This window comes from Mycolicibacterium sp. SMGY-1XX (genome assembly GCF_059132455.1).
In genome coordinates this window covers 1,890,648-1,948,318 of record NZ_CP101139.1, presented here as the reverse complement: position 1 = coordinate 1,948,318, position 57,671 = coordinate 1,890,648, and the positions used below count along the sequence as shown (strand labels likewise).

General features: G+C 67.9%; 52 protein-coding genes and 2 riboswitches (2 of these 54 cut by a window edge). Of the genes, 20 read left to right on the top strand and 32 right to left on the bottom strand.

Annotation, left to right across the window (positions count from 1 at the left end; translation table 11 throughout):
• The 16 genes from NL241_RS09560 to NL241_RS09485 form a co-directional block, all read right to left on the bottom strand.
• Window positions 1–947, bottom strand: partial view of a FecCD family ABC transporter permease gene (locus NL241_RS09560; protein ID WP_494397384.1) — the 5' portion only. It extends 49 nt beyond the left edge of the window; 947 of the gene's 996 nt are visible here — the first part of the coding sequence; its start codon is at window positions 945–947; its stop codon lies beyond the left edge, outside the window.
• Window positions 948–970: 23 nt separating this feature from the next.
• Window positions 971–1,978: an ABC transporter substrate-binding protein gene (locus NL241_RS09555; protein WP_494397383.1), complete on the bottom strand. Its 1,008-nt coding sequence runs from the start codon at window positions 1,976–1,978 to the stop codon at window positions 971–973.
• Window positions 1,979–2,032: 54 nt separating this feature from the next.
• Window positions 2,033–2,219, bottom strand: a riboswitch (cobalamin riboswitch).
• A complete protein-coding gene (locus NL241_RS09550) occupies window positions 2,215–2,952 on the bottom strand; it encodes a cobalt-precorrin-6A reductase (protein WP_494397382.1) in 738 nt (245 codons plus the stop codon). Its footprint overlaps the riboswitch before it by 5 nt.
• Window positions 2,949–4,412, bottom strand: coding sequence for a cobyric acid synthase (locus NL241_RS09545; protein WP_494397381.1), 1,464 nt, complete (start codon window positions 4,410–4,412; stop codon window positions 2,949–2,951). Before NL241_RS09545 ends, NL241_RS09550 begins: the two co-directional genes overlap by 4 nt.
• The gene (gene cobF / locus NL241_RS09540; RefSeq protein WP_494397380.1) at window positions 4,412–5,158 is read right to left on the bottom strand and encodes a precorrin-6A synthase (deacetylating); all 747 of its coding nucleotides are present in this window, start codon (window positions 5,156–5,158) and stop codon (window positions 4,412–4,414) included. The genes NL241_RS09545 and cobF overlap by 1 nt, the downstream gene beginning before the upstream one ends.
• Window positions 5,159–8,722, bottom strand: a complete 3,564-nt coding sequence (gene cobN / locus NL241_RS09535) for a cobaltochelatase subunit CobN (protein ID WP_494398277.1) — start codon at window positions 8,720–8,722, stop codon at window positions 5,159–5,161.
• A gap of 39 nt (window positions 8,723–8,761) precedes the next feature.
• Window positions 8,762–8,901: riboswitch (cobalamin riboswitch) on the bottom strand.
• Between the two features lie 82 nt (window positions 8,902–8,983).
• Window positions 8,984–10,423 carry a cytochrome P450 gene (locus tag NL241_RS09530; protein ID WP_494397379.1) on the bottom strand — a complete coding sequence of 480 codons (1,440 nt, stop codon included), beginning with the start codon at window positions 10,421–10,423 and terminating at the stop codon, window positions 8,984–8,986.
• Between the two features lie 163 nt (window positions 10,424–10,586).
• Entirely contained in the window at window positions 10,587–12,431 is a 1,845-nt protein-coding gene (locus NL241_RS09525; RefSeq protein WP_494397378.1) for a sugar phosphate isomerase/epimerase and 4-hydroxyphenylpyruvate domain-containing protein, read from the bottom strand.
• Between the two features lie 5 nt (window positions 12,432–12,436).
• Window positions 12,437–12,886, bottom strand: coding sequence for a type II 3-dehydroquinate dehydratase (gene aroQ / locus NL241_RS09520; protein ID WP_494397377.1), 450 nt, complete (start codon window positions 12,884–12,886; stop codon window positions 12,437–12,439).
• Between the two features lie 3 nt (window positions 12,887–12,889).
• Window positions 12,890–14,071 carry a bifunctional 3-oxoadipate enol-lactonase/4-carboxymuconolactone decarboxylase PcaDC gene (gene pcaDC, locus NL241_RS09515; protein WP_494397376.1) on the bottom strand — a complete coding sequence of 394 codons (1,182 nt, stop codon included), beginning with the start codon at window positions 14,069–14,071 and terminating at the stop codon, window positions 12,890–12,892.
• The gene (locus NL241_RS09510) at window positions 14,068–15,273 is read right to left on the bottom strand and encodes a lyase family protein (RefSeq protein ID WP_494397375.1); all 1,206 of its coding nucleotides are present in this window, start codon (window positions 15,271–15,273) and stop codon (window positions 14,068–14,070) included. Before NL241_RS09510 ends, pcaDC begins: the two co-directional genes overlap by 4 nt.
• On the bottom strand, window positions 15,270–15,839 hold the full coding sequence (gene pcaG / locus NL241_RS09505) for a protocatechuate 3,4-dioxygenase subunit alpha (protein ID WP_487691203.1): 570 nt from the start codon (window positions 15,837–15,839) through the stop codon (window positions 15,270–15,272). Before pcaG ends, NL241_RS09510 begins: the two co-directional genes overlap by 4 nt.
• Window positions 15,836–16,636, bottom strand: coding sequence for a protocatechuate 3,4-dioxygenase subunit beta (pcaH, locus tag NL241_RS09500; protein ID WP_487691457.1), 801 nt, complete (start codon window positions 16,634–16,636; stop codon window positions 15,836–15,838). Before pcaH ends, pcaG begins: the two co-directional genes overlap by 4 nt.
• A gap of 52 nt (window positions 16,637–16,688) precedes the next feature.
• A complete protein-coding gene (locus NL241_RS09495) occupies window positions 16,689–18,047 on the bottom strand; it encodes an MFS transporter (protein ID WP_487691201.1) in 1,359 nt (452 codons plus the stop codon).
• A 49-nt stretch (window positions 18,048–18,096) separates the two neighbouring features.
• Window positions 18,097–18,954, bottom strand: coding sequence for a shikimate dehydrogenase (locus tag NL241_RS09490; RefSeq protein ID WP_487691199.1), 858 nt, complete (start codon window positions 18,952–18,954; stop codon window positions 18,097–18,099).
• 86 nt (window positions 18,955–19,040) lie between these two features.
• A complete protein-coding gene (locus NL241_RS09485; protein ID WP_487691197.1) occupies window positions 19,041–19,694 on the bottom strand; it encodes a TetR/AcrR family transcriptional regulator in 654 nt (217 codons plus the stop codon).
• Between the two features lie 123 nt (window positions 19,695–19,817).
• On the opposite strand from NL241_RS09485, the gene NL241_RS09480 reads away from it, so the two are divergent.
• Window positions 19,818–20,477, top strand: coding sequence for a TetR/AcrR family transcriptional regulator (locus NL241_RS09480; RefSeq protein ID WP_494397374.1), 660 nt, complete (start codon window positions 19,818–19,820; stop codon window positions 20,475–20,477).
• Window positions 20,478–20,512: 35 nt separating this feature from the next.
• Complete coding sequence (locus NL241_RS09475; protein WP_494397373.1) at window positions 20,513–25,102, top strand: ATP-dependent helicase; 4,590 nt, start codon at window positions 20,513–20,515, stop codon at window positions 25,100–25,102.
• Here NL241_RS09475 and NL241_RS09470 read toward each other — a convergent pair whose 3' ends face one another.
• Complete coding sequence (locus NL241_RS09470) at window positions 25,103–26,176, bottom strand: DUF3533 domain-containing protein (RefSeq protein ID WP_494397372.1); 1,074 nt, start codon at window positions 26,174–26,176, stop codon at window positions 25,103–25,105.
• A gap of 182 nt (window positions 26,177–26,358) precedes the next feature.
• Between NL241_RS09470 and NL241_RS09465 the strand changes: the two genes are divergently transcribed.
• Complete coding sequence (locus NL241_RS09465; protein WP_494397371.1) at window positions 26,359–26,979, top strand: TetR/AcrR family transcriptional regulator; 621 nt, start codon at window positions 26,359–26,361, stop codon at window positions 26,977–26,979.
• A 316-nt stretch (window positions 26,980–27,295) separates the two neighbouring features.
• Here NL241_RS09465 and NL241_RS09460 read toward each other — a convergent pair whose 3' ends face one another.
• Window positions 27,296–27,712 carry a rhodanese-like domain-containing protein gene (locus tag NL241_RS09460; protein WP_494397370.1) on the bottom strand — a complete coding sequence of 139 codons (417 nt, stop codon included), beginning with the start codon at window positions 27,710–27,712 and terminating at the stop codon, window positions 27,296–27,298.
• A 93-nt stretch (window positions 27,713–27,805) separates the two neighbouring features.
• On the opposite strand from NL241_RS09460, the gene NL241_RS09455 reads away from it, so the two are divergent.
• Both NL241_RS09455 and NL241_RS09450 read left to right on the top strand, forming a co-directional pair.
• Window positions 27,806–28,264 (top strand): Lrp/AsnC family transcriptional regulator, encoded by a 459-nt coding sequence (locus NL241_RS09455; protein ID WP_487691185.1) that lies wholly within the window; start codon window positions 27,806–27,808, stop codon window positions 28,262–28,264.
• On the top strand, window positions 28,261–29,181 hold the full coding sequence (locus NL241_RS09450) for a UCP032817 domain-containing protein (protein WP_494397369.1): 921 nt from the start codon (window positions 28,261–28,263) through the stop codon (window positions 29,179–29,181). The genes NL241_RS09455 and NL241_RS09450 overlap by 4 nt, the downstream gene beginning before the upstream one ends.
• Here NL241_RS09450 and NL241_RS09445 read toward each other — a convergent pair.
• Window positions 29,163–29,783, bottom strand: a complete 621-nt coding sequence (locus NL241_RS09445; RefSeq protein WP_494397368.1) for a hypothetical protein — start codon at window positions 29,781–29,783, stop codon at window positions 29,163–29,165. The genes NL241_RS09450 and NL241_RS09445 overlap by 19 nt on opposite strands.
• A gap of 519 nt (window positions 29,784–30,302) precedes the next feature.
• On the opposite strand from NL241_RS09445, the gene NL241_RS09440 reads away from it, so the two are divergent.
• The 10 genes from NL241_RS09440 (at window position 30,303) to nei2 (ending at window position 39,162) form a co-directional block, all read left to right on the top strand.
• Window positions 30,303–30,839, top strand: a complete 537-nt coding sequence (locus tag NL241_RS09440) for an MSMEG_0572/Sll0783 family nitrogen starvation response protein (RefSeq protein WP_487691181.1) — start codon at window positions 30,303–30,305, stop codon at window positions 30,837–30,839.
• A gap of 136 nt (window positions 30,840–30,975) precedes the next feature.
• Complete coding sequence (locus NL241_RS09435; protein WP_487691180.1) at window positions 30,976–31,977, top strand: MSMEG_0568 family radical SAM protein; 1,002 nt, start codon at window positions 30,976–30,978, stop codon at window positions 31,975–31,977.
• Between the two features lies 1 nt (window position 31,978).
• The gene (locus tag NL241_RS09430; RefSeq protein ID WP_494397367.1) at window positions 31,979–33,406 is read left to right on the top strand and encodes an MSMEG_0567/sll0787 family protein; all 1,428 of its coding nucleotides are present in this window, start codon (window positions 31,979–31,981) and stop codon (window positions 33,404–33,406) included.
• Complete coding sequence (locus NL241_RS09425; protein ID WP_494397366.1) at window positions 33,403–34,287, top strand: carbon-nitrogen hydrolase family protein; 885 nt, start codon at window positions 33,403–33,405, stop codon at window positions 34,285–34,287. The genes NL241_RS09430 and NL241_RS09425 overlap by 4 nt, the downstream gene beginning before the upstream one ends.
• Window positions 34,280–34,576, top strand: a complete 297-nt coding sequence (locus NL241_RS09420; protein WP_487691175.1) for an MSMEG_0570 family nitrogen starvation response protein — start codon at window positions 34,280–34,282, stop codon at window positions 34,574–34,576. The genes NL241_RS09425 and NL241_RS09420 overlap by 8 nt, the downstream gene beginning before the upstream one ends.
• Complete coding sequence (locus NL241_RS09415) at window positions 34,573–35,826, top strand: MSMEG_0569 family flavin-dependent oxidoreductase (protein ID WP_494397365.1); 1,254 nt, start codon at window positions 34,573–34,575, stop codon at window positions 35,824–35,826. The genes NL241_RS09420 and NL241_RS09415 overlap by 4 nt, the downstream gene beginning before the upstream one ends.
• Window positions 35,823–36,668 carry a carbon-nitrogen hydrolase family protein gene (locus NL241_RS09410; protein ID WP_494397364.1) on the top strand — a complete coding sequence of 282 codons (846 nt, stop codon included), beginning with the start codon at window positions 35,823–35,825 and terminating at the stop codon, window positions 36,666–36,668. The genes NL241_RS09415 and NL241_RS09410 overlap by 4 nt, the downstream gene beginning before the upstream one ends.
• Window positions 36,668–37,759: an MSMEG_0565 family glycosyltransferase gene (locus NL241_RS09405; RefSeq protein WP_494397363.1), complete on the top strand. Its 1,092-nt coding sequence runs from the start codon at window positions 36,668–36,670 to the stop codon at window positions 37,757–37,759. Before NL241_RS09410 ends, NL241_RS09405 begins: the two co-directional genes overlap by 1 nt.
• A gap of 244 nt (window positions 37,760–38,003) precedes the next feature.
• Window positions 38,004–38,351 (top strand): hypothetical protein, encoded by a 348-nt coding sequence (locus NL241_RS09400; protein WP_487691168.1) that lies wholly within the window; start codon window positions 38,004–38,006, stop codon window positions 38,349–38,351.
• A 58-nt stretch (window positions 38,352–38,409) separates the two neighbouring features.
• The gene (gene nei2, locus NL241_RS09395; RefSeq protein WP_494397362.1) at window positions 38,410–39,162 is read left to right on the top strand and encodes an endonuclease VIII Nei2; all 753 of its coding nucleotides are present in this window, start codon (window positions 38,410–38,412) and stop codon (window positions 39,160–39,162) included.
• A gap of 1 nt (window position 39,163) precedes the next feature.
• Here the strand turns inward: nei2 and NL241_RS09390 are convergent, their stop codons facing one another.
• From NL241_RS09390 to NL241_RS09355, 8 genes are all read right to left on the bottom strand, one after another.
• On the bottom strand, window positions 39,164–40,504 hold the full coding sequence (locus NL241_RS09390) for a trimethylamine monooxygenase (RefSeq protein ID WP_487691165.1): 1,341 nt from the start codon (window positions 40,502–40,504) through the stop codon (window positions 39,164–39,166).
• Window positions 40,505–40,514: 10 nt separating this feature from the next.
• On the bottom strand, window positions 40,515–42,824 hold the full coding sequence (locus tag NL241_RS09385; protein WP_494397361.1) for a trimethylamine N-oxide demethylase: 2,310 nt from the start codon (window positions 42,822–42,824) through the stop codon (window positions 40,515–40,517).
• Between the two features lie 4 nt (window positions 42,825–42,828).
• Window positions 42,829–43,221 (bottom strand): EutQ-related cupin domain-containing protein, encoded by a 393-nt coding sequence (locus NL241_RS09380; protein WP_494397360.1) that lies wholly within the window; start codon window positions 43,219–43,221, stop codon window positions 42,829–42,831.
• 142 nt (window positions 43,222–43,363) lie between these two features.
• Complete coding sequence (locus tag NL241_RS09375) at window positions 43,364–43,651, bottom strand: RNA-binding protein (RefSeq protein ID WP_487691456.1); 288 nt, start codon at window positions 43,649–43,651, stop codon at window positions 43,364–43,366.
• A gap of 90 nt (window positions 43,652–43,741) precedes the next feature.
• Entirely contained in the window at window positions 43,742–44,173 is a 432-nt protein-coding gene (locus NL241_RS09370) for an MTB12 C-terminal domain-containing protein (protein ID WP_494397359.1), read from the bottom strand.
• 87 nt (window positions 44,174–44,260) lie between these two features.
• A complete protein-coding gene (locus NL241_RS09365) occupies window positions 44,261–45,121 on the bottom strand; it encodes a pseudouridine synthase (protein WP_487691159.1) in 861 nt (286 codons plus the stop codon).
• Window positions 45,122–45,128: 7 nt separating this feature from the next.
• Complete coding sequence (locus tag NL241_RS09360) at window positions 45,129–46,859, bottom strand: glycerol-3-phosphate dehydrogenase/oxidase (RefSeq protein WP_487691157.1); 1,731 nt, start codon at window positions 46,857–46,859, stop codon at window positions 45,129–45,131.
• 70 nt (window positions 46,860–46,929) lie between these two features.
• Window positions 46,930–48,342: an NAD(P)H-quinone dehydrogenase gene (locus NL241_RS09355; RefSeq protein WP_487691155.1), complete on the bottom strand. Its 1,413-nt coding sequence runs from the start codon at window positions 48,340–48,342 to the stop codon at window positions 46,930–46,932.
• A gap of 87 nt (window positions 48,343–48,429) precedes the next feature.
• On the opposite strand from NL241_RS09355, the gene NL241_RS09350 reads away from it, so the two are divergent.
• Complete coding sequence (locus tag NL241_RS09350; protein WP_487691153.1) at window positions 48,430–48,909, top strand: gamma-glutamylcyclotransferase family protein; 480 nt, start codon at window positions 48,430–48,432, stop codon at window positions 48,907–48,909.
• Between the two features lie 175 nt (window positions 48,910–49,084).
• On the opposite strand, the gene NL241_RS09345 is transcribed toward NL241_RS09350, so the two are convergent.
• Together NL241_RS09345 and NL241_RS09340 are read right to left on the bottom strand one after the other, a co-directional pair.
• The gene (locus tag NL241_RS09345; protein WP_487691151.1) at window positions 49,085–50,254 is read right to left on the bottom strand and encodes a M20 family metallopeptidase; all 1,170 of its coding nucleotides are present in this window, start codon (window positions 50,252–50,254) and stop codon (window positions 49,085–49,087) included.
• Between the two features lie 52 nt (window positions 50,255–50,306).
• Window positions 50,307–51,488, bottom strand: coding sequence for a M20 family metallopeptidase (locus NL241_RS09340; RefSeq protein ID WP_487691150.1), 1,182 nt, complete (start codon window positions 51,486–51,488; stop codon window positions 50,307–50,309).
• 67 nt (window positions 51,489–51,555) lie between these two features.
• On the opposite strand from NL241_RS09340, the gene NL241_RS09335 reads away from it, so the two are divergent.
• Window positions 51,556–52,350, top strand: coding sequence for a purine-nucleoside phosphorylase (locus NL241_RS09335; RefSeq protein ID WP_487691148.1), 795 nt, complete (start codon window positions 51,556–51,558; stop codon window positions 52,348–52,350).
• Here the strand turns inward: NL241_RS09335 and NL241_RS09330 are convergent.
• Entirely contained in the window at window positions 52,296–53,414 is a 1,119-nt protein-coding gene (locus NL241_RS09330; RefSeq protein ID WP_487691147.1) for an AbrB family protein, read from the bottom strand. The two genes, NL241_RS09335 and NL241_RS09330, sit on opposite strands and share 55 nt — an antisense overlap.
• 109 nt (window positions 53,415–53,523) lie before the next feature.
• On the opposite strand from NL241_RS09330, the gene NL241_RS09325 reads away from it, so the two are divergent.
• Window positions 53,524–53,970 carry a MarR family winged helix-turn-helix transcriptional regulator gene (locus NL241_RS09325; protein WP_494398276.1) on the top strand — a complete coding sequence of 149 codons (447 nt, stop codon included), beginning with the start codon at window positions 53,524–53,526 and terminating at the stop codon, window positions 53,968–53,970.
• A complete protein-coding gene (locus NL241_RS09320) occupies window positions 53,853–55,448 on the top strand; it encodes a phospho-sugar mutase (RefSeq protein WP_494398275.1) in 1,596 nt (531 codons plus the stop codon). The genes NL241_RS09325 and NL241_RS09320 overlap by 118 nt, the downstream gene beginning before the upstream one ends.
• Window positions 55,449–55,464: 16 nt before the next feature.
• On the opposite strand, the gene NL241_RS09315 is transcribed toward NL241_RS09320, so the two are convergent.
• Together NL241_RS09315 and upp are read right to left on the bottom strand one after the other, a co-directional pair.
• Window positions 55,465–56,010, bottom strand: coding sequence for a YdcF family protein (locus NL241_RS09315; protein ID WP_494397358.1), 546 nt, complete (start codon window positions 56,008–56,010; stop codon window positions 55,465–55,467).
• Window positions 56,011–56,634: a uracil phosphoribosyltransferase gene (upp, locus tag NL241_RS09310; RefSeq protein ID WP_487691144.1), complete on the bottom strand. Its 624-nt coding sequence runs from the start codon at window positions 56,632–56,634 to the stop codon at window positions 56,011–56,013.
• A gap of 119 nt (window positions 56,635–56,753) precedes the next feature.
• Between upp and satS the strand changes: the two genes are divergently transcribed.
• On the top strand, window positions 56,754–57,671 hold the 5' portion of the coding sequence (gene satS / locus NL241_RS09305) for a protein export chaperone SatS (protein ID WP_487691142.1). The gene runs 366 nt beyond the window's last position; the window shows 918 of its 1,284 coding nt (coding positions 1–918); it begins with the start codon at window positions 56,754–56,756; the stop codon falls past the right edge of the window.

Below are 57,671 nucleotides of genomic sequence, written 5' to 3'. Positions count from 1 at the left end.
CCGACGATCGCGGTGGCCACTCCGACGGGAAGTTCCTGCGGGGCGATCACCACCCGGGCCGCCGTGTCCACCCACACCAGGAAGATCGCCCCGAGGATGGTGGCCGTCGGCACCAACACGCGGTGCCTGGTCCCCACCAACGCCCTCGCCGCGTGCGGCAGCACCAGACCGACGAACCCGATGGCACCCGAGGTCGACACGATCACCGCAGTCACCAGCGCGGTCACCACCAACAGCAGCAGCCGGATCCGTCCGACCGCCACCCCCAGCGCAGCGGCGGCGTCCTGACCGAAGAGGAACGCGTCCAGCGTGCCGGCGCAGGCCCAGCAGATCACCACTCCCAGGATCACCAGCACCGCACACACCGCCACATCGCGCCAGGACGCGGTGCTCAGCGACCCCAGCAGCCAGAACAACACTCCCCTGGTCTGCTCGGCGTCCGCCGACCTGAACACGATGAACGATGTCAGCGCCGAGAACAGTTGGGTGGCAGCCACTCCGGCGAGGATCATCCGGTCCATCCCGCCCCCGGCGGCGAACGCGAGCACCAGAACCAGGCCGAAAGCGACGATCGCGCCGACGAAGGCGCCGGCCGCCAGTCCGATCGCCCCGGCGCCGATACCGAGGACCACCACCGACACCGCACCGGTCGACGCTCCCGAGGCGACGCCGAGGATGAACGGATCGGCCAGCGGATTGCGCAACAGCGACTGCAGCATCACGCCACACAGCGCGAGCCCCGCTCCGCACGCCGCGGCCAGTAGCGCGCGGGGCAGTCGCAGCTCCCAGATTATGCTCTGCTGCAGCAACGACAGCTGAGAATCGGGGCCGCCGAACCGTTCGAGGACGGCGGCGAATGCGTCGCGGGGCCCGAGATCCGACGGCCCGATGGTGGTGGCGGCCGCGACCGACACCAACAGCAGTACCAGCCCCGCCGGCCAGACCACAGCCGGGGAGCGCAGCGCGCTGCTCAGCGGGCCAGACCGAACTGCGCCAACCCGCCTGCGACCTTCTCGATGGCGTCCGCCATCCGGATCGACGGGTTGAGCTCGGCGCCGGCCAACGGGATGTAGCGTTTGTTCTTCACCGCCGTCATCTCGCGGGTGACGGGATTCGATTCCAGGAAAGCGATTTTCGCGGCGGCGTTCTCAGCGGTTTGGCTCTTGCGGGTCAGGTCGCCGAGGATCAGCACATCGGGATCACGCTGCGCCACCGTCTCCCAGTTGATCTGCGGCCAATCCTCCGGAGAATCCTCGAACACGTTCTTCAACCCGAGGGTGCGGTTGATGACACCAGGCCCGCCGCAGCACCCGGCCATGTACGGCGACTCGGAGTTGGCGAACCAGTACAGCACTGTGGTGCCGGCCGTGTCTCTCCTCGAGGCGGCGGCCACCCGGTTCTGCATGTCAGCGACGAGTCCCTCGGCGCGGGCCTGTTCGCCGACCAGGGCACCGAGGTCACGGATCTCGGTGTAGATGGCGTCGATCTCCAGTGTCTCGGTGCGCCGGCCGTCGGAATTGCCGGCCTCTTTGGTGCACTCGACAACCGACATGTACGACGGGACGCCCAGTTTCGCCAGATCCTCCGGAGTGGTGACGCCGCCGGGACCGAGGGTGCCCTGCAGCGATGCGGTGACCAGATCGGGCTCCGTGGCGAGAACCGTCTCGAACGACGGCGCCTGGTCGGCGAGCCGCTCTACCGTGGCGTTGTCGGCCTCCAGCGATGGCAGGATGGGATCGGTCCAGCCCGCGGCACCCACCATGCGATCGGCGGCGCCGAGCGACAGCAACATCTCCGTGCTGCCCTGGTTCAACGAGACGATGCGTTCGGGTGCCTGCTGGATCGTGACCTCACGGCCGCAGTTCTCGATCGACACGGGGTAGCCCTGGGCGGGGGCGGCGGAGGGTTGCTCCGCAGAATAGCTGCACCCTGCCAGGACGAGGGCAAAGACGGCAAACACGAACAACTCTGGTCGCATGGCGATCCTTCACATCAGGGGGTCCAACAGCGAGACCCGATGACCTCACCGCGACGGGTGTCGCGGCTGCCAGCAGGTTTTCGGACTCGGAGATCGTCCTCGGCGGGCTGCCTTCCCAGGAGCTACGCTCCCAGTGGCTTACACATGCCCGCTTCGTCACTCCACACCGCTGCGCGTCAGCCCCGGAGTCGCACCGGGTTCCCTGCTCCATACGGAGGCGACTGGCAACTGCCAGGTTACAGTGCCCGCACCCAGGCAGCGGCCTCTTCCACGCTGGACACCGTGATGACGCCGGCGGGCACCTCGGGGCGGCGGACGATCACCACCGGCAGTCCGAGCTCATCGGCGGCCGCCATCTTCGGCCAGGTGTACTCACCGCCGGAGTCCTTGGTCACCAACACATCCGCCCGATGGTCACGCAGCAGCTCCAGTTCACCCGGCAACGCGTACGGACCACGGTCGTGCTGCAGTCGCCACGACGGCGGCACATCCACGTCGGGATCGTCGACCACCCGCGCCAGCACCGCCAGCTCGTGCAAGGCAGGAATGAAGCGCGCGAGTTGCTGTCGTCCGATGGTGAGCACGGGTCGCTGCCCCAGTCGCGCGGTGAGCACCGCCGCCTCGTCATGCGAATCCACCCACTGCCAGGACGGTTTTGCGCGGTCGGACCAGCCGGGTCGCTGCAACCGCAGCAGCGGGCGCTGGGCGGATCCGGTGGTGCAGGCGGTGACGGCGTTCTGGGACATGGTCATCGCGAACGGGTGGGTGGCGTCCACCACGGCGTCGTAATCGGCCAGGGCGCTGCGCAATCCGTCCACTCCGCCGAATCCACCGACGCGGACCGGGCCGACAGGCATCCGCGGCCGGGCCACCCGACCGGCCAACGAACTCATCACGTCGATCCCGTCGGCCACCAACTCCGCAGCCAGAGCCCGGGCTTCGGCGGTGCCGCCGAGGAGCAACACCCTCGTCACGGTGCTCCCGGCGGAAGGAACGGAAACCCCGCGGGTGCACCATTGGTCACCAGCGCCAGCAGCGCATCGACGTCGAGGTGCTGTTCGACCAACTGTCCCAACAGATCCAGCCGCCGCTGCCGGGCTGCCGGGAAGCTCACCCCGGACGGCGCCACCCCCAGCGTCTCGCCCAGGAACGCCGAACGCAACGCGTCGCCTTCGAGCGAGCCGTGCCACATGGTCCCGAAAACCTGCCCGGCGCGGGCCCCACCGAGGAATTCGTCGACCCCGGCGCCGCGGGTGATGCGGCCGTGGTGTATCTCGTACCCCGAGGCCGGCACCCCCAGCCCGGTACCCTGCGGCAGGCGCAGCACTTTCGCCGCCGCGAACGTCGTCTCCACATCCAGCAGGCCCAGCCCGGAAACCTCCGCGGGCTGCCCCTCGATACCGTCCGGGTCACGGATCACCCCGCCGAGCATCTGGAAGCCACCGCAGATCCCGATCAGGGGCTTGCCTGCAGCCACATGCGCCACGATGGCACGATCCAGTCCTCGTGACCGCAACCAGGCCAGGTCGGCGATGGTGGCGCGAGTTCCCGGGAGCACCACCAGGTCCGCGTCGCCGAGCGCCCGCGGGTCGGAGACGAACACGACATCCAAACCGGGTTCCAGACCCAGGGCGTCGACGTCGGTGAAGTTGCTGATCCTGGGCAGCCGGATGACGGCCACCCGGCGGGCTGCATCCCCGGAGGAACGTCGGCCCTCGAGGTCCAGGGCGTCCTCGGAGTCCAGCCACAGTTCGGGATGCCAAGGCAGGGTGCCGTAAACGCGCCGTCCGGTCACCCGTTCCAGGTCACGCAGACCCGGGGCCAGCAGGTCGAGGTCACCGCGGAACTTGTTGACGACGAACCCGGCCACCAGTTCCTGATCCTCGGGTGAGAGCAGCGCCACCGAACCGAGGAACGCCGCGAACACCCCGCCGCGGTCGATGTCACCGACCACCACCGTGGGGAGGCCGGCGTGCCGGGCCAGTCCCATGTTGACGTAATCGCCTGCGCGCAGGTTGATCTCAGCGGGGCTCCCGGCACCTTCGGCCACCACCACGTCGAACCGGCCGGCCAGGTCGTCGAAAGCCGCGTGCGCTGTCGTGGCCAGGGCGCGCCGGCCGTCCAGCCAGTCCGCCGAGGACACTTCGCCCCAGGGCTGCCCCATCAGCACCACATGGCTGCGGTGATCACTGCCCGGTTTGAGCAGCACGGGATTCATGGCCGCCTCGGGTTCGGCCTCGGCGGCCAGGGCCTGAACCCATTGCGCCCGGCCGATCTCAGTGCCCGTAGCGCACACCATCGAGTTGTTCGACATGTTCTGCGCCTTGTACGGGGCCACCTTGACACCCCGGCGGGCCAGCGCCCGGCACAGGCCGGTGGTGACCACGCTCTTGCCCGCATCGCTGGTGGTGCCGGCCACGAGGATGCCCGGCATCAGTTCTTCCTCACCAGGAACAGGTCCATCACCCAGCCGGCGTCGGCCTTGGCCGCCTCACGCGCCTCGGCCATGGCGGGATACACCTCACCGAGCCGGCCGTGAACCAGACGTTCGCCGGGCGCGCCGAGATTGGCGCCCCACCACAGCGTCCAGTCGTGTAGGCCGGACAGGTCGAGCCGCTCCGGTGGTGGATTGAGCATGGCGACGATGTTGTCCTGGCCCGCCGCCACCGCCTCCTGCAACCGCCTGCCGGTGGTGATGTGCACCGGACGGCCCACCTCGTGTAGCACGATCCGATGCCGGGCTGCGAGCAGCTGCGGGGCGCTGATCCCCGGCAGCACGTCCAGTTCCACCGGGACGCCGAGCTCACGGACCTTTTCGACGATCCGGATGGTCGAGTCGTACAGCGAGGGGTCCCCCCACACCAGGAACGCCGCCGTCCCGCCGCGCTCCCGCAGTACGGCGGCGTATTCCGCCGCCCGGGCCGAATGCCAATCCGCTACGGCACCTTCGTAACCGGAGGTGCTCAGCCCGGCCGAGCGGTCTCGTTCCGGGTCGCGGACCACCACGATCGGCACCGAATCCGTGTGGGCAGCCAGGATTTCACGCCGCAGCGCCAGCAGCCCGTCGTCATCGTTCTTCTCCGCTGCCAGTACGTAATCCACGTCGCGCAGCGCCGCGGCCACCTCCGCGGTGACGTGCTGGGGGCCCATCCCGACCCCGAGAATCCGGACTTCTGTCACCTACCGGTCCTCCAGATCACCCTCGACCTCGAGATATGCCTGCTGCAACGCGGCCAGTGTTTCCGGTGACGGTTCCGCCCACAGGCCACGGTCGGCCGCTTCCCGCAGCCGCTCGACGATGCCGTGCAGCGCCCACGGATTCGATTTGTCCAGGAATTCCCGGTTCGTCGGGTCGAGCACGTACTCCTGAGCGAGTTTCTCGTACATCCAGTCGTGCACCACCCCGGCGGTGGCATCGAACCCGAACAGGTAGTCGACGGTGGCGGCGAGTTCGAACGCACCCTTGTACCCGTGTTTGCGCATGGCGGAGATCCAGCGTGGGTTCACCACCCGGGACCGGAACACCCGGGCGGTCTCCTCGGCCAGGCTTCGGGTTCGCACCGCATCGGGTGTCGTCGAATCCCCCACGTAGGCCTTGGGATCCGAGCCGGTGAGCGCGCGGATGGTGGCCACCATGCCGCCGTGGTACTGGAAGTAGTCGTCGCTGTCGGCGATATCGTGCTCGCGGGTGTCGATGTTCTTGGCAGCCACCTTGATGCGCGAGTAGTTGGTGCGCATGTCATCGGCGGCGGCCACCCCGTCGAGACCACGGCCGTAGGCGAAGCCGCCCCACGCGGTGTACACCTCGGCCAGGTCCTTGTCGTCACGCCAGGTGCCCGCCTCGATCACCTGCAGGATCCCGGCACCGTACGAGCCCGGCTTGGATCCGAAAACCCTTGTGGTGGCGCGACGCTCATCACCATGCTCGGCCAAGTCGGCGCGGGCGTGGGCGGCCACGAAGTTCTGCTCGTCGGGTTCGTCGAGGGTGGCGACCATGCGCACGGCGTCGTCCAGCATCGCCACCACATGTGGGAAGGCGTCGCGGAAAAAGCCGGAGATCCGCACCGTCACGTCGATCCGGGGTCTGCCCAGTTCCTCGAGGGCGATGATCTCGAGCCGGCTGACCCGGCGGGATGCCTCGTCCCATTCCGGCCGAACCCCCAGCAGTGCAAGCACTTCGGCCACGTCGTCGCCGGAGGTGCGCATGGCGCTGGTGCCCCACACCGACAGACCGACCGACTCCGGGTAGGCGCCGGTGTCGTCCAGGTAGCGCTGCACCAGCGATTCGGCCATCGCCTGACCGGTCTGCCAGGCCAGCCGCGACGGCACCGCCCGCGGGTCGACGGTGTAGAAGTTGCGGCCCGTCGGCAGCACGTTCACCAGCCCGCGCAACGGGGATCCGGATGGGCCGGGGCGCACGAAACCACCTGCCAGTGCGTGGATCACGGCGTCGAGTTCACCAGCGGTACCGGCCAGCCGGGGCACCACCTCGGTGGCGGCGAACCGCAGCACCGTCTGCACCTCGGGGTCGTCGTGCAGAGTGGCCGCCACGGCGGCGTCCCAGCCGGCCGCCTCCATCGCTTCGACGAGTCCGCGGGCCCGGGTCTCGATCTCGTCCACCGCGGCGGTTTCGGCCTCCTCTTTGAGACCGAGCGCGGCGCGCAGCCCGGGCACGGCGTGGTCGCGGCCACCCCACACCTGGGCGGCCCGCAGAATGGCCAGCACCAGGTTCACCCGGGCCTCGCCCTCGGGTGCGCCGCCGAGCACGTGCAGGCCGTCGCGGATTTGGGCGTCCTTGATCTCGCACAGCCAGCCGTCGACGTGCAGCAGGAAGTCGTCGAATTCCTCGTCCTCGGGACGGTCGTCCAAGCCGAGGTCGCGGTGCATCTCCGCGGCGCGCATCAGGTTCCAGATCTCGCCGCGGATGGCCGGCAGCTTGGCCGGGTCCATCGAGGCGATGTTGCCGTACTCGTCGAGGAGCTGTTCCAGTCGCGCGATGTCGCCGTAGGTCTCGGCCCGGGCCATCGGCGGGATCAGGTGATCGACGATGGTGGCGTGTGCGCGGCGTTTGGCCTGCGCGCCCTCACCGGGGTCATTGACCAGGAACGGGTAGATCAGCGGGAGACTGCCGATGGTGGCGTCGGTGGCGCAGTCGGCCGACAGCGCGGCGTTCTTGCCGGGCAGCCATTCCATGGACCCGTGCTTGCCCAGGTGCACCACGGCGTGCGCACCGAAACCGTGCTCCAGCCACCGGTATGCGGCCAGGTAGTGGTGACTGGGCGCCATGTCGGGATCGTGGTAGATCGCCACCGGGTTCTCGCCGAAACCGCGTGGCGGCTGGATCATCAGCACGATGTTTCCGGCCCGCAACGCGGCCAGCACGATCTGCCCCGCGTCGTTGACGAAGAGCTTGCCGGGCGCTGGACCCCAGGCTTGTTGCATCTCTCCGCGCAACCCCTCGGGCACGTCAGCGGTCCAGGCGGTGTACTGCTCGGCACTCACCGTCACGTGCGCATCGGTGAGTTGTGTTGTGGTGAGCCACTCTTCGTCCTGACCGCCGGCGGCGATCAGGGTGTGGATCAACCGGTCGCCGGCCTCGGTCTCGTCTTCGATACCGAGCACACCGAAACCGTCGCCGACGTCGTAGCCGTCGGCGGCCAGTCGGCGCAGCAGGCGCACGGTGGAAGCCGGGGTGTCCAGGCCGACGGCGTTGCCGACGCGGGAATGCTTGGTGGGGTACGCCGAGAGCACCAGCGCAAGCTTCTTCTCGCCGTTGGGAACTCGGCGCAACCGGGCGTGGTTGACGGCGATCCCCGCGACCCGGGCGCACCGTTCGGGGTCGGCCACGTAGTGCGGCAGACCGTCTTCGTCGATCTCCTTGAACGAGAACGGCGCGGTGATGATCCGGCCGTCGAACTCGGGGATGGCGATCTGGTTCGCCGAGTCCAGCGGGGTCACGCCGTCGTCGTTGGCGTCCCAGTCCTCGCGGGACGACGTCAGGCACAGGCCCTGCAGCACCGGGATGTCGAGGGCGGCCAGCCGCTCGATGTCCCAGGAGCCGTCGTCACCGCCGGCGCTCACCCCGGCCGGTTTGGACCCGCCGGCGGCGAGCACGGTGACGATCAGCGCGTCCAACGTGCCGAACGCTTGGTAGAGCTCCTCGGGAGCGCTGCGCAGCGACGACGCGAAGATCGGGACACCCACCGCGTCGCCGGTGGCGTCGATGGCATCGGCCAGTGCGTGCGCGAACCCGGCGTTACCGCTGATCTCGTGGGCCCGGTAGTACAGGATGCCGATCCGTGCTGCTCCGTCGGTCTGCTCGGGGCGCTGACCATAACCCCACTCGGGGATCACCGCCGGCGGCTCGAAGCCGTCGCCGCTGAGCAGCACGGTGTCGCAGAGGAACGCGTGCAGTTGCCCGAGGTTGGCCGGGCCGCCTTCGGCGAGATAGGCGTGCGCCTGCGCCGCCAGCCCGATCGGCACCGTCGAGTTCTCCATCAACTCGGGGCTGGGCTGACGCTCACCGCCGAGGACCACCATCGGCAGGCCGCTGGCCCGCAGGGTCTCCAGTTCGGTGCGGATCTCGTCGGAGGACCCGAGCACCCGCATCACCACCACGTCGGCGCCGGCCAACACCGGCTCGAGCGGCTGGCGGGCGGGATTGCCCAGGTTGTAGGCCGCGCCGCTGGCGCGGGCCGAGAGCAAGTCGGTGTCCGAGGTGGACAGCAGGGCAATACGGGTCATGTCATCAGGCATGATCGGCCTCCCCGGGGTTCGCGCCCCTCGCCGTGGATCCTCGCGGCCAGTGTCTGGCTGTGACCACCGGCGGCCTCACGGCGCCGTGGCCTTCACAGTGGCGGAACCGCCCCGGATTCGCACCGGGTTCCTGCTCCACGAGGTGTGTCGCGACCAGCCTAGTGCAGAAGCCTGCCCGAGCCGACCACAGGTGTTCGAGACTGCGGCCACGCCCGCAAAACCCGCCCGAACACCGGTGTCACCGCAGTCTCAACGCTGGGAGCGTCGCCGGCGCAACCCCAGCCGGAAACCCTTCGGCATCAGAGTCAGCCGCTCGGCCACCTGCAGCTCGTAATCCGGGTCGGCGATCAGGTCGTAGCGCCGGATCAGCCAGCCGAGCACCAGCACCGCTTCGTGCAGGGCGAACTGTCGCCCGATGCACGAGCGCTCGCCGGTGCCGAACGGTTTGTACAGGTGCGCCGGCCGGGCGCGCAGGTGTTCGGGGGCGAACCGGTCCGGGTCGAACTCGTCCACCGGCTTCAAGCCGGGCGCGGTCCATTGCGGGGCGCGGTGCAGCGTGGTGGTCAACGCCAACACCCACTCGTTCTTCCCGATGGCGTACCGTCCCGCCAGCACCGTGTCCTCCCGGGCCGACCGGTAGTAGGCGGGCACGGTCGGTTGCAGCCGCAGCGATTCGTCGAGCACACGACGCACATAGCGCAGCTTGGCGATCTGCTCGAATTCCGGTGCGTCGTCTCCCCACACCCTGTCCACTTCATCGCGGGCGCGGGAGAACACGTCGGGATGGGTGGACAGGAAGTAGAGTGCGAAAGACAAAGCACCGGAAGTGGTTTCGTGGCCGGCGACCAGGAAGTTGATCAACTGGTAGCGGATGTTGGCCTCATCGAGTGCGGGCCGGCCGTCGTCTGGAGAGTCCGGGCTGGGTGCCAGCATGATCTCGAGGAGATCATCGTGGTGCCCCAGCCCTTCGGCTCTCCGGCCGGCGATGATGTCGTCAGCGATCCGGTGCATGGCGTCGGCATGCCGGCGCACCTCGCGTTCATAACGATTCGCCACGAACTTCGGCAGGTAGGTGGCCCGGAACACCCCCAGCCGGTCAGCTCCCACCAAACCGGCCACCATGTGCTCCACAAAAGGATGCGGTTGCTCGGAGTGGAACGCGCCGAATGAGTAACCCGCCGCGCAGCGCCCGATGGTTTCCAGCGTCACCCGGGTGGTGTCGGCGGAGACGTCGACGGACTCCCCCGAGTCGGCATGCGCATCCCAGGCGGCGGTCAACTCCGCGGCCGCGTCGAGCATCGTGGGGTGGTAACTCCGCATGGCCGCCTGCGAGAACGCCGGCATCAGCAGCATGTGCGCCTTACGCCAGTTGGGTTCGTCGTTGTGGGCGGTGAACAACCCGTCACCACCCATGACCCGTAGCGCCACCATGTCCGGGCCGAGGTGCTTGCAGAACCGGGTCTCGTCGTTCAGTTCGGTGACCACCTCCGGACCGGCGGCGACCACCCACCGGGCACCCAGAAAGCGGAATTCGAACAGCGGGCCCAGCTTTTGGGCGAGGTCGGAGACGGACTGGGCGGGCTCGTCGCCGCGGAAACTCAGGACGTCGCCGAGCAGGGGCACGCGTCGGGGCGGATGCGGAATCCGGCGGTCCTGGATCGCCCGGCCGCTGCGAATGTGAGTCGTCATGAGCTGTGTCCAATCAAAGCCGGCCGGCACCTGTCGTTCCCCGATTACTGCGGACAGGGTAGTTCGACGTGCCACCGATTTTGATGCTCTCGTTGCTCGAGACTCACTCTGTGCGGCTCACTCCGACAAGACGAACACGATGGGCCGTCCGGCCGTCACCGGATCACCGGGTCGACGGGGCCTTCCCGCGGCGCGCGGCAACGTGTGCGGCCATCCGGATCGGCGCATCGGCGAGGGGACGGCCCCGATAATTGCCGCGGCGCTCGATCAGCTCGAAGTAGACCTGTGAGCCGATCACCGTGGTGTAGGCATGGAAATACTCGCCGTCCGCGCTGCGGTCATAGAGAATGTCGAGTCGCCGCAGTACGTCGACGAACTCGTCGCTCAGGTGCAGCCGAGCCTGAAGGTCGACGTAGTAGTTGTCGGGGATATGCAGGATCGGGGCGTCCGCCGGCAACGCGTTCAGGGTGCCGACGATGTCGTCGGTGGTGAACGCGATGTGCTGGGGCGTCTGAACACCGGGCGTCCACCTACCCCGGCGCAGCACCGGACCATCCAGGGCCATCCCGAAACCGGAGGGGTGGGGTGTCCGAAGCAGATGACTGCGCACCAGCCCGTAGGGGCCTGGATATTCCGCCACCTCGTCGGTTCGCATCCCGAGCACCGAACGGTAGAACAGCACACTCTCGTCGAAGCGGTCGAAGGGCGCCGTGACAGAGATGTGGTCGAGTCCGGTGACACCCGCGCCGACGGCGTCGCCGTACCCGGGCACCGGGTCGAAGTCGCGTCGCCAGTCGAGGCCTCCCCGCCCGGTGGAGACGAAGAACACGGACAGGCCGTCGGGGGCTGCGACGGCCGGCAGATCGGCTTCGCCCGGCCGCACCACACGCGGGAGCGCCGCCACGTTGAGGTGTTCGGCCGCCGCTGCGAACCCCGCGGGGTCCTCGGCGTCGAATGCGACCGCGGCAATGGCCGACGAGTCGTCCTCGGCCGCGTCGGTCGTGACGCTGATGAGAATGGTGGCATCTGCCTGCGTCCACGCCGTGACCTTTTTCGATCGGTGCGTCGACGACCGCTCGAATCCCAATGCCGACAGCGCGTGTTCGGCCACGCCGAGGTCGGTCGGGGTGACACTCAGCTCGACAAACGCTACATCGATCGGTCGTGACGGTCGGCTGCCGTCGAGGCCGGCTTCCAGAGCACCCAGGGAGCGCACCGCATCAATGGCGGTACGCACGGGTGAGGACTGGCGGAAGACGTCGTTGAACACCTCCAGCGACAGGGGGCCGCGGTACCCGGCCGCGAGTACGGCGCCGGTGAAGGCGACAAGGTCGAACGCCCCCTCGCCTGGGAAAAGGCGGTAGTGCCTACTCCACTGCAGCACATCCATGTCCTTGTGCGGTGCATCGGCCAACTGGAGGAAGAAGATCTTCTCACCGGGAACGTCGGCGAGCTCATCCACCGTGGAGGACCTCGACAGGATGTGGAAACTATCCAGGCAGAGACCCACGGCAGCGTGGTCCGCGCGGCGGACCGCCTCCCAGGACCGGGTCCACAGGTCAACGGTGCGCCCCCAGGCCAGCGCCTCGTAGGCGATCCGCATCCCGCGGCGCTCCGCGAGCTCGCCCGCCGCCCGCAGTTGCGTTGCCAACTGGTCCAAGTCGGCGACCGCGTCGTCCGACGCATTGGAGCACACCAGGATCAGGTCGACCCCGAGTTCGGCCATGACGTCGAATTTGCGGTCGAGTCGGCGCAGGTTGCGTTGAAACTGCTCCGGGTCGGTACTGTCGAGATCCCGGAAAGGTTGGTATAGAACGATTTCCAATCCCAGGTTGTCGCACTGCTCCCGGATCTGCTTCGGGCTCGATGTCGACGCGACGAGGTCGGGCTCGAACAGTTCGATCCCCTCGAAACCGGCGTGGGCCGCGGCGATGAGCTTGTCATCCAGAGTTCCCGACAGGCAGACCGTGGCGATGGTCTTCATGTGATGTTGGTGTGTGAGAGTCATTGCCGCTACCTTTCTTTCGCGACGAGGGCGCGGATGGCCCACTCGTAACCCGCGGCGCCCAGGCCGACGATGATCCCGGTAGCAGCAGGTGACACGTACGAGTGATGCCTGAAGGATTCCCGCTGATGGACGTTCGAGATGTGCACTTCGACGACGGGGAGGTCCACACCTCTGATCGCATCGTGCAGCGCAAGCGAACTGTGGGCGAGCGCACCGGGATTGAACACGACTCCACGCAGAGTGCCCTCCCGGTACTCGGCTCCCGCGGCATGGATCCGGTCGATCAACACACCCTCGTGATTGGACTGCAGGAACTCCACGCCGACATCGAGAACGTCGCCGACACTTCGGCAGAGTTCCTCGATGTCGCCCAGGGTGGATGTCCCGTAATACGCGGGTTCACGGGCGCCGAGAAGGTTGAGGTTGGGTCCGTTCAACACGAGAACTCTGGACATCGGCTACGCAGCTCCTCCGCGTGAATCGAAGTCCGACAGCACGTCCGAGGCGATGCGGAACGCGGTGTTGGCGTCGGGGACACCGCAGTAGATGGCTGTCTGCATGATCAGCTCGGCGATCTCGTCGTTGCTCAGGCCGTTGCGTCGGGCAGCACGCAGGTGCATGGCGAACTCCTCGTGGTGGCCGCGCGCGATGAGGGCGGTCAACGTGATCATCGAGCGGCTGCGGCGGTCCAGGCCTGGACGGGTCCAGATGCCACCCCAGGCGTACTCGGTGATCATGCGCTGGAAATCCGCGGTCAGCTCCGTGGTGGCGGCCTGTGCGCGATCGACGTGGGCGTCACCGAGAACCTCGCGTCGCACCGCCATTCCCCTCTGGTACACCTCGTCGACGGTTCTGGCTGCGGCCCGCCACGGCAGTCCCACCCGCTGCGCGATCAACGCGGCCACCCTGTCAGGGGCCTCCGCCGGAGCGAGGTGACCGACCGCCTCCAACACCACCAGTTCACCGTTGGTGACCTCAGATGCGATTCGCTGCAGTGACTCCGGCGGGGTTGGAGTGTCATCGCTGCCCGCGACGGCGAGCACGGGGATGGCGATCTCAGGCAGCCGGTCGACGACGTCGAATGCGGCCAGCGCTTCGCACGCCCGCGCATAGGACTCCGGGTCGGTGTGGCTCAGGCCATCGACGAGTGCTGCAGCAACGCCGGGGCGTTGCTGGGCGAACCCGGGCCCGAACCAGCGCCGGGGGGCGTCGGCAACCAACGCGGCCATGCCCTCGGCGCGTACGGTCGCTGCGCGATCCCGCCAGCCGTCCGGGGTGCCGATGGCCGCGCCGGTACACAGCAGGGTCGCCGTCCCCACCCGATGCGGGACGTCGAGCGCCAATTGCAAACCGACACAGCCGCCCAGGGAATCGCCCGCGTAGTGGAACTGCTCGGCGCCGAAGTGATCGGCGATCTCCACCACCGCGGCCGCCAGTTCGGCGATGGTGAAGGAACCGGCGGGGCCGCTTCGTCCATGCCCGGGCAGATCCCACCCGACCACGCGCGCCTCCGCGGTCAGCGCCTGCGCAACCGCACCCCACAGGATCGCCGCCGAGGTGCCGAGCGAAGGGCCCAGCAGGATCACCGGCCCCTTGTCTGGTCCACCGAAGTCGACGACGCCCAAGGCGGGAATGGTCACGACGGCTCCTCGGAGAGACGCCGGGCGCGGCTCACCGCCGCGTCGATCAACCGGTCTGCGATGCCGGTGTATCGGGGAAGGGCTGTGCGACCGGTCAATTCGGTCATCGCACGTTGCTCGGAGAGCAGGCCCTCGGCGGCGGCGAGGTTGTCGGCGGTCCGCGTCTCGTCGACCTTCAGGCCGGTGACGAGTTCGGAGGTGTGTGCGGCGGCGACGACGGTATGCCGGGCCAGCGTTCTCAGCGTCGCCCATTCCGCGTGCCAGGCGCCGTCGGCGCGTTCATCGACACTCGCGGCCGCCGCCGCGTGCAGAACGGCGCCCAGCGGAGCCGCGGTGAGGGCAGCGCGCCGGATCAGCACCGAGCGGACCGGATTGGCTTTGTGCGGCATGGTCGACGAGCCTCCCCCGCTGCCCTCGGCGAATTCGCCGACTTCCGGGCGGCTGCCCGTCGCGACGTCGGCGGCGATGTGGCCCCAGGCGTCACAGCAGGTCACCAGCGCGTCCCCCATGCGGGTGATCGTCGATCGGGTGGTGTGCCAGGGCGGCGCGGGCGCCAGGCGCAGCTTGTGGGCCAGGGCATCGCTGAGGGCGGTGGCACCGTCGACCGATCCCGACAATTCGGTTGCCGCGGCGAGGGTGCCCACCGCCCCCCCGGCCTGGACGGGGAGCGAGGACACCAGTCCCGCCAGCGGTTCGGCGGCGTCCAGCACGCCCGTGAGCCACCGGGCGATTTTCGCGCCGAGCGTACTGGGCAAGGCGGCCTGGGTCAGCGTACGGGCGAGAGCCCTTGTATCTCGGTACCTTTCGGCGAGGGCGGCCAGGGCACTGGCCTGGGTTGCGCACTCGTCGGTGATCCTGACGAGCACGTCACGCATGCACAGGACCAGTGCCGTGTCGATGACGTCCTGGCTGGTTAGCCCGCGGTGCAGCCAGCGCGCCGTCGCCGGTTCGGACCGCTCTCGCAGCAGTGCGACCAGGGCGCTGACCGGGTTGCCGTCCGCGTCGGCGCGTCGAGCGATCATGTCCGCGTCGTCCCTGACCACAACGCTGCTGAGTGCTGCCCGCGCGTCGCGCGGCGCGATACCCGCGTCGACGAGGCCATCGAGCCACGCCTGCTCGACGGCCACCATGGCGGTGAGGAACGCCCAGTCGCTCATCAGGTCACCCGCGCGGTGGTCTCCCGGCCAGAACAGGTCGGTCATCGGTGATGCCCCGGGTAGCGCAGGAAAACGGTTTCGGGGGCGCCTGGTGCGTCCTGCAGTTGAATGTCGAAATGCAGGCCGCCGGCGTCCCGTCTGGCGATCAGGGTGTCGCGCCGCTCGGGCGGAAGCGAAGCCAGGAGCGGATCGTTCGAAAGATGGTCGCCCGGCACGTATGCGCGCGTGAACAGCCGGTTGAGCAACCCCCGCGCAAACACGGTCACCAGGATGAACGGCGCCGCCCCGGGCTGACACTCTCCCGGAAGGACGGTCGAGAAGCTGTAGCGCCCGTCGTCGCCGGTGCTCGCCCGACCCCACCCGGTGAAGGTGAAGCCGTCCCGGTGGAGCGAACCGGGCGAGGTCGGCACGTCACCGTCGGCGTCGGCCTGCCAGATCTCGATCAGCGCGTCGGGCACCGGCTTGCCGTTACCGTCGGCGACGACACCCGACAGTTGCACGGCCTCCGGCGAACTCGGCGGTACCAGCTCGTTGCCGCGCTCGAACGGCAGCGCATAGCCGAAGAAGGGCCCGACGGTCTGCCCCGGCGTTGCGGTCAGCAGCGTGCTCATGAGTGCTCGCCTCCGTGATCGGGATTCTCCATCGGGGTGCGCATGGCGCCGGTGAGGACGATGTCCCACCGGTACCCGGTGGCCCATTCATGGGTGGTGATGTCGTGGTCGTAGGTGGCCACCAGCCGGTCACGAGCCTTCTGGTCGGTGATCGACTGGTAGATCGGGTCGAGGCCGAACAACGGGTCACCCGGGAAGTACATCTGGGTGACCATCCGCTGAGTGAATTCCGTTCCGAACAAAGAGAAGTGGATATGCGCCGGTCGCCATGCGTTGCGATGGTTCTTCCACGGGTAGGGCCCCGGCTTGATGGTGGTGAACCGGTAGGTGCCGTCGTCATCGGTCAGGCAGCGGCCGACGCCCGTGAAGTTGGGGTCGATGGCGGCGGGGTGCTGATCACGCTTGTGGACGTAGCGCCCCCCGGCATTGGCCTGCCAGATTTCCACGAGCTGCCGTCGCACGGGTCTGCCGTCGCCGTCGAACACGCGGCCGGTGATCACCATGCGCTCACCGATGGGTTCACCGCCGTGCTGGATGGTGAGGTCGGCTTCGAGCGGGCTGACGTCGCGTTCGGAGAAGCAGGGCGCCCACAGTTCGACACCCTCCGGATCGGCGTGGTGCAGGTCTTTGGTCGGGTGGCGCAGCAGACTGCTGCGATACGGCGTGTAGTCCAGTCGGGGCTGTGACTCGTCGACGCCGCCGCGTTCGTACTCGGACGCGATGGTCAGCATCTCCGCGTTGATGGCCCGTTGACTTGCGGTGGCGCTGTCGGGATCGGAGTCGATGTTCGCCGTCAGGTCTTGCACGTTGACACTCCAAAAATGTTGCTGATGGCCAGGATCGAGGAGATCAGTGGTCGACGAGTTCCCGCGCGGAGCCGGGACTCTTGTTGCCCAGCAGCGCGGTCGGCACGTCCTTGGTCTCCTTGGCCGTCAGTGCGGCGGCAGTGGCGATGAGGCACACCACCGCGGTGAAGATGCTGATGACCACCCAACCGCCTTCCTGCACACCGCCGAGTGCGGTGACGATCGCGGGAGCGAAACCGGCGACCAGGAATCCCAACTGAGTACCGATGGCCAGCCCGGAGAACCGCACCTGGGTCGAGAACATCTCACCGTAGAAAGACGGCCATACGGCGTTGGCTGCGGCGTAGCCGAAGGAGAAGGTGGCGATTGCCAGCGCGAACATCAGGACGTCGTTGCCGCCGCTCATGGACAACAGATAGAACGGCATCAGCACCGCCGAGGACAGTGCACCGTAGATGTAAACGGGCTTGCGGCCGATACGGTCGGCGAGCTTGCCGAACAGCGGTTGGGTGAACAGTGCCACGATATTCGCGACCACGACCAGCCACAGCGTCTCGTCCGCGTCGAGGCCCATTTTCTTGCCGTAGGCGATGGCCAGGTTGGCGAACACGGTGGACACGGCGGCGATGAAGGCGCAGAAGATCACCCTGAGAACGTCGCGCCAATGATTGCGCATCAGTGGCATCAGCGGCATCCGGGCGATGGTGCCCGTGGCCTTGGCTTCCGAGAATTCCGGTGTCTCGTGAAGTCGACGGCGGATGAAGTACGCGACCACCACGACAAAGGCGCTGAGCCAGAACGGAACTCGCCACCCCCAGGAGTACAGGTCCTCGTCCGGGAGTGCCACGATGGGGATGACGACGAGCGAGGCCAGGATCAGGCCACCCTGTGTGCCGGTCAGCGTCCACGACGTGAAGAAGGCGCGCTGGTTGTCAGGTGAATGCTCCAACGTCAACGAGCTGGCCCCTGCCTGCTCGCCCGCGGCGGAGAACCCCTGCAGCAGGCGGCAGGTCACCAGGAGCAGGGGCGCGGCCGCGCCGACCGCCGCGTACGTCGGCAGGCATCCGATGGCGAACGTCGAGACGCCCATGAGGACGAGGGTGAACATCAGCACGTTGCGGCGCCCGATCCGGTCGCCGAAGTGACCGATCACGAAGGCGCCGATCGGCCGGGCGATGTACGCGACACCCAGCGTCGCGAAAGACTGTGCCAGCGCTACCGTCTCGTTGCCCTCTGGGAAGAAGACCTTTGGAAAGACAAGAGCGGCAACAAAACCGAACACGAAGAAGTCGTAGTATTCGACGGCACTGCCCATGAAACTGGCCAACGCCGCCTTCTTGGGCGTCCGCGCCGGCGTGCCGGCCGGAACACCGCCTGCCGAATTGCTGTTCGTGACGCTCATTGGGTTCCTCCTGGTTTCCTTCTGATGTGGTTTCCGACGGAGTGCGACTTCACCCGGCGAGAGTGCGGAAGTGGCGTGACATGCGATCGGCGTCAGGAACGATCCCGGTGATCAGTTCGAAGGCGGTTGTCGCCTGGTGCACGGCCATGAAGCCGCCGTCGAGTGTTCGGCAGCCGGCCTTCCGGGCTGCGGTCAGCAGCGCGGTGTCCAAGGGCCGGTAGACGATGTCGGCCACCCACAGCCCGGGATGTAGAAGTGCCGCGTCGAACGGTATGCCCGGGTGGTCGGCCATGCCGGTGGGGGTGCAATGCACGACACCGTCGCTGTGCGGCAACAGGATCGAGAGCTTGTCGAAGGCGGAGGCATCGACGCGCGCGTCGCGATGCCGGCCGGCGAGTTCGCCCGCCAAGGTCGTGGCGCGGTCGACCTCGAGGTCGACGATGGTCAGGTGGCCGGCGCCCAGCTCGAGGAGTGCGTGCCCTACCGCGGCGCCTGCTCCTCCCGCCCCGAGCAGCACCACGTTCGAGACGGCGGCGCCGGGCAGGCCCTCGGCGAAACCGGCGCCGAACCCGGGTGCGTCGGTGTTGTAGCCGATCGTGCGGTGTTCCTCGAAGACCACCGTGTTGACCGCTCCGAGCGCGGCGGCGTCATCGTCGAGGGTGTCGAGATGCGGGATCACCAACTGCTTACACGGGTGGGTCACGTTGAGGGCGTTGTATCCGAGTGCGCGCGCCCAGGTCAGGATCTCACCGATGCGTTCCGGGGTGAGACCGGCCGCCTTGAGGTCGATGGCTCGGTACACGTAATCGAGGCCATGGGCTCGACCCTCGGCCATGTGCAACGCCGGGGTCAGCGACGGGCCGACGCCCTGTCCTACGAGACCGACGAGATACGGGCTGGATGCCACACTCCACCGTCCTACTCAATGTACGAACTAGTACGTACATAAACTAGAACACTGTGGGGTGCCTCTCGTCAAGAGGTCTGTGTGAGCTAGATCGCCGGCGACGCGGCCGTGAGCCAGCCCACGACGACATCGCCGATCATGCGTCGCAGATGAGCCCGTTGCGTCGTCTCGGTGAAGTCGACGTCGAAGAGGAATCCGAAGGTGTAGCGGTTCGCCACCTGGAACACGCAGTAGGAACTGATGAGGATGTGGACATCGAGCGCCTCGACATCGGCACGAAAGACACCCTGCGCACGCCCGCGGGCCAGGATCTCGTCGAGGAGCGAGGTCGCCGGTCGTGCCAAGCTGCGCAGGGAGTCGAGCCGGCTGATGTACTCGCCCCGGTGAATGTTCTCGATGGCGACCAGGCGGATGAAGGCCTGGTGATCCAGGTGGTGATCGAAGGTCAGCTCCGCCAAACTCCGCATGGCGTCCACCGGATCAACGTGGTCGACCTGCAGACGCTGCTCGGCCTCGCGGATGCCGCGGTAGGCATTCTCGAGCACGGCCGTGTACAGGCCCTCTTTGCCGCCGAAGTAGTAGTAGATCATCCGCTTGGTGGTGCGGGTGCGCTCGGCGATCTCATCGACACGCGCGCCCGAGTACCCGGACTCGGCGAACACCTCGGTGGCCACGGCCAGCAGGTCGGCGCGGGTTCGCTCGGCGTCGCGCTGTAGCTCGGGACGTGGCTCGCCATTCACGCCGCGAGCCTACTGGGGCGCCCCTTGGTTTCACCGCGAGGGATTCGGTGCGGAATTTAGCTGGCAGACGTCACGATCACAGCCGTCCGCCGCTGTTATACATGTGTCAGATAATATGCCACCATGTCCGAACAGTCCGGGGCCAGGCCTGCCCGCCGGCGGTTGTCCCCCGACGACCGGCGTTCGGAACTGCTGGCCCTGGGCGCGAAGGTCTTCGGCGAGCGGCCCTATGACGACGTGCGGATCGACGAGATCGCCGAGCGGGCGGGCGTGTCGCGGGCGCTGATGTACCACTACTTCCCGGACAAACGCGCATTCTTCGCCGAGGTGGTCCGCGCGGAAAGCGAGCGCCTGTTCGAGGCCACCAGCACACCTGCCGTGCCAGGTCAGACACTGTTCGAGCGGTTGCGCGCCGGGGTGCTGGCCTATGTCGAGTATCACGAGCGATACCCCCACGGTTCCTGGGCGGCCTATATCGGGCCCGGTCGCACCGATCCTCTGCTGCTCGGTATCGATGACGCCGACAACACCCGGCAGATGCAGCGCATCCTGAACGAGATGAGCGCCATCACCTCGGATCTGGACTCGAAGGTGGAGCGCGACCTGCGGGTCACGGTGTACGGGTGGCTGGCGTTCACCCTCGAGCTGTGCCGGCAGCGGATCATCGACCCGTCGCTGGATGCCGGGCAGATCGCCGACCTCTGCGCGCACGCGCTGTTGGACGCCGCGGCACGGGTACCTGGCATCCCGGCCCAGCTCATCGAGGCCATCAGCAAGCGCTGACATTTTTTGTCAGACCTCGTTGGCACCATGGACACGTGCCCACTCCACCTCGACAGAAGCGGCGGCCTGATCCGCTCTCGCGCTTCACCCCGCTGACGCGCGAGTGGTTCGCGGGTACTTTCGTCGAGCCCACACCGGCGCAGGCCCAGGCGTGGCAGGCCATCGCCGACGGCGACAACACGCTGGTCATCGCACCCACCGGTTCCGGCAAGACGCTGGCCGCGTTCCTATGGGCCATCGACCAGCTCGCGGGGCCCACCGACCTGGACCGTAAACCCGGCACCCGGGTGCTCTATGTCTCTCCACTCAAAGCGCTTGCTGTCGACGTCGAGCGCAACCTGCGCACACCCCTGACCGGTATCAGCCGAGTCGCCGAGCGCAATGGCGCTCCGCCTCCGTCCATCAGTGTCGGCGTGCGTTCCGGTGACACGACGCAAGCGCAGCGGCGGGAGTTGATCACCCGGCCGCCGGACATCCTGATCACCACACCCGAGTCGCTGTTCCTCATGCTCACCTCGGCCGCGCGTGAGACGCTCGCCGGGATCGAAACCGTGATCGTGGACGAGGTGCACGCCGTCGCCAACACCAAACGCGGTGCCCATCTGGCCCTGTCGTTGGAACGGCTCGACGCGATGCTGCCGACACCCGCGCAGCGCATCGGCCTCTCGGCGACGGTGCGCCCGGCCGAGGAGGTGGCGCGCTTCCTGTCCGGCCCGGCGCCAACCACTATCGTGGCGCCGCCGGCGGCCAAGACCTTCGAGCTCGAGGTCCAGGTGCCCGTGCCGGACATGGCGAACCTGGAGAACAACAGCATCTGGCCGGACGTCGAAGAGCGGATCGTCGACCTGATCGAGGGCCATCGCTCGTCGATCGTGTTCACCAACAGCCGACGCCTGGCCGAGCGTCTGACTGCGCGGCTCAACGAGATCCACGCCGAACGCACCGGTGTCGAACTCTCCGGTGACCGCAACCCGGGTGTGCCGGGCGGGCCACCGGCACACATCATGGGCAGCGGCCAGACCTACGGCGCCGAACCGGTGCTGGCCCGGGCGCACCACGGGTCGGTCAGCAAGGAAGCCCGCGCCGACGTCGAGGACGCGCTCAAGAGTGGACGCCTCAAAGCCGTTGTCGCCACGTCCAGCCTGGAACTCGGTATCGACATGGGCTCGGTCGATCTGGTGATCCAGGTCGAGACGCCGCCGTCGGTGGCCAGCGGCCTGCAGCGCATCGGCCGCGCCGGCCACCAGGTCGGTGAGATCTCCCACGGCGTGCTGTTCCCGAAACACCGCACCGACCTGATCGGCTGCGCGGTGTCGGTGCAACGCATGCTGGCCGGGCAGATCGAGACCATGCACGTTCCGGCCAACCCGCTCGACGTGCTGGCCCAGCACACGGTGGCCGCGTGTGCGCTGGAGCCGTTGAACGCCGACGGCTGGTTCGACACCGTACGGCGCAGCGCACCGTTCGCGACACTGCCGCGCAGCGCGTTCGAGGCGACGCTGGACCTGCTGTCGGGCAAGTACCCCTCCACCGATTTCGCCGAACTGCGGCCCCGGGTCGTCTACGACCGCGACACCGGCACCGTCACCGCCCGCCCCGGTGCGCAGCGCCTGGCCGTCACCTCCGGTGGCGCCATCCCCGACCGCGGCCTGTTCACGGTGTACCTGGCCACCAGTGCAGATTCCGAAAAGCCCTCGCGGGTCGGCGAACTCGATGAAGAGATGGTCTACGAATCCCGCCCGGGTGACGTCATCTCCCTGGGCGCCACCAGCTGGCGGATCACCGAGATCACCCATGACCGCGTGCTGGTGGTCCCGGCGCCGGGCGAGCCGGCGCGGCTGCCGTTCTGGCGCGGTGATGCGGTGGGCCGCCCCGCCGAACTCGGCGCCGCCGTCGGCGCATTCACCGGCGAGCTGTCCCGGATGGACCGCACCAAGTTCGAACAGCGCTGCGCCACGATTGGATTCGATGAATTCGCCACCGACAACCTGTGGCGGCTGCTCGAGGAGCAGAAGGAGGCCACCGGCACCGTCCCCACCGACGCCACCCTGGTGGTGGAACGCTTCCGCGACGAACTCGGCGACTGGCGTGTGGTGCTGCACTCCCCCTACGGCCTCCGGGTGCACGGGCCGCTGGCGCTGGCCATCGGCAAGCGGCTCTACGAGCGGTTCGGGATCGACGAGAAACCCACCGCCTCCGACGACGGCATCATCCTGCGGTTGCCCGACACTGACGAAACTGCACCCGGCGCAGACCTTTTCGTCTTCGACGCCGACGAGATCGAACCGCTGGTCACCGCCGAGGTGGGCGGGTCGGCATTGTTCGCCTCGCGGTTCCGCGAGTGCGCGGCGCGGGCCCTGCTCCTGCCCCGCCGGCACCCCGGCAAGCGGTCGCCGCTGTGGCATCAACGCCAACGCGCCGCTCAACTGCTCGATGTGGCCAAGAAGTACCCCGACTTCCCGATCGTGCTGGAAGCGGTGCGGGAATGCCTGCAGGACGTCTACGACGTACCGATGCTGACCGAACTGATGGGACGCATCGCGCAACGTCGCGTCAAGGTCGTCGAGGTCGAGACGTCCATGCCGTCACCGTTCGCAGCCTCGCTGCTGTTCGGTTACGTCGGCGCGTTCATGTACGAGGGTGACAGCCCGCTGGCCGAACGACGGGCCGCGGCATTGTCTTTGGACTCGACACTGCTCTCCGAACTGCTTGGCCGGGTGGAACTACGTGAGCTACTCGACTCCGATGTCATCGCCTCCACCGACAAACAGCTGCAGCACCTGACCCCGGAGCGCGCCGTCCGCGACGCCGAGGGCCTGGCGGACCTGCTGCGACTGCTGGGTCCGCTCACCGAAGAGGAGGCGGCCCTACGCAGTACCGCCGACGACGTCAGCGGTTGGTTGCACGGGCTGGAGGAAGCCAAGCGTGCGCTGCGGGTGTCGTTCGCCGACCGCACCTGGTGGGTGGCGATCGAAGACATCGGCCGCCTCCGTGACGGTGTGGGAGTCGCTGTGCCGGTCGGGGTGCCGGCCACGTTCACCGAGTCGGTGAAAGACCCTCTCGGCGAGCTCCTCAGCCGCTACGCCCGCACCCGCGGCCCCTTCACCACCGCTGACGCCGCGAGCCGGTTCGGGCTGGGCCTGCGGGTGGCGGCCGATGTGCTGGGCCGCCTGGCCGTGGACGGCAAACTGGTCAAGGGCGAGTTCATCGACACCGCTGGATCTTCCACGGCCGTAGGCGGCCTCGAGCAATGGTGCGACGCCGAGGTGCTGCGGATCCTGCGCCGCCGGTCGCTGGCGGCGCTGCGGGCGCAGGTCGAGCCGGTCAGCACCGCCGCCTACGCCCGGTTCCTGCCCGGGTGGCAGCAGTTCGGTAACGCATCGGGCATCGACGGGCTGGCGTCGGTGATCGAGCAGCTCTCCGGGGTGCCGATGCCGGCTTCGGCGGTGGAGCCGCTGATCTTCGGTCAGCGTGTGCGCGGATACACCCCGGCGATGCTCGACGAGCTGCTGGCCTCCGGAGAGGTGCTGTGGTCCGGCGCCGGATCGTTGGCCGGCGGGGACGGCTGGGTGGCGTTCCACACCGCCGACACCGCGCCGCTCACGCTGACCCAGCCCACCGAACTGGAACTCACCGACGTCCACCGCTCGTTGCTCGACACCCTCGGCCGGCCCGGCGACGCTCACGGCGCGTTCTTCTTCCGGCAACTCAGCACCGGCGGTGTCAGCGAAGAAACACTGAAAGAAGCTTTGTGGCAACTCATCTGGGCCGGCTGGGTCACCGGCGACACCTTCGCGCCGGTACGCGCGCTGCTGTCGGGTGGGCGTCGGCCCGGTGCCCGCAAAGCCGCCACCCCCGCACACCGCACCCGGCGGGCGCCCCGGCTGTCCCGCTACAGCGTGGCCCATCCGCAGGCGCGCAGCGTCGACCCGACGGTAGCCGGGCGCTGGTCGGCCCTACCCGCCGCCGAACTCGATACGACGCTGCGGGCCTCCTTCTCCGCCGAACTCCTGCTCGCGCGTTACGGCGTTCTGACCAAGGGAGCGGTGGCCAGCGAGAACCTGCCGGGCGGCTTCGCGATGCTCTACAAGGTGTTGTCGGCCTTCGAGGACACCGGCCGGTGCCAGCGCGGATACTTCGTGGAGTCACTGGGTGGCGCGCAGTTCTCGATGGCGTCCACCGTGGACCGGCTGCGTACGCATGCCGATTCCGTCGACGGCGACCACGGCGATCGGACCGCGGTGGCATTGGCAGCCACCGACCCCGCCAATCCCTATGGCGCGGCGCTGGCTTGGCCCGCCCGTGACACCGATACCGACAGCGCCCATCGACCTGGCCGAAAAGCCGGAGCGCTGGTGGTGCTCGTCGACGGCGAACTGGTGTGGTTTCTCGAACGTGGCGGACGTTCCCTGCTGAACTTCGCCGCAGACCCTGAGACGCTGAACGCGGCAGCCGCAGTGCTGGCCGATCTGGTGACCAACCGCAAAGTGGATGGACTGCTGGTTGAACGGATCAACGGCGCCTCCGTACTGGATCCGGCGGCACCTGCTGACCACGCGGCGGTTGCCTCGGCGCTGACGGCTGCGGGGTTCAGCCGGACGCCGCGGGGTCTGCGGCTGCGCTGATCAAGCCGGGACCATCTGTGCGTGCAGTTCGCGACGATGTTGGGCCACCGCACGTTTCCGTCGCCGGCTCACCAGAGCCGACGCACCCAGCGTGAGCACGATGCCCGCCAGCGACCACACAACCAGCACCGCAACTGGTCCGCCGATGCCCTCACTGCCGAAATACACGATCTTGCGCACCGCATCCGTGCCGGCGCCGTTGGGCAGCACCGAGTGCAGGGCACGCCAGAACGGCGGTAGCAGCGCGGGTTGGTAGGCGCCGCCGGCGGACGGGTTGCCGAGGATGACGAAGACGAGGACGGTGAGCGCGATTCCCAAGGTGCCGAACAGCATCTGGAAGGCCATGGTCACGGTTGCCGCGGCAAGGACCACAAGCGTCCCGACCCCGGCCAGCGCCCACAGGTGACCGGTCAGCGCTCCCAGCACCGGACCTGCCACCACGGCACCGCCGATACCCGACGCCAGACTGTAGGGAACGGTGGCGCCCAGTCGCCACACGGCGCGGGGGAACGTGGCCGGGCGGGCACCCTTGGCGACGCCCAACATCGAGGCGAAGAGATAGCCGCCGACGGCCCACCCGATGACGAGGTAGAAGCCACTGAGCCCACGGGCATCGCCGGGTTCGAGGGCCACCACGTCCTCGACCGCGATTTTCCTGTGCTCGGAGGACGCGACACGGTCGAAGATCTGCTCGACGGCCCCGGAGACCGAGGTTCCGCCGGCCGAGGCCGTCAGCAGCCGATCACTGGTGCCGGCGGGGTCCACCACGTACACCGCCGAGGTCGCGGCGGTGCTGAGCGCGTGGCGGGCGCCGGCTTCGTCGACGGCCGCAGAAGCGTCAAGCGGTTGTCCCGCAATGGCGTTGAGGCGATCCACCACGGAATGCACCGCTTCCGCGGGGGCCACCACCGACACCGGGATGTGCTGCGGCATAGGAGCGTGGAAAGCGCCGATGTAGGACAGGATGAACCCGAACTGCAGCAGCAGCACGCCGACACCCAGGAGCAGGGTGCGCGGCGACACCGCGTCCCGCAAACCCTCGAGCAACGACTCACTGCGTTCGTGTTTGCTCATTCTTTTCCTCGCTCGTCTTACGTACCGTAAACGGATACACTCCGTATCGGATACACACTGTATCAAGCTGAGCGACGACCAGTGCTGCCCCGTAACTACCGTCACACTGAGTGCCGACGGGATTCGGGTGAACACCCGTCACGGCGCGATCGATGTGGCGAAGAAACGAGGGAGAGCGGGGCATGCCCAAATCACCGACAAAACGCAGGCCGGTGACAGTCGCGGCGGTACTCGACGCCGGGCTGACGATGTTCCTCGAACGCGGATTCCACCAGGCCTCGATCCACGACATCACCGCCGCCGCGGGCTTGACCAGGGGCGCGTTCTACTCCAACTTCCCCACCAAGGAAGCCCTCTTCCTCGCGGTTTATGACCGCAAGACCGATGACATGCTCGACGAGCTACACCGCGTCCTCGGCCGGACACCGGACGATGTCGATGCGGTGCCACTGTTGCTCAACTTCGTCGCCAATGGCGGCGCAGGTGGCGACGACTGGTTTCTGACACTCGCCGAGTTCACCGTGCACGCCGCGCGCGACGCCGCGGTGCGCGCCCAGTTCGTGGCGCACCGCGAACGATCGGCGCAGAAGCTGACCGCCTTGATCGCCGAGGTGGTCGCGGCCACCGACCGCCGGCTGGATACCGATGTCAGCGAGCTGGCCGACGCGATCCTGGCCCTTCATGAGGGTGCAGCCCTGCTGCGCGCCTCACGGCCGGCCGGCGGCCCCACCGATGCCCTGTTCGAGCGGATGGCCGCCGTCATCGTCGACGCACTCACCCCGGTGCGGACCCAACGAGACTGACCACTGGGCGTCCAGAACCAGCGTGGTGTGCTGACCTTGCAGCCCCTCGACCGCGACGATGCTGCACGCCTCCCGTCCACGTCCGGCTCACCGTGAGGGACGACCGCGGCGTCAGCGGGCAACTGTTGGCGCGAAAACTGTTGCCGCCGTTGTCGTTAACTGAGACGGTGTACCAGCGCCGGGTGCCGGAACGGTTCCGCACCGTCGAAACCCCTGCGCTTCTTCTCCGGCCGGGTGTCGGCGTACTCGGTCACTTCACGAAGTGGCCGACAGGAATCGAAGCGGAATAGTTGACGGTAACGGTGCGATTCACTCGCTACCCGGTAGAGGTCGCGGTGAGCTCGTCGACCGCGCGGCGATGCCGGCCGGCGGCGGACTCGACCGCCAGGCCTTCGCGCGCCCAGTACTCGTAACCGCCGATGAGCTCGCGCACCTCCTGGAAGCCGAGCCTGACCAGCGTCAGCGCCGCCTTGGTGCTGCCATTGCAGCCGGGCCCCCAGCAATAGACGACGATCGGCGTCCGCGGGTTGGGCGCCAACTCCGCCAGCCTCTCCCCCAGCTCAGGGGCGGGGATGTGCAGCGCGCCGGGAATGTGGCCCTGTTCCCAGGCCGCCGCGCTGCGCACGTCGATCAGGAGTCCGGTGAACGTGCCGGACATACGCGCGGCGGCCAGGTCGGCTGGGTCGGTCTGAAACCGGAGGCGCTGTTCGAAGAATTCGATCGCTGAGTTCACGCGGCCAGTCTGCGCCGGTATCAGGCTCGGCAACACCAGTATCAACGGTGAATTGCGGCCTTTTACCATCGAATCAATGGCAAAGTGGCGGTCATGCCGCTCGATCAACGACTCGAACTCGACCAGACCGACGCGATGCTGCTGTCCGCGTTGCAAGCCGACGGGCGGATGTCGATCGCCGATCTCGCCCGCACGGTCCATCTGTCGCCGAGCTCCACCGCGGATCGTCTGCGCCGGCTCACCGATTTCGGGGCCATCACCGGCTATCGCGCGGTCGTCGATCCCGCTGCCCTGGGTTACACGGTCACCGCGTTCGTCCGGCTGCGCTACCCTTCCGGCAACTACCGGGCCTTCGACGAGATGCTCGCCAGTACCGTCGAAGTTGTTGAGGCGCATCACGTCACCGGTGATGACTGCTTCATCCTCAAGGTGATCGCCCGGTCGATGTCCGATCTGGAACGGATCGCCGGCCGCATCGCCAACCTCGGCTCGATCACCACCAGCGTGGTGTACTCCACCAAACTCGACAACCGGGCCGTCGAGCCAGCATGAGGAGGGGCGCACGATGCCCGCCGGCTGGATCAGTAACCGGCGCAGCGACTGCCTCCGCAACTGCCTCTCGCATCGTCGACACCGTCCAGCCCACCAGTGGGGCCGTCATCCGACCATGCGCCACCGGCGCCATAGCGCCGTGCCCACAGTTCACGCCGATCCCTGGGGCGCGACCGCACCCCAGACCCGCCAGCAGCCCACCGGCGACGGCGGCGGCCGCGCCGAGACAGAGCCATGATCGACACAAGAATCACCACCGCGACAAACACGACCGCCAGAGCGATGACGAGCCTCATCTCCATGACGAGAAGTTAGCCCATCGGCTCTCGATAGCCAATGCCCTCAACATGATTCGTTGCACAAGGAACAAGCGCACGGGACGCGGGCGGTACAGTACACGCATGTGGCGCCTACGCCCGGACCCAATAGTCCGCGCCGAAAAGGCTGTGGCCGAACTCGACCTTCCTGATGCCGTTTTCAGTACCTGTCCATGGGAGCCACGATCGCTTATCGACACCGGACTACGGCAGTGGCTACGGTGCTGCGCCGCTGCAATCCGCGATGGACAGGTGATAGGGATGCCGTCGCACGCCGTCGACCAAGCATGGCATGGATTGATTCTCTGCACCGCAAGGTATTTCGATTTCTGTCACGCCGCATACGGGCAGTTCCTTCACCACCACCCGGAGGGCGGTGGACCGATCGATCACTCGCACGGCAGCGTGGACGATCAACTGCGGCGGACCGTCATCGCATGGGCCAGGGTGGCCAAGCCGAACGAATCGGCCGTGCTGTGGGATCTCGACCGGCAGGTCGGAGTCGACAGACCCTGGGGCATTCACGCGACCCGCGTCGTGGCGATCGAAGCAGCGATCGCCACGACGCGGCATTCCTTGCGTCACTGGTCCGATCGGTAGATCGACGGATCACTCCAGCCTGGCTGCCCTTCGAAACAGCTATCACCGTGCACGACAACACATTCGACGATCTCGCTCGGTGGCACAGGCGGCGGCACAGGCGGATCCTCGATGGACGAGGCCAGCACTCGATGACTCGACACATAGCCAGCCTTCGGTGCTGAATAGAAATTGGCCTTGATCGCATACCCCGGATCCAACTTCGGTTCAGTAGGGATCACCAACGTCCATTCCTGAGCGAACACGTCGGTCTCGCCCACGAATCGTCGCTTTTCCGGATCCGTCGGGTCGATGGTCACCACAACGGCGTCGACGCCAGGCTCTGCCGTCCCGGCGACAGTGACTTCGGTCAGATCCTCATTCGCGATCACATCGCCGATAGATCCCATAGTCGACCGGATGATCTTTGGCTCTCTGTCGACATCATTGACGATTTGGACCCCCAGCACGATGAGTGGCGTCGCCGCGGCAACAACACCCCCGAGCACCTTCGCTGCGTGCAACCATGCCCACCCCTCGCGGGTGGCGTTGCCTTCGTTGTCGAGACCTCCGGACCCGGCTCCCTCCGCCGGTGTTCCGATCGGTTCTGCATGAGCCGTCATGGCCCTGTTCCCTTCATTCCCTTCTTCTACTGTTCGGCCGCCAAGCGGCTCCCCCTCTGGCGCAGCCCTGCGTGGATCGCACGCGACGGTGCTGCACCGCAATCGTCACCGCTTCGCGCCCGTGACGATCACCCCCGCACGGGCCCATGTTCGCGCGTCGCGAAGCGTGGCACCCGCGTAGTCAGGTACTCGCGTCTTCCCGGTGCTCTGAATTGTTTCGCCGGGTTACGTCGCGGTGTGCCGGCCGTAACTCTTTACCCGGCCTGTGTGTCCTGGTCGTGACATCGCACCTGGGGTTTGCCGCATGATTGTTTCCCGGCGTGAACTCCATCCCCATCGGATCGCGGGATAGTTTGCCAAAGAACGCGTTATTATTGTGCAGCACAGTATTTTTCGGATAATCTGCGATGCACATCGCGGTGAGATCTCGGTAATCATCTGTTGTTCCTGATGAAACCATTCGGAAAAACTCCAGGACGTAAATGTTGCTCACACGCCTTCACCGACAAGGAGCAACGCATGACCGACACCGTTACCGATATCGACGCCACCATCGCGGCCAACATCGAGAAGTCGCTCAACGAGATCCCGCATCCGTCGCTGCCGAAGGGCACCAACATCTACGGCGGCACCAAGATCTTCCCCGACTACCAGGCCACCGCCGGCGAGACCTACTTCACCCTGGTGCACGGGATCGCCCACGAGTCTTCGGTGAGCTTCGTCGCCGTGCTGCAGGCAACGCGCGCACTGCGCAAGGGCTTCGAGTCCGCCATCTACTTCTACGGACCCGGCGCCATCAATTGCCTCGCCACCCGCGGCTTTCCGACCACCGGTGACAGCGGCTTCCCCGGCGAGCAGAACATCAACGACTCCCTGGCCACTTTCATCAAGGAAGGCGGCACGGTGTATTGCTGCCGCTTCGGACTGGCACTGCACGGCGGCCGGGAGGAAGACCTGATTGCCGGCGTGATCCCAGCCCACCCGCTCGATGTGCAGGACGCGATCATCCACTACGCCCGCAAGGGTGCCATCATCAACTCCACCTACATGGTCTAGCAGCATGTCCACCCGTTACGCCGACGCAGAACGAGGCACGACCGACGAGGCGAAGTGGCGGCATGCGTCTCCTGTCCAACTGACCAGCGGCCCAGGGCTGCGGGTGCGCGCAGACCTTGCTGTGCACGGGGCGCGGATGAGCGCACCCGTGACGCGTCGCTCCGGCGCCGGCCCGTCCGATGACGGACATGTCAGCATCGCCGGTTCAGGTGCCACGATTCCGCTGAACCCGTTGAGCGACTATGTGATCGACGGGGACACGGTGTATTTCGACGGCGAGGACACCGGAATCTCGGTCCAGCCGGTGGCACGGCCGAAGTTCTACGACCTGAGCACCGCAGAGGGGGTCGGTTACGAGAAGATCGCCCGCCTACACGGGACCAATGTCCTGGCCACCACGGTGGTTCAGAAGTGCATCCGCTACAGCCAGTCGCAACGCTGCCGATTCTGCACCATCGAAGAATCTCTGTATGCGGGTGACACCGTGGCCGTCAAGACACCGGCGCAGATAGCCGAGGTCGCCAAGGCCGCGGTAACCCTCGACGGCGTGCAACAACTGGTGATGACCACCGGAACCACCAACGGGAAAGACCGGGGTGCAACACATCTGGCGAACTGCGTACGCGCCGTCACCGAAGCCGTCCCCGGCCTGCCCATTCAGGTGCAGATCGAACCGCCCGGCGATCTCGATGTCATCAGCGAACTCAAGGCCGCCGGCGCCACCGCCATCGGCATCCACGTCGAGTCGATGAACGATGACGTGCGCCGGGCGTGGATGCCGGGCAAGTCCACGGTGGCGCTCGATGAATACCGAGCCGCATGGACGGAGGCGGTTCGGGTGTTCGGCCGCAACAAAGTGTCCAGCTACCTGCTGATCGGGCTGGGCGATACCGCCGATCAGATTGTCGATGCGGCAAGCGAATTGATCGACCTGGGCGTGTACCCGTTCGTCGTGCCGTTCCGTCCGCTGGCCGATTCGCTGGCCGCCGGCACCGCCCCACCCAGCCCAGCGCTGGTGGCCGAGGTCAGCGGTCGGGTCGCGTCACTTCTGCGCGGTGCCGCCATGTCCGGAGCCGACCAGCAGGCGGGCTGTGCAGCGTGCGGCGCCTGCAGTCTCCTGCCGGCAGCCGGAGGTTGAGATGAGCGATTACACCCTGATGGCACTGTTGTCCGGCGAGACCGCTGGTCTCCGACCGGACTACCTGATCACCACGCTCGCCGAGCAGCCAGACCGCGTGGCCGAAGACTACGCGGCACTACGCCACCACGTCTTCGTCGACCGGCAGCACCTGTTCGCGGCCACGGACCGCGACGACGCCGACGCCGATCCTGCCACCACGGTGCTGGTGGCGACCGACCCGCACGGACGCCTACTCGGCGGCGTTCGACTGGCGCCTGCCACCAGCCCCGACCTGGGTTGGTGGACCGGCAGCCGGCTGGTGCTCTCCCCTGAAGCCCGCGGTTCCGGCGTCGGCCGCGCTCTGGTCCGCGCCGCCTGCGCCTGGGTGGATGCCAACCACATCCTGCGGTTCGAGGCGACGGTGCAGCGGCGTTATGAGCCGATGTTCGCCGCCCTCGGGTGGGACTTGTTGGGCCACAACGAGCTCGGCGGGGCACCGCACAGCCGAATGCGCTGGCCCATCGACAGATTCGAGCGGCAGGCCAATTCCACCAAGGCACTTCTCGGCGACGTCCTGCGCCCGATCACCCACCACATGCCCGACCGCTTTCGCGGCGACGACGGTGTACCGGTCGGCGACTCGGGAATGATCGCCGCCTGCGATGCGATCATCCCGTCGATGGTCGCCCGCGATCCCGAGTGGGCCGGCTGGTGCGGAGTGCTGGTCAATCTCAACGACCTGGCCGCGATGGGGGCCACGGCGACCGGCCTGTTGGACGCGGTGGGCGCTCCCACCACCTCCCAGCTCACCCGCATCATCCGGGGGCTTGCCGCGGCCGCGCAGGCCTGGGGTGTGCCGGTACTCGGCGGCCACACCCAGGTCGGGGTTCCAGCGGCGCTGTCGGTCACCGCACTCGGACACACCACCCGCCCGGTGCCCGGCGGCGCTGCCATACCAGGTGATGCGCTGACCGTCACCGCCGACCTGTCCGGAGGCTGGCGCCCCGGATACACCGGCCAGCAATGGGATTCGACGTCCCGGCGCGACGCGGCCGACCTGCGGCACCTCGCGGGCACCGTCGCCCGCACCCACCCTCATGCCGCCAAAGACGTCAGCATGGCCGGCCTGGTGGGCACCACCGGGATGATGGCCGAGGCCAGCGGCGTCACCGCCGAGATCACCGTCGCCGACATCCCCCGGCCCGGCGCCGCCCCCCTCGGGCAGTGGCTCAGCTGTTTCCCGGGTTTCGCGATGATCACCGCCGACCGACCGGGCCGCGCCGTCGTCGACCCGGGCCCGGCCACGTCGCGCACCTGCGGCAGCTTCTCCGCCCGCTCCACCGGGCCGCTGGTCACCCTCCGGTGGCCCGACGGCGAAACCACCACAGCCATCGCCGGCACCGTCACCGGTCTGGCACCCACCTCGTCACGTCAGGACATCTCATGAACGACACCGTGATCTCGGTTGCCGCCGCTGAATTCGGCCGCGACCTCGAACAATGCTTCGCCACCATCGGCGCACTGATCGACCAGGCCAGGGAACGTGGCTCACATCTGCTGGTGCTCCCCGAAGCGTGCCTGGGCGGATACCTGCCCAGCCTGGGCGGCGGCCAGGAGACCGAGGAAGAACGCGAACGCCGCCGCAAGGCACTGCCGCCCGCGTTCACCCTCGACGCCCCCGAGTTCAGCCGGCTACGTGCGATGGCCGGCGACCTGGTGATCACCCTCGGCTTCTGCGAGGCCGATGGCGAGAGTCGCTACAACGCCGCGGTGACCCTCACCGGCGACGGCATTCTGGGCGCCTACCGCAAAGTGCACCAGCCGCTGGGTGAGAACCTCTGCTACCAGGCCGGTTCCAGCTTCCAGGCGTTCGACACGCCGGTCGGCCGGATGGGCATGCAGATCTGCTACGACAAGGCCTTCCCCGAAGCCGCCCGCGCCCTGGCCCTCGACGGCGCCGAGATCATCACGTCCCTGTCGGCGTGGCCCACCGCACGCACAGCCACCGTCCCCAATCTCGAGGACGACCGCTGGAAGCACCGCTTCGACATCTTCGACGCCGCCCGCGCGCTGGAGAACCAGGTGGTGTGGGTGGCCTCCAACCAGGCCGGCACGTTCGGCTCGCTGCGCTTCGTGTGCAGCGCCAAGATCGTCGGGCCCGGCGGTGACACCCTGGCCACCACCGGGGTGGCACCCGGATTGGCCACGGCCGCAGTGGACATCAGCGAACGGATCGGGCTGGCCCGCGGCGGCGGGATGAATCACCTCGGTGACCGCCGGCCCGATGTGTACCGTTCGGCGACTGTCAGCGAGTGGGTCCATGCCTGAGATGACGTTCCAGATCCGCTGGCCCGACGGGGTGGTCCAGGACTGCTATTCACCGTCACTGGTGATGCACGACTTCTTCACCGAGAACGGCACATACGCGATCGACGACTTCATGTCCCGCGCGGTGACGGCGTTGACGCAGGCGAGCGAACGGGTCAAGGCCCGCTACGGCATGTATTGCACATCGGCGTCGGCGCAGATCGAGGCCCTGCAGCACAGCCGTGGAGGTTACCGCGACGGAAAGGTCACCGTCGTGAAGATGGTCCCCGGACGGGAGGCATTGGTATGAGCCACTATTCGGTGATCGTGATCGGCGCCGGTCAGGCGGGCCTGTCCATGAGTTGGTATCTGACCCGCGACGGTGTGGATCACGTGGTGCTGGAGAAGGATTCGATCGCCAGCGACTGGCGGGACCGCCGCTGGGACAACTTCACCCTGGTCACCCCGAACTGGCAGTGCGACCTGCCCGGGTTCCCCTACGACCGCGGCGATCCGCACGGATTCATGACCCGCGACGAGGTGTACCAGTTCGTGCAGGACTACGCCGCGTCATTCGATCCGCCGGTGCAGACCGGCGCGACGGTCACCGCCTTGACGCAGAACCCCGCGGGCGGCTTCGACGTGACCGTGCGGCGCGGCGCTGCCGTGGAGCTGCTGCACGGTGACCAGGTGGTGGTGGCCACCGGCGGATACCAGAAGCCGCGGCTGCCACGGATGGCCGAGCGGCTCGACCCTGCTCTGTTTCAGTTGCATTCGGCGGATTACCGGGGTTCCCACCAGCTTCCCGAGGGCGCGGTGCTGATCGTCGGCTCCGGGCAGTCCGGTGCCCAGATCGCCGAAGACCTGCACCTCGACGGCAGAGCCGTGCATCTGGTCACCGGGACGGCACCCCGGTGCGCCCGCTTCTACCGGGGCCGCGACTGTGTGGCCTGGCTTTCGGAGATGGGCACTTACGACGTTCCGATCGAGGCGCAGGCCGGCGGTGTGGCCAAGCGGGAGAACACCAATCACTACATGACCGGGCGCGGCGGCGGCCGCGATATCGACCTGCGGGCCTTTGCGCTGGAAGGCATGCGGCTGTACGGACGCCTGGCCTCGGCGACAGGCACGGACCTCACCTTCGAACCCACCCTGTCGAGCAATCTCGATCACGCCGACTCCGTCGCCGACGGGATCAAGGACCTGATCGACGCCTACATCGAACGCGAAGGCATCGATGCGCCGACAGAAGCCCGTTACGTCCCCGTGTGGCGGCCGGAAGCGGAGCCGAGGTCACTGGACCTGCAACAGGCGGGCATCACCTCGGTGATCTGGTGCGTCGGGTTCGCCACCGACTACTCGTGGCTGCGGGCCGGCGTGTTCGATGGGGAGGGCCACGTCTGCCACGACCGCGGCGTGACCTCGGTTCCCGGGTTGTACTTCCTGGGCCTGCCGTGGCTGCACACCTGGGGCTCGGGCCGGTTCGCCTCCGTGGGCCGCGACGCCGAGCACTTGTACAGCCAGATCGTGAGGGTCGGACAGAAGTCGCGCGCGGCATGAGAATCGCCGCGATGGCAGCCCATTTCGGGCGTGACATCGAACGGTCGATGGACAAACTCGGCGGCATCATCGAACGACTCCGCGCCGAAGGCATCGACCTGCTGGTGCTACCGGATGCCACGTTGGGCGGCTACATCGGCAGCCTGTCCAATCCGTCGCCCGGCGAACGGCCGCCGGCGCTGTCTCCCGACGGCCCCGAACTGGCGGCGTTGTGCGCGCTGGCGGGCCCGATGACGGTCTGTGTGGGGTACACCGAACGGGGGCCCGGCGAACACCACTCCGTGGTCTACAACGCGGCGGCCTGCCTGTCCGGGGACGGGATACTCGGCAGGCACCGCAAGGTGCACCAGCCCGCCCAGGAGAGCCTGATCTACGCCGCCGGAGACAGCTTCGCGGCGTTCGACACGCCGGTCGGACGGATCGGGATGCTGATCGACTACGACAAGACCTTCCCCGAGTCGGCGCGCACGCTGGCCCTCGACGGCGCACAGGTGATCGCCGCCCTGTCGGCGTGGCCGGCCAGCGTCACCGACCGTGCGGCCCGGATGCCCAACGACCGGCAGGCCCGGCTGTTCGACCTCTACGACATGGCCCGTGCCGCCGAGAACCAGGTGGTCCTGGCGTCCTCGAACCTCACCGGCATCACCGGAACACTGCGGTTCCTCGGTCAAGCCAAGATCGTCGACCCCGGCGGCAACATCGTCGCCAAGACCTGGTCCAAGGGTGGCCTGGCCGTCGCCGACATCGACGTGGCCGCCGAGATCGCCCGGGCCAGAACGGTTCTGAACCACCTCCGGGAGCGCCAGGTGGGCTCCTATCATCCGAGCCTGGTGCAGGGCTGATGCGTATCGCCCTGCTGACGTACTCGACCAAACCACGTGGCGGCGTGGTCCACACGCTGGCACTGGCGGAGGCGCTGGCGCGCGCCGGGCACGACGTCACGGTGTGGACCCTGGGTCGTGGTGGCGACACGGCCTTCTACCGCCCGGTGGACCCGGCCGTCGGCGTGGCGGCGGTGCCGTTCCCCACCGTTGACGGTGAGACGGTGGGTGCGCGGATCCTGCGGTCGATCGACGTGCTGCGGGACGCCTTCCACGACTCCGCCGAAGCCGGGTACCACGTCGTTCACGCCCAGGATTGCATCAGCGCCAATGCCGTGCAGCGGTGCGTCCGCACCGTGCATCACCTCGACACCTTCACCACCCCTGAGCTGGTGCGATGCCACGACCGGGCGATCACGCGGCCGTACGCACACATCTGCGTGTCGGCGGCGGTGGCCCGCGAGGTCACCGACGGCTGGGGCCTGCGGCCCACGGTGATCCCCAACGGCGTCGACTGGCAGCGGTTCTCGGCCGCGGACGGCACTCGATGGCGTCAGCGGTTCGGGCGGTACGTGCTGGCCGTCGGCGGCATCGAACCACGCAAGGGCAGCCTCGACCTTCTGGAAGCCTATGCGCTGCTGGGTGACCCGCAGATTCCCCTGGTGTTCGCCGGCGGGGAGACCTTGTTCGATTACCGCGACTACCGGGCCACCTTCGAGGCGCGGGCGCGCGAGTTGGGTGTCACCCCGGTGATGCTGGGCACCGTCGACGACACCGATATGCCGAGCCTGGTGGCGGGCGCGGCGGTCCTGCCGTTCCTGTCAGTCAGGGAAGGATTCGGGCTGGCCGCCATGGAGGCGCTGGCCGCTGGTGTGCCGGTGGTGGCGCGCGACCTGCCGGTACTGCGGGAGGTGTTCGACGACCAGGTCGAGTACGCCTCCGACGTGCCCGCGATGGCCGCCGCCCTGCGTCAGGCCCTCGACGGTTCGTACGCGTACCGAGCACCCTCCGGCAGCGCCCTGGCCCGCTCATACAGTTGGGACGCCGCGGCGGCCGCGCACATCCGGTTCTACGAACAGGTGCTCCCGGATTCACAGAAACCTGGCAGGTAGGCCGCAGCTGGCGTCTATCCGCCAAGCTGGAAACTCACTGTGAATCAATTGGTTTGAGGCCTGACCAGCCGCGTCGGAACACCCCGTTGTCGATTGGGTGCAAGTTGCCTGTGAGCATGTTGGGAACCCTCACTTCGGGACGCTGCCACCGGCGTATCGCCGGTAGCGTCCTGCGTGCGCAGTGTTGAGAACCTCAACAGCTGTCTGACACAAACGCCTGATGGCCGACACAACCGGAGGACCCATGACAAGTGCCAAGAAACTCACCGCTGTGGGGCTTGGTTCGTTCGCCGTCGCGGCCGCGTTCATGGGCCTCGGCAGTGCCGTCGCCAACGCCGACGTCGAAGAGGTGGCTCCCACGCCGCAGGTGACCAGCCGCCAGGCGCTGGTGGTCGATGACAACTCGCTGCGGGCCACCGCCATCGGTGAGGCCCGCGGTCTGGGTGAGAGCCGTAGCTCCGACGTCCAGGAGATCAACGCTCAAGGGGAGGTCAGGGACTCGGTGAAGGCCGTGCCCGGTACCACCGCGGCACCGTTCAACCTGGAGGCCAACGGGTCGTTCGAGTTCTCCCCGCCCATCGGCGACTGGTGATCGGCTAGCACCCCAGCTTCTACCGGGACGGGCATGGCTTCGAGGTAGCGTCGAAGCCATGCCTGAGGGCGATACCGTCTTCCGTACTGCTGAGAAATTGCGCGCCGCGCTGGCGGGTAAACCGCTGACCCGCTGCGATGTGCGGGTGCCACGTTTTGCTGCGGCCGACCTCACCGGTCAGGTGGTCGACGAGGTGCTGGCCCGGGGCAAGCACCTGTTCATCCGGGTCGGGACGGCCAGCATCCACTCCCACCTCAAGATGGATGGCAGCTGGCAGATCGGCAGGTTCCGCGGCCCCGCCTACAAGATCCGCATCATCCTCGGCACCGCCGACAGCGTCGCCTACGGCATCGATCTGGGCGTGCTGGAGATCCTCGACCGTGCTGAGGACATGGCGGCCGTCGCCCACCTGGGCCCCGACCTGTTGGGCGAGGATTGGTCCGCCGACACGGCCGCGGCCAATCTGCTTGCCGACCCGGACCGCCCACTGGCCGAAGCGCTGTTGGACCAGCGCAACCTCGCCGGCGTCGGCAACGTATACGCCAACGAGCTGTCGTTCCTGTTCGGCGTGCGCCCGTCCGCACCGGTGCGCGACGTCGCCGATCCGCTCCGGCTGGTGACCCGGGCCCAGAAGATGCTCTGGGCCAACAGATCCCGTGTCAACCGCACCACCACCGGCAATACCCGCCGCAACGAAGACCTCTGGGTGTACGGCCGCGGCGGTGAGCCGTGCCGGCGATGCGGCACGCCCATCTCCAGGGACGCCGACGGCGACCGGGTCACCTACTGGTGTCCCAGTTGCCAGCGCTGACTCAGGGTTGGCGCAGGAACGCCGCCGAACTGTCGTCGAGTTCATCCCACCACGGCGTATGGTGCACCGGCGCGACGGTGCCGGTGCACGGTGACGAGAACGCCTTGTCCCGGTAGCCGGTGATGCTCTCGTCCTTGTCGTGCTCCCAGGTGACGAAGTGCTGCCGCACCAAGTCGAGATCGAACGCCGCGTAGTCGGTGTGGGTGATCAGCTCACGGACGTAGTCGGTCTGGAAGTCGATTTGTTCGGTCGGATTGGTCAGGGTGGCCAACCGGGCCAACCACCCGGCGATGTCGGCGGCCATCACCTCTGCGGCCGGGATCTCCACCCGTCCCAGCACCACGTCGCGGGCGAAGAGCGCTTGCGGGTCGAACATGTTGAACGTGTAGAACTGGTCTTGCATCCCGAGATACAGGAGCTTCGGGTTGGCCGTCCACACCACGCCCTTGTAGAGACCGCCGGGGTACAGGTTGTTCGGAGTGGTCAGCGTGAGATCCGGCGCCAGGAACGGGAAGTGGTGCTGGTAGCCCGTACACAGCACGATCGCGTCGACATCGCGGGACGTGCCGTCGGCGAAGTGCGCGGTGCGGCCCTCGACGTGCTGCAGCGCGGGCACCTCGTCGATGCCCTCGGGCCATCCGAAGCCCATCGGGTTGTGGCGGTAGGCGATGGTCACCGACTTCGCACCGTACTTGCGTGACTGCAGCGCGATGTCCTCGGCCGAGTAGCTGCTGCCGAGCACCAGCAGGTCCTTACCGGTGAACTCGCAGGCGTCACGGAAGTCGTGGGAGTGCAGGATGCGCCCCGGAAATGTCTGGAAGCCAGGGTATTCGGGGACATGCGGGGTGGAGAAGTGTCCGGAGGCCACGATGACGAAGTCGAATTGCTCGGTGCGCAGCGCGCGGTCCTCGAAGGACTCGACGGTGACGCTGAACAGTCCGGTGTCCTCGGCGAAGCTCACCTGCCGGACCGCGGTGTCGAACCGGATGAACTGTCGCACATTGCTTTTCTTGGCCCGGCCGGTGATGTAGTCGAACAGCACCTCACGAGGAGGGAACGACGGGATGGGGGCGCCGAAGTGCTCGTCGAAGGTGTAGTCGGCAAGTTCCAGGCACTCCTTGGGTCCGTTGGACCACAGGTAGCGGTACATGCTCCCGTGGGCCGGGTCGCCGTGCTCATCGAGCCCGGTACGCCAGGAGTAATTCCACAGTCCGCCCCAGTCGCTCTGCTTCTCGAAGCACACCACCTCACCCACATCGACGCCGTCGGCGCGGGCGAGTTCGAAAGCGTGTAGCTGCGCCAGCCCACAGGGGCCGGCTCCGATGATGGCGGTACGGGTCATGGGCACTCTCCTAGGATCGGGGCCGGGTCTTGTCGGGGTCGTAGAACGGGAACCGGACAACGGTGGCCGGGAGACGTTTGCGGAAGCCGTCGAGCTTGCCGACCTCGACGGCTGTGCCTGGTTCGGCGTACTGAACAGCGATGCGACACAGCGCGACACTGGCGCCCAGGACAGGTGAGCGGACTCCGCTGGTGACCACCCCGATCTGGCTGCGGCCCACGTGGACGCAGTCACCGTGCCCGGCGGTCTCGTTGCCGTCGAGCAGCAGACCCACCAGAACCCGTTGCGGATGAGCCTTGCGTTCCACGAGGGCGGCCCGGCCCAGGAAGTCATCGGTCTTGGATTTCAACGGGACGGTGAACCCGACTCCGGCTTCGAAAGGGTCTGTCTGGTCATCGAACTCGGTGCCCTTGGCGACCAGGCCGGCTTCCACCCGCAGCATCTCCAACGCGTCGAGACCCAGCGGTGCCAGTCCGTACGGCTGCCCCGCCGTCCACACCGCGTCCCACGCCGCCATGGCGTCGTGCGGGTGTGCCCACACTTCGTAACCGAGTTCGCCGGTGTATCCGGTGCGCGACACCAGCACCGGCGCACCGTCCGGGCCGCCGAGGCGCCCGATCAGGAACCGGAACCAGCCGAGCTCGCGCAGCGTGGGCTGGGTCGGCGGGGTCCAGATGACATCGGCGAGCAGCTCACGGCTCACCGGACCCTGTACCGCGATGTTGTGCAGCTGATCACTGGAGTCTTTGATCCAGACCCGGTCGAGGCCGCGGCGGCTCGCCTGCTCGCGCAACCACTCGCCGTCGTAGGGGTCACCACCGACGAATCGGAAGTTGTTGTCGCCCAGCCGGAAGACCGTGCAGTCGTCGACCATACCGCCGGCTTCATTGCACATCGCGGAGTAGACCACCTGCCCGCGGGACAGCCTGCGGACATCCCGGGTCAGGGTGGCCTGCAGCAGTGTCTCCGCGTCGGGTCCGAGCACTTCGTACTTACGCAACGCCGACAGGTCCATCACCGCGGCGCGTTCCCGGCACGCCCAGTACTCCTGCTGAGCGCCGACGTTGTCGAAGCTGCTCGGCAACCAGTATCCGACGTACTCGGTGAACTGCCGGGTCAGCACCTCGGTACGAGGCGCGAAGGCGGTCCTCTTGGTGAGGACGGTCTCGGCATCCGGGGTGACACGGTGGCCGATGGCCACGGAGAACCTCCTGGTCGAATCGTAAACCCGCACATGAACATCGGTGGGTAGCCAGCCATTGGCGGGGTCTATGTCGTCGGGGCAGGCCGACGAGGCGCACACCAGATCCGAGCTTGCTCGCAGCAACACGTAGTCGCCGGGACGCGACCACGGCTCGTCCATCACCAGCTGATGCGCGGCGTCGAAAGCAGTGTTGTAGAACAGGTTCAGCGCCGGCCAGCCGGTGCGGCGGGCCACCCCGTAGCCCGCCAGTGCCGCGTTGAAGTTGTCGGTGCAGTTGACATGGCCCGGATAGCCCATGTCGGCGTAGTACTTTGCGTTGCACGCCAATCCGAAGGTGTCGTGGCGGCCCACCGTGTCGCGCACCACCTCGACCAGTGCCCGCCCACGGGCATCGAAGAACTTGCCGTGCAGACCCGGTTGTGGATAGGCGCCGCCGATCAGTGTCCGGGTAGTGGTGGCGTCCAGGCCGTATTCGGCGCCGTCCTGCAATGCCCGGGCATCGAAGGCCAGAAAGTCCGAACACTGCCGGCCCTCGACGTCGATGATCTGGATGAACTGCCCTTCCCGCACTTGGTAATCGCACGCGGTGAAGGCATCGATACGCAGGTCCAGCAGCGGTTCGGCCAGTGGCGGTGGCAACTCCACCGCGGGCGGCCGGTTCGGCTCGGCGCGGCGCACCTCGACCCACAGTTCCGAGGGCGGGTTGGGTTCGGCGCTGTCGAGGCGCATCGGTGTGGCGGGCGCCGCCAGCAGCAGTACCGCGGTGTCCTCGACGGGGAGATGCACCCGGGCGCCGGGAGCGGTGTGCCCGCCGAACATCCGGGTGGCTGCAGCCTCGCCCGGGAGGACCCCGTGCTGGGCCAACATCCGCAGAATGCGTTGCGCGGCGAAGCCTTCCTCGTCGTCGCCGGCGGCGAGTTCCCGCAGCACACTCGCGGGTGCGTCGGGCCGGGCATCCGGTACCGCGCGCGGATTCACCGACAGCACCGTCAGCTCGGCCGGCTGACGGCCGAACCGGTCGATGACATCGATCGCATCGCCGGGAAACACTCGCAGGGCGGTGACCGACCCGGGCTGTACCCGGTAGGTCTCCACGACGGGCGCGGACAGCGACACGGCGCTAGGGCGCAAACGAACGGTATCCGACGTAGAACGCCAGCGCTCGATCCGGTGTCGAGAACAGGATCCTCGAGCCCTTGGGGAAGAAGATGGCGTCCTTGGCTTTGGCGATCTGCACCTGGCCGGTATCGACGTTCTCGAGCCGGAACTCGCCCTCGAGAACCACCTTCATCTCGTCGTAATCGTAGAAGTAGTCCAGCGGTGCGTCGGTGTTCCGGAGTTCGAAGTAGCCGGAGCACATCGGTACGCCGTCGGGATTGACGTAGACGTCGTCGATGAATCCTTCAGTGCCCGGGTATTTCTCGAGCGACATCTGCGGCAGCTCGCGCCAGAAATCGGACGTCACCCTGAACTCGGGACCTGCGTCGGTGGTCGTTGGAACGGTGTCGGTCATGCCGTCTCCCCTCATCCTCTGTGGTGAAACAGAGGGTAATCGGAGGAAACGCGAACCTGGTTACCGCGAGATTAACGCAGGTAACCATGCGCGACGACACGCCGGCACCGCACAGGGGTTCGCCGCTCGACGACAACGCGGCTCAGATACAGCCACTCACGCTGATCCGCCGTCCCACGTTCGCGCAGACGTTCACATTCGGCGCCGGTGGGACATACACCGGCGGCGGCGGTGGAGGTGGTGGGGGCGGCGGCGCACCGGGTGGAGGAGGTGGCGGCGGGGGCGGGGGCGGCGGCGTCACGTAATTCCATTCGGACAGTGGGTCCGAGCAACCGCTCACGTCCACGAAACGGCCACCGATCGACCCGCAGATCGCCTGCGCCGATGGGGCTGTCACAACAGCGGTACCGACGCTCACCCCGATCACCATCACCGCAGCAGCGGAGTGAACCAGCCTGGGCAACATGCCCCCATGGTCGGACAAACGGGCGTGTCTTGGCGCCCGTTTGTCCAAAATGGGTCAGACCGTGCAGGTGGTGCCGGCGACCTGGGTGGCGATCACACAGGCGGACGGGTTGCTCAGCTTCCAGGCGCCGTCCTGGTTGACCCAGTAGATCTGGTGGGTCTTGGTACCGAAGATCGGAATGGTGACGGCCAGCTGCGCGTCCACCTGGTCACCGTTGAGCGCCGCGTTCTCGACCCGCCACGACATCATCGAGCTGTACTGGTCGATGACGCCGGCAATGTTGTTGGCGGTGGGCACGGCAGCCAGCCCGCCCTGCAACTCGCCGGCCCGTTCCTGGTCGCTGAGGCCCCGGTTGAGCACCTTCTGCAGCTGCGACTGCAGCTGATCACTCGATGGCGTCGGTGGCAACGGCTCAGCGCTGGCGGCACCGGCGCCCATCAACGCACCGGCCATCAGAACTGTCATCGCACTCAACGCCGTCCGCATGTTCACAACCTTCTCTCAGCAATTAGGGCCCCTAACCAGACCACTTCCCGAGATCCCGCACAAGAGCTACGGTCGGCGCCGCGAGTGTCAACCCAGCGTGCGGTCGCTGACGAACCGGCGCGGCGCTCCGGTGAGCGGGTCGTCGAACTCCAAGGCCTGAGCCAGCAGCTGTAGCGGTGTGCTGAAGTCGTCGGCGGCGACGTCGATGATGTTCGGGTACAGAGGATCACCGGCGATGGGGACACCGATGGACGTCATGTGCACCCGGAGCTGATGCGTGCGCCCGGTATGCGGTGTCAGCCGATATCGTTGCCCGCCAAGATGTTCCACCAAAGTCTCGGCGTTCGGCTCCCCTGGCTCTTGCACCGCCTGCAGGCGGCCACGGTATTTCGTGATCCTGCTGCGCAGCACGGTCGGCAGGGCGACAGTCGGAACACCTTGCGCCACAGCGTGATACGTCTTGGACACCTGACCGCGGGCGAACATGGTCTGGTAGGGCCCCCGCAACTCACGCCGACACGTGAACAACAGCACCCCCGCGGTCAACCGGTCCAGCCGATGGGCCGGACTGAGCTCCGGCAACCCCAGCGAGCGGCGCAGCCGCACCACCGCGGTCTGGGCCACGTGACGGCCCCGCGGCATGGTCGCCAAGAAGTGCGGCTTGTCGATCACCACCAGATCGTCGTCGCGGTAGAGCACCGGGATGTCGAACGGCACCTCGACCTCGTCGGGCAGATCCCGGTACAGGTAGACGGACGCGCCCGGCGGCAGCACCGTGCCCACGGTCACCACAGTGCCGTCGGCGTCGACCACCTCGCCGGCGAGCACCTTGTGCGCCGCCGCCTCACCGAACCGAGAGGCCAACTCCACCAGCACCGCTCCCCCACGCAACGTGATCCGCGTCGGCCCCAGGCCGTCACGATCGGGAAGCGGTGCCTGCCTTGTCAATACCGACTCAATTGAGTGGCACGGGCTCGAGGATCTCGGCTCGCGCCTCGGGTGCTGCGGCCCGCAGCGCGTCCGCGGAAGCGTCGTCCGGCTGGGTCTGCGACAACACCTCGGCCTCCACCCGCGCGATGTAGGTGGCCACCTCGCGGTCGACGTCCTCGGCACTCCACCCCAGGATCGGGGCCACCACCTCGGCCACCTCGCGGGCGCAGTCCACCCCCCGGTGCGGGTACTCGATCGAGATCCGCATCCGCCGCGCCAGGATGTCCTCCAGGTGCAGCGCCCCCTCGGCCGCGGCGCCGTACGCCGCCTCCACCTTCAGGTACACCGGCGCCTCGGTGATCGGCTCCAACAGCTCCGGGCGGTCCACCGCCAGGGCCAGCACCTCGTCGATCAATGAGCCGTAGCGGTCCAGCAGGTGGCGCACCCGGTAGGGATGCAGGCCGAACCGTGCACCGACGTGCTCAGTCTGATTGATCAGCGCGAAGTACCCGTCGGCGCCCACCAGCGGCACCTTCTCGGTGATCGAGGTCGCCACCCGTGCCGGAATGTATTCTGCGGCAGCATCGATGGCGTCATCGGCCATCACCCGGTAGGTGGTGTACTTGCCGCCGGCGATCGCCACCAGACCCGGGGCGGGTGAGGCAACGGCGTGCTCGCGCGACAGCTTGGAGGTCTCCTCGCTCTCCCCCGCCAGCAGCGGACGCAGACCCGCGTACACCCCGTCGATGTCGTCGTGGGTCAGCGGCGTGGCCAGCACACCGTTGACGGTGCCCAGGATGTAGTCGATATCGGCTTTGGTGGCCGCCGGATGGGCGAGGTCGAGGTTCCAGTCGGTGTCGGTGGTCCCGATGATCCAGTGCGTCCCCCACGGGATGACGAACAACACCGACTTCTCGGTGCGCAGGATGATCGCCACCTCGCTGACGATCCGGTCGCGCGGCACCACGATGTGCACACCCTTGGAGGCGCGCACCCGGAACCGGCCGCGTTGTTTGGACAGCGCCTGGATCTCGTCGGTCCACACCCCGGTCGCGTTGACCACGACGTGCCCACGCACCTCGGTGACCGCGCCGTCCTCGGAATCGCGGATGCGCACGCCGACCACCCGGTCGCCCTCGCGCAGCAGCGAGATCACCTGGGTGGAGGTGCGCACCACAGCGCCGTAATGGGCGGCGGTGCGGGCCACGGTCATCGTGTGGCGGGCGTCGTCGACGACGGTGTCGTAGTACCGGATGCCGCCGATCAGCGAACTGCGCTTCAACCCCGGCGCCAGCCGCAGCGCACCCGACTTGGTGAGGTGTTTCTGCGCGGGCACCGACTTGGCGCCACCGAGCTGGTCGTAGAGGAAGATGCCCGCCGCGATGTAGGGCCGCTCCCACACCCGGTTGGTCAGCGGGAACAGGAACGGCAGCGGCTTGACCAGGTGCGGCGCCAATGTCGTCAACGACAGCTCGCGTTCGTGCAGTGCCTCACGCACCAGGCCGAACTCCAGCTGCTCGAGGTAGCGCAATCCGCCGTGGAACATCTTCGAGGACCGGCTCGAGGTACCCGAGGCGAAGTCGCGGGCCTCGACCAGGGCCACCCTCAAGCCCCGGGTCGCGGCGTCCAGGGCGCTGCCGGCACCGACCACGCCGCCACCGATCACCACGACGTCGAACTGTTCGCTGCCCAGGCGGTCCCACGCACGCGCCCGTTGCCGGGGGTTCAGGAAGGAGTCTGACTGGTCGTCGCTCACCCAGCCCACCCTAGCGATCTCGGCGCGCTGATAACCGCTCAGCGGTTGTGAGCGCGCCGAAACCCCTACTTCAGTCGAGGTCGTCGTGGGCCATCAGGCGGCGAGCTGCCTCCACGATCGACCCGGACAGCGACGGGTACACCGAGAGCGTCTGCGCCAGATCCGTGACCGAGATCCGGTTCTGCACGGCCAGCGCGATGGGCAGGATCAGCTCGGAGGCGATGGGCGCCACCACCACACCGCCGATCACCACGCCGGTGGCCGGCCGGCAGAAGATCTTGACGAAACCGTGCCGCAGCAGGCTCATCTTCGCGCGCGCATTGGTGTTCAGCGGCAGCATGATGGTGCGCGCGGGCACACTGCCGTCGTCGATCGCGGTCTGCGGGATCCCGACGGCGGCGATCTCCGGGCGGGTGAACGTCGCCGAGGCGACGGTGCGCAACCGGATCGGCGCCACCCCCTCACCGAGCGCGTGGTACATCGCGATGCGGCCCTGCATGGCCGCCACCGATGCCAGCGGCAGCAGACCGGTGCAGTCGCCGGCGGCGTAGATGCCCGACGCCGGGGTGCGCGACACCCGGTCCACCGGGATGTAGCCGCCGGGTTTGAGCTCCACGCCGACGCGCTCGAGACCGAGGCCTTGGGTGTTGGGGACGGAGCCGACCGTCATCAACGCGTGGCTGCCGTCGACGACGCGGCCGTCGGCCATCGCCACGCGCACCCCGGTCTCGGTGCGGGTCACCGCCTGCGCGCGGGCGTTCTTGACCAACGTCACACCACGTTCGTTGAACACCTCCTCGAGCGCGGCGGCGGCGTCACTGTCCTCGTGCGGCAGGATCTGGTCACGGCTGGCGACGACGGTGACGTTGACGCCCAGTTCGGTGTAGGCGTTGCAGAACTCAGCACCGGTGACACCCGAACCCACGATGATCAGGTGCTGGGGCAACTCGGTGAGCTCATAGAGCTGACGCCAGGTCAGGATCCGCTCGCCGTCGGGGACCGCGTTGGGCAGCACGCGCGGGCTGGCACCTGTGGCGATGAGCACGATATCGGCCTTCAACACCCCGGTCTTGCCGTCGGGGGTGGTGACCTTGACCCGGTGGTGCGCCATCCCGGCCACGTCGTCCACCAACTCGCCGCGGCCACCGATGATGGTGACGCCCTGGTTGAGCAACTGCGAGCCGATATCGGCCGACTGCGACCGGGCCAGCGTCTTCACCCGGTTGTTGATCTGGCTGAGTTCGATCTTGGCGGCGTCGATGCCGATGTCGTAGCCGAGGCCCTCGGCGCGGCGCAGTTCGGTGCGCACACCGGTCGAGGCGATGAACGTCTTCGACGGCACACAGTCGAAGAGCACACACGCACCACCGAGTCCGTCGGAGTCGACGACGGTGACCTGCACTTCCGGACCACGGGCTGCGGCGACCAGGGCCGCTTCATATCCGGCGGGGCCCCCGCCGATGATCACGATGCGCGTTGGCACGGCTCAAACCTAGTCGCGCGACGCCACGCGCACCGTTTCGGGTCGACTCCTCGGCGGCTGTGTGGGCTTTCTGACTAAGCTTTTCTGGTGCCGATCTACGCCGCCTACGGGTCGAACATGCATCCCGAGCAGATGTTGGAGCGGGCTCCGCACTCGCCGATGGCGGGCACCGGGTGGCTACATGGCTGGCGGCTGACGTTCGGCGGCGAGGACATCGGCTGGGAAGGCGCACTGGCGACCCTCGTCGAGGATCCGACGTCGAAGGTGTTCGTGGTGCTCTACGACATGACCAAGGAGGACGAGGAGACCCTCGATCGCTGGGAAGGGTCGGAGTTCGGTGTGCACAAGAAGATCCGTTGCCGCGTGCACCGCGAAACTTCGGACACCACAACCGATCCCGTGCTGGCATGGCTGTACGTGCTGGACGCCTACGAGGGCGGCGTACCCTCGGCCCGCTACCTGGGCGTCATGGCCGACGCCGCCGAGATCGCCGGCGCGCCCGCCGACTATGTGCACGACCTGCGCACCCGTCCCGCCCGCAACATCGGGCCGGGCACCAGCGGCTGACCGGGCTGACCTTGTGAGCCCGGCCCTCTCTCCCCCTCGTACCTCGGGCTCGTCGACCGGGCTGACCACTTGAGCCCGGCCTCCCTTCCCCTCGTACCTCGGGCTCGTCGACCGGGCTGACCACTTGAGCCCGGCCCTCTCTCCCCCTCGTACCTCGGGCTCGTCGACCGGGCTGTCAGAACGCGGCGCTTTGCTCCACCAGGTTCACCATCGTCCGCACCCCGACGCCCAGCGCGCGCTCGTCGAGATCGAACGTGGGCTGGTGCAGATCGAGCTGAGGCCCCTCGCCGCTCCACACGCCAAGTCGCGCCATCGCGCCGGGCACCTCCTCGAGGTACCAGGAGAAGTCCTCGCCGCCGCCGGACTGTTGTGTGTCGGCCAGCACGTCGGGCCCGACGGCCTCGATGGCGTGCATCATGATCCGCGTCGAGACCTCTTCGTTGACCACCGGTGGCACACCGCGGTTGTACTGCAACGAATGGGCAATGCCCAGCGGCGCCAGGAGTGAGGAAACCGCTTCGGAGACAAGCCCTTCCAGGTCCAGCCAGGTCTTCCGACTGGCGGTGCGCACGGTGCCCGACAACGTGCCGGACTGGGGAATCGCATTGGCCGCCACCCCGGCGTTCACCGCACCCCACACCATCACCGTGTTGTGTCTCGGGTCGACCCGCCGGGACAGGATTCCCGGCACACCGGTGATGAGCATGCCCAGCCCGTAGACCAGATCGTGGGTCAGGTGCGGGCGCGAGGTGTGCCCGCCGGGTGAGTGCAGGGTGATCTCGAGTGAATCGGCGGCCGAGGTGATGGGCCCGGGCGTGGTGGCCACGCGGCCGACTGCCAGCCGCGGATCACAGTGCAGCGCGAAGATGCGCGACACCGACGACAAGACCCCGGCCGAGATGGCGTCGATGGCGCCGCCCGGCATCAATTCCTCGGCAGCCTGGAACACCAACCGCACCGACACCGGCAGTTCCGGCACCGTGTTCAGCGCCAGCGCGGTTCCCAACAGAATCGCCGTGTGCGCGTCATGACCGCAGGCGTGGGCCACCCCGGGCACCGTCGACGAATACTCCGCGCCGGTGCGCTCGGCCATCGGCAGCGCGTCCATGTCGGCCCGCAAGGCGATCCGCTGGCGGTGCTCGGGACCGATATCGCACGTCAGCCCAGTACCGCCGGGCAGGATCTTCGGGTTCAGGCCGGCGTCGGCCAGCCGTTCCGCCACGAACTGGGTGGTGGCGAACTCCTGGCGGCCCAGCTCCGGGTGGCGGTGCAGGTGCCTGCGCCACCCGACCAGATCGTCGTAGTGCGACGCCAGCCAGGACTCGGTGTAGTCGGCCAAGCTCATGCGCGATCCGCTCCCGTGCTCGTCCCTCGCACACTCGCCACTCGCTGGAGACTCATGCGGACCGCCGCTCCTGCAGTTCCAGGACCCGGTCACGTTCGGTGCCGGACTCGGCCAACGCCACCACCGTGCGGGCGAGCATGATGGCCCCCTCGACGACGGCGGTGTCACCGCTGGGGCTCGCCGCGGCGGCGGTGAACCCCGGTTGGTGCACGCTGGCACCGCCGGCGTCCACCCCCACGACCGGGTGGATCCCGGGCATGACCTTGGTGACATTGCCCATATCGGTGCTGCCGAGAGGCAGCGATGCCTCCATCTCGGCCGGCAACGGTGTGCGACCCATCCGCAGCATCTCGGCGCGGAACGTCTCGGCCAGGAAATGGTCGGGCGTCAGCTCCTGATACATGGGTGAGGCTTCCTGCACGTCGTATTCACATCCTGTTGCTACCGCGCCGGCCTGGAAACAGCCGGCCACCTTGGCTTCGAGGGCTTGCAGCGCCGAGGTCTCGGTGGCGCGCAAGGTGTACCGCAACGCCGCCCGAGCCGGAATGACATTGGGCACCTTGCCGCCTTCGGTGACGATGCCGTGCATCATCTGCCCCGGCGTCAGGTGCTGGCGCAGCAGGCCGATGGCCACCTGCGTCACCGTCACCGCATCGGCGGCATTCACACCCAGATACGGCGCGACCGCCGCATGGGACTCGCGCCCCCGGTACGTCACGAACACCTCCGAGAGCGCCAGCGACCGCGCGGCGGCGATGTCGATGGGGCCGGGGTGCAACATGACCGTCGCGGCGATGTCGTCGAACACACCCTCTTTGAGCAGCAGCACCTTGCCGCCCCCGGCCTCCTCGGCCGGGGTGCCGACCAGCACCACGGTCAGGCCCATGTCGTCTGCGACCTCGGCCAGCGCCAACGCCGTGCCCACGGCCGACGCGGCGATGATGTTGTGCCCGCACGCATGCCCGATCTCGGGCAGCGCGTCGTACTCGGCGCACACGCCGACCACCAGCGGGCCACTGCCGAACGAGGCGCGGAAGGCGGTGTCGATACCGCCGACGGCCGGGCTGATCTCGAAACCGCGCTCGGCAACCAGAGCCTGGGTCTTGGCGCAGCTGCGGTGTTCCTGGAACGCCAGCTCCGGCTCGGCGTGGATCGAGTGGGACAGCGCCACCAGGTCGTCGCGGCGACGACGAATGACGTCGTCCACAGTCGAGGACGCGGCAACACCGGGCATCACAGCAGTATCGCACCGACGCGGGTGTGAGCTCTCCCGGCGTTGGTGGTCACTAGGCTCATGCGACGTGACCGATCCCAGCCTGCGCGCCCATGAAGCCGCCCGCGCCATCGCCGAGCGCACCGGCGTCGGCCGTCACGACGTCGCCGTCGTCCTGGGATCGGGGTGGGCGCCGGCGGTCAAGGTGCTGGGTGAACCGACGGCCGTGCTGCCGATGGACGAACTACCCGGCTTCACCACACCGACGGCGGCCGGCCACGGCGGTCAGGTGCTCTCGGTTCCGCTGGGACAGCACCGGGTGCTGGTCCTGGTGGGGCGCATCCACGCCTATGAGGGCCACGACCTCTCCGACGTGGTGCACCCCGTGCGCACGGCGTGTGCGGCCGGCGCCGACACCGTGGTGCTGACCAATGCGGCCGGCGGGCTACGCGAGGACTTCGCCGTGGGCCAGCCGGTGCTGATCAGCGACCACCTGAACTTGACGGCGCGCTCGCCGCTGGTCGGCGCGCAGTTCGTCGATCTGGTGGATGCCTACTCCCCGGCGCTGCGCGCGCTGGCCCGCGAGATCGACCCGTCACTGACCGAAGGTGTCTACGCGGGGCTGCCCGGCCCGCACTACGAGACACCGGCCGAGATCCGGATGCTGCGCACGCTGGGTGCCGACCTGGTGGGGATGTCCACTGTCCACGAGACCATCGCCGCCCGGGCGGCGGGCGCCCGGGTGCTGGCGGTGTCGCTGGTGACCAATCTGGCGGCGGGTATGACCGGTGAACCGCTGAGTCACGCCGAGGTGCTCGAGGCGGGCCGTCAGTCCGCGACCGCGATGGGTTCCCTGCTGTCCTCGGTGATCTCCCGGCTCTGACGCCGGCCGCCGATGCGCTCGGTGAGCTTGACCAGCCCGCGCGCCATCAGCGGCGCGGCGAAGAGCATGACCAGCACCCGCAGCACCTGGGCCGCGACGATGAACGTGACGTCGGATCCGGTTTCCACGGCGGTGGCCAGCACGGCGTAGATACCGCCGGGGCTCGTCGCCAGGTAACCCTCCAGTGGCGTCATCCCGGTGACGTGTGACAGCAGCACACCCAGGCCGGCGGTGGCGACGGTCAGCGCGGCGATCAAGCCCAGCGCCAACGGCATCGCGCGGCCCACGGCGCGCAGCGAGTCCCGGGTGAAGGCGACCCCGGCCTGCCAGCCGATCAGTACGTAACCGACCTGCACCAGCATCTGTGGCACCGACAGCCCGAAGCTGAAACCGGTGACCTCCAGGACCACGGTGACGGCCATGGGGCCCAGCAGGCCGGCGCCGGGCAGATGAACCAGCTTGCCGAGCACCACACCCACCACGGAGATGGCGATGATCAGCCCGAGGCTGAGATACCACGGCGCTGAAGCGGTTTCGGTCACCACGGTGGGGTGGGAGAAGTCGGGATGGAAGATGAACAGCACCACGACCGGCATGGTGGCGGTCACCAGGCCGACCCGGAGGTACTGCACCACGGCGACCACGCGGTCGTCGCCGCCGAGTTCACGGGCGATCGCCACCAGACCGGACGCGCCGCCGGCCACCAGGGCCAGCGCACCGGTGAGTGGGGTGATGTCGCGCCTCAACCCCAGCAGCGCGCCGGCGATGACGCTGATCGCCAGCGTGGCGACCACCACGGTGATCACGATCGGCCAGTGCGGCCCGAGGGCGCCCAGCGAATCCTGGTTCACCATGGTGCCGATGTAGACGCCGAGGACAGCCTGGGCGGCGTGGCCGGCGCGGCGTGGCACGGCCTTGGGGGCCAGCGAGCACAGCGCTAGCACGATGCCGACGACCAGAGCGGCGAACAGGGCGGCCGAGGGGACGCCCGCGAAGGTCAGAGCGACGGTGACGGCGACGGTGACAGCTGCCAGAAGTGCCCACTTGCCGACCGTCTTCACCATTCGCTGCTGCCTCCTCACCGATTATTGACAAGTATGCGCTTGCTTTTATTTCGAATCAATCCAGTGTGTTGCACTTCTCTTCCCATTATTGCCAAGGTATACCTTGGTAATGTCTCAAAACACCGCCTCAGCCACCGAACTTCGCGAGTCGGTGATGGCCCTCGCCCGTCAGATGCGCCGGCACCGCCCGGACAACGGGCTCACGCTGAGCCAGCTCGAGATCCTGGGCGACACCAGCCGGTCAGGGGTGACTACCCCCGCAGAGATCGCCGCACGCCTTCAGGTGCGGGTGCAATCGCTGACCGACAGCATCAACGAACTCGAGTCCCGCGCCCTGGTGTCACGCCGTCCCGATCCGGCCGACCGCCGCCGCCAGCTCATCGAGATCACTCCCCAGGGGACGCAGCTGCTGCAGGACGACCGCGCCCAGCGCGACACCTGGCTGCAGACCGCCATGCGCGACAGCCTCACCGAGCTCGAGTTCGATCTGCTGATGATCGTGGCCCCGGTGCTGCGCAAGCTGGCCGACGGCGAGACGGCACAATCGGCATCATGATCACCTTCGGCACGGCCGGGCTGCGCGGACCCATGCGCGACGGCCCCGACGGCATGAACGTCGAGAACGTCACCCGGGCCACCTGGGCGGTGGCCAAGGTGCTCACCGACCGGTGCCTGGGCGGCTCGACGGTGGTCGTCGGACGTGACGCGCGGCACCAGTCCGACGACTTCGCTCTGGCCACCGCGGAAGTGTTTGCCGCAGCCGGGTTTTCGGTGGTGCTGCTCCCGGACGCGCTGCCCACCCCGGTGGTGGCGTTCGCGGTGCGCCGGCTGGGCGCCGCGGCAGGCGTCCAGATCACCGCATCGCACAACCCGGCCGGCGACAACGGTTACAAGGTGTACTTCGACGGTGGGGTGCAGATCGTCTCCCCCACAGACCGCGAGATCGAGGCCGCGATGCGTGCGGCTCCCGACCTCATCCGCCGCGAAGCGGTGCAGCCCAGCGACACCGACCTGGTGGAGCATTACCTCGACCGGGCGGCGAGCGTGCGTCGCGGCGACGGCTCGGTGCGGGTGGCACTGACCCCGTTGCACGGGGTGGGCGGCACCGTGGCGCTGGAGGCGCTGAGCCGGGCCGGCTTCACCGACGTCCACACCGTGGAAGCACAGTTCTGGCCGGATCCCGATTTCCCGACGGTCACGTTCCCCAACCCGGAGGAGCCGGGAGCCACCGACGCGCTGTTGGAGCTGGCCGTCGAGGTCGACGCCGACGTTGCGATCGCGTTGGATCCCGACGCCGACCGGTGCGCGGTGGGTATCCCCACCGACTCCGGGTGGCGAATGCTCTCGGGTGACGAAACCGGTTGGCTGTTGGGCGATTACATTCTGTCCGAACCGTCCGAGGGTGCGCTGGTGGCCAGCACGGTGGTGTCCTCACGCCTGTTGGCCCGGATCGCCGAGGCCCACGGCGCCCGCCATGTGGAGACGCTCACCGGGTTCAAGTGGTTGGGACGCGCCGATGCCGACCTGCCCGGCCACACCCTGGTGTACGCGTACGAGGAGGCCATCGGACACTGCGTCGACCCGGCCGCGGTGCGCGACAAAGACGGTGTGAGCGCGGCCGTACTGGTCTGCGATCTGGTGGCGGCAGTCAAATCGCAGGGCCGCTCACTCACCGACTCCCTGGACGCTCTTGCCCTCCGGCACGGCGTGCACCTGACCGCGGCGGTCACCGAACGCGTCCCCGACACCGCGGCGCTGATGCAGCGCGTACGCGCCGAACCGCCCACCCGCGTGGCCGGGATCGACGTCACCGTGGCAGACCTGCTGGACCGCCGCGGCCCGCAGCGCACCGATGCCCTGCTGCTGACCGGTGAAGCGGTGCGGGTGGCGATCCGCCCGTCGGGAACCGAACCCAAGATCAAGGGCTACATCGAGATCGCCTTGCCGCCCACCGACGACCTCGCGGCAGCGCGTGGCCGGGCGCAGGAGCTGATGGCCGCCGTCGTCGCCGACATCAGCGCCCTGCTCGGCTGAGTACGCGAACCGGGCCTCAGCAGCCCAGGACCGTCGCCTTGACCATCGCGGCGTACTGGTAGGCGTAGGTATGGGCCCAGCCGATGACATTCAAGTCGTAGGTCCGCGGGACGGGCCGCATGGTCAGCTCACCGTCGAAACACTTCTCGAAGATGTAGCGGGCCCGCACCATGTGGTAGTTCCACGACACCACGATCACGTGCTTCCAGCCGTGTTCGCTCGCAAGTTTTGCGGTGAACATCGCTTCGCCGCGGGTGGTCCACGGGTGGGGGACGAAGCAGACCACCGTGATGGTGGCGGTCCCGGATGCGCACGCCCGTTGGATCATCGGGTCGTTCTCGCCGTAGTCGTTGGACACCACCACCGTGTCGGCGTAACCCTGGCGGGCCAATTCGAAGCCGTAGTCGATGCGACCGTCCTTGTCACCGCCGAGCACCACGATCGCGTCGGCCTTGCTCAGCTGGTCCACCTGGGGTCGGGTGAACAGCATGTAGCCACCCACTCCGGCGGCCGCGACAACGACCAGCGCGGTGGCCGTCAGCCAGATCAGGAGCCGCCGCACTCAGCGTGGACCGAATTGGCGGTCACCGGCATCACCGAGTCCCGGCACGATGTAGGCGACGTCGTTGAGCCCGTCGTCGATGGTGGCGGTGAACAACCGCGCCTCCGGTGCGGCGGCTTCCACCGCGGCGATGCCCTCCGGCGCCACCACCACGCAGATCATGGTGATGTCGACCGCGCCGCGCGCCTTCAGCAGGCCCAGCGTGTGGGCCATGGAGCCGCCGGTGGCCAGCATCGGATCCAGCACGATCACCGGTTGTGTGCTCAGATCGTCGGGCAGTGACTCCAGGTAGGGCGTCGGGCGGTGGGTCTCCTCGTTGCGCGCCACGCCCACGAAGCCGACCTTCGCCTCGGGAATGAGCGCGTGTGCCTGGTCCACCATGCCGAGGCCCGCGCGCAGCACCGGAACCAGCAGCGGCGGCACGGCCAGCCGGTGACCGGTGGTGTCCACCAGCGGGGTGCGCACGTTGATCTCGACCCGGGCAGCGTCTCGGGTCGCTTCGTAAACGAGCATCAGCGTCAGGTCGCGCAACGCGGCCCGGAATCCGGCGTTGTCGGTGCGCTCATCCCGCAGCGTGGTCAGCCGGGCAGCGGCCAAGGGGTGATCGACAACGCAGACATCCATACGCAGACCCTAGAACCCCTCGGCCGAGCGTGCGCGCCCCCGGCCGACACGCCGCGCCCGGAGGTGGTTTGCGCACGCGCGTGGTGGGGCGCTCAGGGCACGTCGTTATCCTGTGCCGCATGGCTGCTGAGCTTGTGCCGATCAGACTCACTTTGACCAAGGGCGACTTCTACACCGTGTGGGCGCCGCGCTGGCGCGACGCCGGCGACGAGTGGGAGGCGCTGCTGGGTAAAGACGAAGATCTGTACGGGTTCGCCAGCGCCGCCGACCTGGTGGCGTTCGTGCGCGGCGGCGACGAGAACGACCTGTCCGACCACCCGGCGTGGGGGCAATTGCTCGAGGCCTCGGCGCACAAGCTGGATCCCAGCGAGGACCGGCAGTTCGATCTGATCGCCGTCGAAGAGTTGCTGGCCGACAAGCCCACCGAGGAGTCGGTGGCCACCCTGGCCCGCACGCTGGCCATCGTCTCGTCCATCGGATCGGTGTGCGAGCTGCCGGCGGTGACAAAATTCTTCAACGGCAACCCGACGCTGAGCACTGTCAACGGCGGTGTCGACGAGTTCAGCGGCAAAGCCGGACTCAAGCGCTGGAACAACATCGCCGCGATCGTCGGGCGCAACTGGGACGGCATCATCGCCGCGATCGACGACATCATCACCACCCCTGCGGTGGACGAGAAGCTGTCGGCGAAGGCCGCTGAGGAACTGGCCGAACCCGCCCCCGAGGAGCCGGAGGACGATGTTGTCGCCGTTGAGGACGACGACGACCTGATCGAGGACGACGGCGTCGCCGACGACGATGAGGACGAGGCGCTGGCCGACCAAGCCGAGAGCGCCGGTGGTGTGCTGGGCGGCACCGACGACTTCTGGGCCAGGGTCGGGATCGACCCGGTGCAGATGATGACCAGCTCGGGCACCTTCTACACGCTGCGCTGCTACTTCGACGACCGGCCGCTGTTCCTCGGCCGCAACGGCCGCATCAGCGTGTTCTCGTCCGAGCGTGCGCTGGCCCGCTACCTGGCCGACGAGCACGACCAC

Excerpts from the sequence above, each read along its gene's own strand:
- NL241_RS09555 (WP_494397383.1), bottom strand. The coding sequence starts at position 1,978 with ATGCGACCAGAGTTGTTCGTGTTTGCCGTCTTTGCCCTCGTCCTGGCA.
- NL241_RS09545 (WP_494397381.1), bottom strand. The coding sequence starts at position 4,412 with ATGCCGGGCATCCTCGTGGCCGGCACCACCAGCGATGCGGGCAAGAGC.
- cobN (WP_494398277.1), bottom strand. The coding sequence starts at position 8,722 with ATGACCCGTATTGCCCTGCTGTCCACCTCGGACACCGACTTGCTCTCG.
- NL241_RS09530 (WP_494397379.1), bottom strand. The coding sequence starts at position 10,423 with ATGACGACTCACATTCGCAGCGGCCGGGCGATCCAGGACCGCCGGATT.
- NL241_RS09525 (WP_494397378.1), bottom strand. The coding sequence starts at position 12,431 with ATGACTCTCACACACCAACATCACATGAAGACCATCGCCACGGTCTGC.
- aroQ (WP_494397377.1), bottom strand. The coding sequence starts at position 12,886 with ATGTCCAGAGTTCTCGTGTTGAACGGACCCAACCTCAACCTTCTCGGC.
- NL241_RS09510 (WP_494397375.1), bottom strand. The coding sequence starts at position 15,273 with ATGACCGACCTGTTCTGGCCGGGAGACCACCGCGCGGGTGACCTGATG.
- pcaG (WP_487691203.1), bottom strand. The coding sequence starts at position 15,839 with ATGAGCACGCTGCTGACCGCAACGCCGGGGCAGACCGTCGGGCCCTTC.
- NL241_RS09495 (WP_487691201.1), bottom strand. The coding sequence starts at position 18,047 with ATGAGCGTCACGAACAGCAATTCGGCAGGCGGTGTTCCGGCCGGCACG.
- NL241_RS09480 (WP_494397374.1), top strand. The coding sequence starts at position 19,818 with ATGTCCGAACAGTCCGGGGCCAGGCCTGCCCGCCGGCGGTTGTCCCCC.
- NL241_RS09470 (WP_494397372.1), bottom strand. The coding sequence starts at position 26,176 with ATGAGCAAACACGAACGCAGTGAGTCGTTGCTCGAGGGTTTGCGGGAC.
- NL241_RS09465 (WP_494397371.1), top strand. The coding sequence starts at position 26,359 with ATGCCCAAATCACCGACAAAACGCAGGCCGGTGACAGTCGCGGCGGTA.
- NL241_RS09455 (WP_487691185.1), top strand. The coding sequence starts at position 27,806 with ATGCCGCTCGATCAACGACTCGAACTCGACCAGACCGACGCGATGCTG.
- NL241_RS09450 (WP_494397369.1), top strand. The coding sequence starts at position 28,261 with ATGAGGAGGGGCGCACGATGCCCGCCGGCTGGATCAGTAACCGGCGCA.
- NL241_RS09445 (WP_494397368.1), bottom strand. The coding sequence starts at position 29,783 with ATGACGGCTCATGCAGAACCGATCGGAACACCGGCGGAGGGAGCCGGG.
- NL241_RS09440 (WP_487691181.1), top strand. The coding sequence starts at position 30,303 with ATGACCGACACCGTTACCGATATCGACGCCACCATCGCGGCCAACATC.
- NL241_RS09435 (WP_487691180.1), top strand. The coding sequence starts at position 30,976 with ATGAGCGCACCCGTGACGCGTCGCTCCGGCGCCGGCCCGTCCGATGAC.
- NL241_RS09430 (WP_494397367.1), top strand. The coding sequence starts at position 31,979 with ATGAGCGATTACACCCTGATGGCACTGTTGTCCGGCGAGACCGCTGGT.
- NL241_RS09425 (WP_494397366.1), top strand. The coding sequence starts at position 33,403 with ATGAACGACACCGTGATCTCGGTTGCCGCCGCTGAATTCGGCCGCGAC.
- NL241_RS09420 (WP_487691175.1), top strand. The coding sequence starts at position 34,280 with ATGCCTGAGATGACGTTCCAGATCCGCTGGCCCGACGGGGTGGTCCAG.
- NL241_RS09415 (WP_494397365.1), top strand. The coding sequence starts at position 34,573 with ATGAGCCACTATTCGGTGATCGTGATCGGCGCCGGTCAGGCGGGCCTG.
- NL241_RS09410 (WP_494397364.1), top strand. The coding sequence starts at position 35,823 with ATGAGAATCGCCGCGATGGCAGCCCATTTCGGGCGTGACATCGAACGG.
- NL241_RS09405 (WP_494397363.1), top strand. The coding sequence starts at position 36,668 with ATGCGTATCGCCCTGCTGACGTACTCGACCAAACCACGTGGCGGCGTG.
- NL241_RS09400 (WP_487691168.1), top strand. The coding sequence starts at position 38,004 with ATGACAAGTGCCAAGAAACTCACCGCTGTGGGGCTTGGTTCGTTCGCC.
- nei2 (WP_494397362.1), top strand. The coding sequence starts at position 38,410 with ATGCCTGAGGGCGATACCGTCTTCCGTACTGCTGAGAAATTGCGCGCC.
- NL241_RS09390 (WP_487691165.1), bottom strand. The coding sequence starts at position 40,504 with ATGACCCGTACCGCCATCATCGGAGCCGGCCCCTGTGGGCTGGCGCAG.
- NL241_RS09380 (WP_494397360.1), bottom strand. The coding sequence starts at position 43,221 with ATGACCGACACCGTTCCAACGACCACCGACGCAGGTCCCGAGTTCAGG.
- NL241_RS09375 (WP_487691456.1), bottom strand. The coding sequence starts at position 43,651 with ATGGTGATCGGGGTGAGCGTCGGTACCGCTGTTGTGACAGCCCCATCG.
- NL241_RS09370 (WP_494397359.1), bottom strand. The coding sequence starts at position 44,173 with ATGCGGACGGCGTTGAGTGCGATGACAGTTCTGATGGCCGGTGCGTTG.
- NL241_RS09345 (WP_487691151.1), bottom strand. The coding sequence starts at position 50,254 with ATGAGCTTGGCCGACTACACCGAGTCCTGGCTGGCGTCGCACTACGAC.
- NL241_RS09340 (WP_487691150.1), bottom strand. The coding sequence starts at position 51,488 with ATGCCCGGTGTTGCCGCGTCCTCGACTGTGGACGACGTCATTCGTCGT.
- NL241_RS09330 (WP_487691147.1), bottom strand. The coding sequence starts at position 53,414 with ATGGTGAAGACGGTCGGCAAGTGGGCACTTCTGGCAGCTGTCACCGTC.
- NL241_RS09325 (WP_494398276.1), top strand. The coding sequence starts at position 53,524 with ATGTCTCAAAACACCGCCTCAGCCACCGAACTTCGCGAGTCGGTGATG.
- upp (WP_487691144.1), bottom strand. The coding sequence starts at position 56,634 with ATGGATGTCTGCGTTGTCGATCACCCCTTGGCCGCTGCCCGGCTGACC.